Source organism: Pseudomonas sp. FG98 (assembly GCF_057808595.1).
The window spans coordinates 1-43,975 of the sequence record NZ_JBMDIJ010000054.1 but is presented as its reverse complement, the minus strand read 5'-3'; the positions used below and the strand labels follow the sequence as shown (position 1 = coordinate 43,975).

Below are 43,975 nucleotides of genomic sequence, written 5' to 3'. Positions count from 1 at the left end.
CAGGCATAGGTACGTTGCAACAAATGTGGGAGCCGGCGTTGCCGGCGATGCGCCGTGTGGACGGCGCTCGATCTCAAGGGCACTACAGGATTCACGGCAAGCACACCCCAGCATCACCGCAAACCACCACGACCGTGTAAAGTCCAACCCCATCACCCGATCCATCCCGAGAGCCCCTGATGCCCCGCGCCACCGACAGCAACACCAGCCTCTCGCTCAGCGCCAGTGCCCTCAGCGACCTCTACCCCGAGGCCCTGAGCGGCACCGAACTGCTCAACGGCCTGGGCATGCAGATGTTGCGCGGGCACTCGGAAACCACCCTGACCCTGACCGACGCGGTGGCCAGCCATGTCACCGCCACCCTGCACAACGACGACAAGCAGCGCCCGCTCGACGGCCTGGTCGCCGAGATCCGCCAGATGCCCGCCGACGCCAGCGCCGACCGCTACCAGTTGCTGCTGCGCCCCTGGCTGTGGTGGCTGAACCTGGCCAGCAACAACCGGGTGTTCCAGAACCTGAGCACTTCGGACATCGCCACCAAGATCTTCGATGCCCATGGTTTCAGCGACTACAAGCTGTCGCTGACCGGCAGCTATACAGCGCGGGAATACTGCGTGCAGTACGGCGAAAGCGATTTCGCTTTCGTCTCGCGGTTGCTGGAGGAAGACGGCATCTTCTGGTTCTTCACCCACGAGGATGGCGTGCACACCCTGGTTCTGGCCGACAACAACGATGCCTTCCCCGCCCTGCCCAACGGTGCGGCGGTCAAGTACATCGGCCAGGAAATGGGCGTGCGCGAGCTGCATGGCATCCGCTCCGGACAATTGGTGCGCCAGGCGGTGGCCGGGGTCTACTCGGCCAGCGACTACACCTTCGCCACCCCCACCACCGAGCTGTACAGCCAGGCCGAGGCCAAGTCCGGGCCGCTGAACCTGTACGAGCATCCCGGCGGCTATATCGAGAAATCCCGCGGCGATGCACTGACCAAGCAGCGGGTCGACGGTCTGCGCAGCCAGGAACAACGCTTCATCGGCGAAAGCGACTGCCGCTGGCTGGTGCCCGGCCACTACTTCACCCTCAGCGGCCACGACGACGACGCACTGAACAGCGACTGGGTGGTGACCTCGGTGACCCACGACGTCGATCACCAGCACTACCGCAACCGCTTCGAGGCCATCCCCAAGGCCACCGCCTACCGTCCGCCGCGGGTCACCCCCAAGCCGCGCATGCACACCCAGACCGCCAAGGTGGTGGGCAAGTCCGGCGAGGAAATCTGGACCGACGAGTACGGCCGGATCAAGATCCAGTTCCCCTGGGACCGCGATGGCAAGAACGACGAAACCAGCTCCTGCTGGGTCCGCGTGGTCCTGCCCTGGACCGGCAAGGCCTTCGGCATGCAGTTCGTGCCGCGGGTCGGCCAGGAAGTGATCGTCACCTTCATCGACGGTGACCCGGATCGTCCACTGGTCAGCGGCTGTGTGTACAACGGCGACAACTCCCTGCCCTGGACCCTGCCCGACAACCAGACCCAATCGGGGATCAAGACCAACTCGTCGAAGGGCGGCGGCGGCTTCAACGCCCTGCGTTTCGAAGACAAGAAGGACGCCGAGGAAGTCTTCCTGCAGGCGCAGAAGGACTTCAACACCAACGTGCTCAACGACGCCACCGTCACCATCGGCCACGACGAAACCCAGACCGTGCAGAACGCCCGCACCCGCACGGTCAAGGACGGCGACGAGACGATCACCCTGGAAAAGGGCAAGCGCACGGTGGAGATCCAGACCGGCAGCGACAGCCTCGACGTCAAGGACACCCGCACCGTCACCGTCGGCGGCGACCAGACGCACAAGACCGGCGGCAACTTCACCGAGAAGATCACCGGTGACTATGCCCTGACCATCGACGGTGACCTGACCATCAAGGTCAGCGGCGCGATCACCCTGCAAAGCGGCGCCAGCTTCAGCATCAAGAGCGGCGCCGACCTGGCGGTGCAGGCCAGCACCTCGATCGCACAGAAGGCCGGCACCTCCTTCGCCAACCAGGCCGGTACCTCGCTGGAGAACAAGGCCGGCACCACCATGACCAACGACGCCGGGGTCAGCCTGACCAACAAGGGCGGCGCTGAACAGACCGTCGACGGTGGCGGCATGCTGACCATCAAGGGTGGCCTGGTGAAGATCAATTGAAAGGCAAGACCCAGGGTGACGCCTTCCAGCTCGAACGCGGCGACTCGCGGCTCAGCGGACGGCTGCTGGAAAGCGAGCTCAACGGCCCGCTGCGCATTGAGGAAAATGCCCGGCCCCAGGCCCACCTCAACTACGCCAGCGGCTTGTTGCAGGGGGTCAGCCAGACCTTCCATCCCAACGGCCGGGTCTCGGCGCAACTGCCGTTTCGCAATGACAAGCTCGAAGGTGTCGCCCACTTCTACGGCGAGGATGGTCAACTGCTGCGCTCGGCCGGCTACCGCCGCGGGCTGTTGCATGGCGAGGTGCTCAACTACTTCCCCGACGGTAGCCTGGCCGAGCGCGAGCTGTACAACAACGGCGTGCGCGAGGGCTTGCAACAGCGCTATCACCCCAACGGCAAGCTGGCGCAGAAGGCGCAATACCTCAATGGCCAGTTGCTCGATCCGGAGCAGCGCTATGCCGAGGATGGACGGCCGCTGGATGCAGCGGGCAAGCCGGTTTCACGCTTGAAGTGGTGGTGGAGCAACGGGGCGGAGGAATGAACCATCGTAGGCGCGCCCGATGGCCTCATCGCCGGCAACGCCGGCTCCCACAGGTCCAGTGGAGCCCACAATCCCTGTGGGAGCTGGCATTGCCAGCGATGAGGCCGGTACAGGCAAAGCTGTTGTCTGATCCAACCATCACGGAATCAACGTCTGCACCTGCCCCGCAAAGTTGATCTTGATCACCCCCGCCCAGTTGCACATCAGCGTGCAGTTGGCATCCAGTGCCGGCATGTTGCCCAGCAGCACGGTCGGCGCGCCGGGGATCCACGGCGAGGCGGTGGCCGGGATGCACGGCATCGGCGTCAGCACGCCGAGGGCCGCGGCGGTGGCGGCGGCGACCATCGGGTTGGCCATGCTCATGCACATGCCGAAGGTGGGGATATTGACCAGCGGGATATGGTCCATGATGTTCGCCGCCGGCACGCCACCGACCATGACCCGGTTGACCGGCAGGACGTTCAGAGCACAAGGCGCGGCGCCGAAGCTGCATTGCATCAGGGCGCCCGTGCAGACTTGAGGACAGGACATGTCTGGCTCCGCTGTTGAGTTGTGCCGACTCTAGCCTATCTGTAGGAAATTTCCTTCATCCACATAACCCTACAATTCAAATATTCTTTTTAGTTATTAATTTATCTTTATTAATAATTGGACTGAATATCCCCTCCCCTCTGAAACTCTCCTCACCCCGCCACTGTTCGCCGGTCAACTGTTCACCCAGCAACACCCGACCAACAGTTGCTCCTTGTGCCAACACCCCGGCCAACCAAATAACCAAAGCAACCCATTGATTCAAAAGGCATTTACAAACTGGAACGGCTCTTGCTCTGGTCCAGGCAACCCACTCCGCCAAGGAATCCGAATCATGAGCACCGCATTCAACATCGTCGCCGTTTCCGGTGGGGCCTGGCGCCCTTCGCGCACCCTGGTCCTGACCGAAGCCCTGATCAGCGCCCTCGGCCAGCACCTGGACTTCAACGTGCAGGTCATCGAGCTCGGCGATATCGCCCGCCCGGTCGGCGGCGCACTGTCGCGCAGCGAACTGCCCGACGACGTCGAGGCGCAACTGGCAGCCATCGAGCAGGCCGACCTGCTGATCGTCGCCGCGCCGGTCTATCGCGGCTCCTACCCGGGCCAGTTCAAGCACCTGTTCGACCTGATCGGCCAGGACGCGCTGATCGACACCCCGGTGCTGCTCGCTGCCACCGGCGGCAGCGAGCGCCACGCGCTGGTCATCGATCACCAGTTGCGCCCGCTGTTCAGCTTCTTCCAGGCCCTGACCCTGCCCATCGGCGTATACGCCTCCCAGGCCGATTTCAGCGACTATCAGATCACCAGCCCCGCCCTGCAGGCACGTATTGCCCTGGCTGCAGAGCGCGCCGCCGCTGTACTCGGTGGCGTGGTCGACAACGCCCTGCGCAAGATCGCCTGAGGCAGGACGCTGACCATGACCCTGCTTTCCCATACCACGCAAACCCCGCTGCAGATCGCCCGTGAGCTGGCTGCAGACTTCGCCGCCACCGCCGTCGAACGCGACGCCCGCGGCGGCACGCCGAAAGCCGAACGCGACGCCCTGCGCGCCAGCGGCCTGCTCGGCCTGGTGATTCCGACCCAGTACGGCGGCCTCGGCGCCAGTTGGAGCGAAACCCTGGAAGTGACCCGCGAGTTCGCCCGGGTCGACAGTTCCATAGCCCATGTCTTCGGTTTCCAGCACCTGATGCTGGCCACCGTGCGCCTGTTCTCCCGCCCCGAGCAATGGGAGCCGTGGTTCGAACAGACCGCGCGCAAACACTGGTTCTGGGGCAATGCACTCAACCCGCTGGACACCCGCACGGTAGTCAAGCGCTTCGATGGCTGGGTCGAGTTTTCCGGCAAGAAAAGCTTCTGCTCCGGCGCCAGCGACTCGGAAATGCTGATCGCCTCGGCAGTGGACGAAAGTGCCGGCGGCAAGCTGCTGATCGCCGCCGTACCCAGCGCCCGTAGCGGTATCAGCCTGCACGGCGACTGGAACAATATCGGCCAGCGCCAGACCGACAGCGGCAGCGCCACCTTCGAGCGGGTGCGCATCGAACAGGGCGAACTGCTGCTTGATCCCGGTCCGCTGAGCACGCCCTTCGCCTGCCTGCGCCCACTGATCGCCCAGCTGCATTTCGCCAACCTGTTCCTCGGCATCACCGAAGGCGCCTTCGAAGAAGCACGCCAGTACACCCTCAATGAAAGCCGTCCGTGGTTCCGCTCCAGCGCCCGGCACAGCGGCGAAGACCCGCATGTGCTGCGTCATTACGGCGAGTTCTGGGTCGGCCTGGAAAGCGTGCGCCTGCTGATCGAGAACGCCGCCGAGCGCCTCGACCGTGCCTGGGCCAAGGGCACCGCCCTCGGTGCCGAGGAGCGTGCCCAACTGGCCCTGGCCATCGGCACCGCCAAGGTCGCCGCGACCCGCCATGGCCTGGACATCTGCAACCGCCTGTTCGAAGTCACCGGCGCCCGCGCCACCCATGCCTCGCTGCGCTTCGACCGGCACTGGCGCAACCTGCGCACCCAGACCCTGCACGACCCGGTCGACTACCGCGTCCACGAGCTCGGCGAATGGGCGCTGAACGGTACGCGCCCGACCCCGACCTTCTACTCATAAGGCCTGCCCATGCAACTGCTCACCCTGCCCCCGTCGCCGACCCTGGCCACCTCGATCCGCGCCACCGCCCAGGTCTTCGAAGATCCGCGCTCGCAGGCGCTGCTGGCGCACCTGCAACAGGTCGCGCCGAGCGAAGCCAGCGTGCTGATCATCGGCGCCACCGGGACCGGCAAGGAGCTGGTGGCACGGCATATCCATAACCTCAGCGGCCGTCGCAACGGGCCGTTCGTGGCGGTCAACTGCGGGGCGTTTTCCGAGTCGCTGGTCGAGGCCGAGCTATTCGGTCACGAAAAAGGTGCCTTCACCGGCGCCCTGACGGCCAAGGCTGGCTGGTTCGAAGAGGCCGACGGCGGCACCCTGTTCCTCGACGAGATCGGCGACCTGCCGATGCCGATCCAGGTCAAGCTGTTGCGGGTGTTGCAGGAGCGCGAGGTGGTGCGCCTGGGCTCGCGCAAGAGCATTCCGATCAATGTGCGAGTACTGGCCGCCACCAACGTCCAGCTGGAAAAGGCCATCAACGCCGGGCATTTCCGCGAGGACCTGTACTACCGCCTGAACGTGGTCAGCCTGCAACTGCACCCGCTGCGGGAGCGACCGGGGGACATCCTGCCCCTGGCCCGCCACTTCATCGCCGAATACAGCCGGCGCCTGGGTTACGCCGAGGTCAGCCTCAGCGAGGAAGCCCGCCAGCGCCTGGCCGGCTACGACTGGCCGGGGAATATTCGCGAGCTGGAAAACGTCATCCACCACACCCTGCTGCTGTGCCGCGACCAGGTGATCCGCGCCGAAGACCTGCACCTGTCAAACCTGCGCATCGAGCGCGAGCAGGATGCCCGGCCGCGCCCGGAAAGCGCCGACGAACTGCTGCAACGGGCCCTGCTGCAACTGTTCGAGGAACAGGGCGAAGGCCTGCATGAAAAGGTCGAGGACGCCCTGCTGCGCGCCGCCTACCACTTCTGCCACTACAACCAGGTACACACCGCGCAGCTGCTCGGGCTGTCGCGCAACATCACCCGTACCCACCTGATCCGCATCGGCGAACTGGTGGTCAACAAGCGCCGTCCCGCCCCCGGCGGCTTCGACGGCCGGGTGATCAACCTGTCGATCTGAATTCCTAGAAAAACCCTTGCCACGCGTGCCTACCAATCAATGATGGCCACAAGGACATTGCAATGAGTCTCGATATTTTCTGGTTCCTGCCGACCTCCGGCGACACCCGCTACCTCGGCCACTCCGCCAGCGGCCGCCCGGCGACCAACGCCTATATGCGCCAGATCGCCGTGGCCGCCGACCAGCTCGGCTACGACGGCCTGCTGATCCCCACCGGCGCCAGTTGCCTGGATCCCTGGGTCACCGCCGCCAGCCTGGTGCCGGTCACCCAGCGCATCAAACTGCTGGTGGCGCTGCGCACCTCCCTCGGCAACCCCACCGCCTCGGCGCGCCAGGCCGCCACTCTGGACCAGGCCAGCAACGGTCGCCTGCTGCTCAACGTGGTGCCCGGCGGCGACGCCACCGAGCTGGCTGCCGATGGCGTGTTCCTCAAGCATGACGAGCGCTACGAAGCTTCGGACGAGTTCCTGACCATCTGGCGCCGCCTGTTGCAGGGCGAAAATGTCGACTTCGACGGCAAGCACCTCCAGGTCGAAGGCGCGCAGAACTTCTTCCCGCCGGTACAGCAGCCCTACCCGCCGCTGTACTTCGGCGGCTCCTCACCGGCAGCCCATGAACTGGCGGCCAAGCATGTCGACGCCTACCTGACCTGGGGCGAACCACCGGCCGCGGTGGCCGAGAAGATCGCCGACGTGCGCGCCCGCGCCGCCAAACACGGTCGCACCGTGCGTTTCGGTGTGCGCCTGCATGTCATCGTGCGGGAAACCAACGAGGCCGCCTGGGCTGCCGCCGACGAGCTGATCAGCCACCTCGACGACGACACCATCTCTGCTGCCCAGGCCAACTACGCGAAGATGGACTCCGAAGGCCAGCGGCGCATGGCCGCGCTGCATGGCGGTGACCGCAACAAGCTGGAAGTGGCGCCGAACCTGTGGGCCGGTGTCGGCCTGGTGCGTGGCGGGGCCGGCACGGCGCTGGTGGGCGACCCCGAAACCGTTGCCGCACGCCTGCTGGAATACGCCGAGCTGGGCGTCGACAGCTTCGTCCTCTCCGGCTACCCGCACCTGGAAGAAGCCTATCGCTTTGCAGAACTGGTCTTCCCGCTGCTGCCGGGCAAGGGCAAAGTCACCGTGGACGGTGCCTTCACCGGCGGTGCCTTCGATATCCGCGCCGGCAAGGACAAGGAGCAGGCGGCATGAGGATCATCGACCTGCGCTGCCGCCCCGCGTACCTGCACCCGTTCTTCGGCGGCGTGCCGGGTTCACCCGAGCACGACACCGCCCGCTGGCTCAACCGCCGTGTCGGCACCCGTGGCGCCGACAACCACTTCGAACGCTCGCTGACCCAGGAAGGTTTCCTCGGCGAGGTCCGCGAGGCCGGCCTGTACAAGGCCGCGGTCATCGGCCGCCACACCCCGGCGCAGCACCTGCCCAACGACCTGATCCACAGCGTGATCCATGGCCATGATGAGTTGATCGGCATCGGCTCCGTCGAGCCGGTACTGCAAGGTATTGAAGGCGCCATCGCCGAGATCGACCGGGCCATCGACCAGCTCGGCCTGCTCGGCATCGACCTGGAGCCGGGCTTCGCCGAACCGGCACGGCAGCCGGACGATCAGCTGTACTGGCCGATCTACGAGCACCTGCAAAAACGCGGCATCCCGCTGTTCGTCATGAGCGGCCCGACCACCCCGGACCCGGCCTACAACGACCCGGGGCGGCTGGCGGCGGTGGCCCGGGCCTTTCCCGAGCTGAAGATCGTCGCCAGCCATGGCTACTGGCCAAATGTGCAGCAGGCCATCGGCGTCGCCTTCCGTTACGAAAACATCCACCTGCTGCCGGACATGTATCTGTTCCAGGCCGGCAGCGAGGGGTATGTGCAGGCGGCCAACGGGTTCCTTGGGGATCAGTTGCTGTTCGGCTCGTCGTACACCTTCCGGCCGATCGCGCAGAGCATCGAGGATGCGCAGAAGCTGGGGCTGAAGGATGAGGTGGTGGAGAAGTTCTTTTATCGGAATGCGTTGAGGGTCTTGAGTCTGGGGTGATCAGCTGCTGCACAGATATTTGAAAGGCAGACAAGACAGCACGGATCCTGTGTACGGATTTAACTCACAGGATCCGCGCAGCACTTGAGTGAAATGGAAAATGGCTCGCGAAAGCCCCCTGCCCTTATTGAGTTGACTCGGATTTGACAGGCCGATCATATATGCAGTCTGGAGCATTGGGACCAACATAAATCAGCCCAGCATAAACCTCACCGGCCACCCCCCAATTTATAGATCCACTCGCCAGGTACAGATCATAGATGTTGCTTTCTCCCAATAATGCTCCCGTGCGGTTGTCGTAGAGGCGGTAGAAACCTGGGTACTTCCACATCGGCCATTTTTCAGGGGCTACGTCCTCGTTGGGGTCAGCACGCGGGTGAAAGATATTGGGTAAAACCCAGAAGGGCTTGAGGCTCACCAAGCGATAGCAAGCATTCGGGCTTGTGACTTCATCCCACTGACTGGCTAAACCTTTTTCCCACCACTGAGAACCGCTCCAAAGGGCCAGGAAAATTGCAAAGACAACGCCAACAGGCTTTGCAATGCCTATCAAGCTACAGCTCCCAGTTCAATAAGCTGATTGGATTCAACCCATAAAACATCGGAGTAAATCAAGAAATCACCCCCCATGCCAACTTTGTCGCGATAGTTTCTGAAATCTCCATTAGTGACTGCGGCAAAGGGGACTTTACCGATTTCAAAGATCGATTCAACACCGGCTTTGGCAGCTTCAGTCAGTTCAGTCCGTCTTAAAATTTCGTTTTCAGTCCAAACCCCAAGAAACTGCACTCCATTGAAGTCATAGTGATCTCGAATGTAAAAACCCAATTTTTCGACTTGAAAATACCCATTTACCCGCCCCTCGCCTGGCGAGTTCTGTACAAACGCTGTTCCTGATACGCAGACCTTCACCATCGCGTATCCAAGAGCGCCATACATATCATCCAGCGGATCAGAAAGGCTGCCCAAGGCGGCAACGTTAATCTGAGCGGTGATATCAAGTTGTCTAGCCGAAGCGCCAACGTCGCCGAGCCGAATTGACTCTCTCTGGTTCCACCCTGCATCCGTTAGCAGATCCCTAAGTCGATTGATCGCATTGGGGGTTTGAATCCTTGATGCGGCGAGGGAAACAGCCTCCCGGCACCGCTGAAACCCCATCGCCCAGCTCATTTTCACCGTACCTTCATCGCAGTGGACTCGCGCCAGGCTCATCGGATCAGGCCTGGTTTTTTCCTCCTTCCACGCTTCCGGCATTTGCCACGCCGGGCTGTCAAACCAACGCTGCATCAAGGCGGCAGCGGTGTGCCACCCCATCCTGCGCATTGCCACTGGCACTTTTGACAGAGGCAGGGCCTGGATGACGATCTGCTTGGGTGGATGGTTTCTGCCCGGCAGGGTATCCAGAGTGGCCCCCTCCAGGAGAAACAAAGCGTCAGGGCTCAAGGCTGTGGCTTGCTGGAAATCTTTTAAAGACATGAAAACTGCTCCAGATCTGGCGACGGGCCGGTGCTGGCGGTCTGCACATGGATAGCAAGGGTGCTGTAGGCCTCGTCATTATTTGGTGCCATCCAATCGACCCGGATCATGGAAGCAATATGCAGGGAAATAAGTAGGGCAAATCCTCAGAGCTAAGCGGAAACGTCTGATTGTTTTGATTTCAGCCGAAGTCTGCTGCCCTCTCCTACAGGACCTGCGTCAGACGGACCTCCTCCACTCGATCAGCCAACCCCCGAACCCGCTCCAGATCCCCGCCCGTGACCGCCACCCGCAACCGCCCCAGCGCCCGGCCCTGAATCCGCTCCACCCCGCCTTGCAACAGGCGCAACCCCGGCAACGCCTCGGTCAGCGCCGCCAGATCCGGCTCCAGCCCATGTTCGCCGGTGTAATGCAGGTCCAGCACCTGCTCCCCCGCTACCTCGATGTCTTCATGATGCTGTGACGGCGCCAGCAGGATCCGGCTGACCTCGTGGCGTGGATCGCCGAACACCTGCCACACCTCACCCTGCTCCACCACCCGCCCGCGCTCGAGCACGGCGACGCGGTGGCAGAGGTCGCGGATAACCTCCATTTCATGGGTGATCAGCACGATGGTCAGGCCCAGTCGGCGATTGATATCGCGCAGCAATTGCAGGATGGCCTGAGTGCTTTCCGGATCGAGGGCCGAGGTGGCTTCGTCGCACAGCAGGATCTGCGGTTCGAGCACCAGCGCGCGGGCGATGCCGACCCGCTGCTTCTGGCCACCGGAGAGTTGTGCCGGGTAGGCGTCACGGCGCTCGCCGAGGCCGACCAGTTGCAGCAGCTCCTCGACCTTGCGCGCCCGCTCCGTCGCCGGCACGCCGGCCATCTGTAACGGCAGTTCGATGTTCTCGGCGACGGTGCGGGTGGAGAGCAGGTTGAAGTGCTGGAAGATCATCGCCACCTGGCGGCGTAGCGGACGCAACTGGGCGGCGTCGAGCCGGGCGATGTCCTGGCCGTTGATCAGCACCTGGCCGGCGCTGGGGCTTTCCAGTCGGTTGATCAGGCGCAACAGCGAGGACTTGCCGGCGCCGCTGCGGCCGATGATGCCGAAGATCTCGCCGCGATGGATGGTCAGGTCGATGTCCTCCAGGGCGGTGAGGCTGCCGTAGCGTTTGCCGATGCCCTGGAGGTGCAGGTGGGTGGTGAGGGTTTCTTGAGGGAAGCTGGTCATGGGTAGGGTCCAGGATGTGTGCTGTTGCTGAGGGCCTCATCGCCGGCAACGCCACTGAAGAGACGGGATCAGAAACCCGGAGCAATCTGCCCCTTGTACCGGGTCAGGATGAACTGCCGCACTTCCGGAGCATTCAACGCCTTGGCCAGCTTCTGGATACCCGGGTCCTGGATGTTGTCCGGCCGCGCAACCAGGTATTCGACATACAGGTCCTTGCCCTTCTCGACGATCAACGCGCTGTTGGTGTCGATCCCGGCTTCCAGGGCGTAGTTGGCGAAGACGAAGGCCAGGTCCACCTGGTTCACCGCCCGCGCCAGCAAGGCGCCTTCCAGTTCACGGATCTTCAGTTTCTTCGGGTTCTCGGCGATGTCGCGCTGGGTCGCCAGGGTGTTGCTCGGGTCCTTGAGCTTGATCAGCCCGGCCTCATGCAGCAGCACCAGGGCGCGACCGGTGTTCACCGGGTCGTTGGGAATGGCAACGCTGGCCCCATCAGGCAGGTCCTTCAGATCCTTGATCTTGGTCGAGTAGGCACCGAAAGGCTCGATGTGCACACCGACCACCGGCACAAGGTCGGTGTGCCGGGTCTTGTTGAAGTCGTCGAGGAACGGCCGGTACTGGTAGTAGTTGGCGTCGAGGTTCTTTTCCGCCAGTTGCAGGTTGGGCTGGATGAAGTCGGTGAAGACCTTGATATCCAGGTCGACGCCCTCCTTGGCCAGCACCGGTTTGACGAATTCGAGGATCTCCGCGTGAGGCACCGGCGTGGCGCCGACGGTGAGTTTTTCGTTGGCGTGGGCAGAGAAGCTGATGATGGCGGCGGCAAGCACCGCCAGGGATTGCTTGAACATGGTCTGACTCCCAGTTTTTCAAAGGGCGGCCGTCGTAGGGCGAACGTGGGGCCAGGTAGGTAAAAGGTGTTTCAACGGCGGGTGAAGTGCCGTACCAGGCGGTCGCCGCTCATTTGCAGGGCCTGCACCAGCAGGATCAGCAAGAGCACGGTGACCACCATCACATCGGTCTGGAAACGCTGGTAGCCGAAGCGGATCGCCAGGTCGCCAAGGCCACCGCCGCCGATCACCCCGGCCATGGCGGTGTAGTCGACCAGGACGATGGCGGTCACCGTGACCGCCGCGATCAGCCCGGTGCGGGATTCCGGCAACAGGGTGTAGCGGATGATCTGCCAGGTGCTGCCGCCCATGGCCTGGCTGGCCTCCACCAGGCCGCGGTCGACTTCGCGCAGGGCGGTTTCCACCAACCGGGCGAAGAATGGCGTGCAGCCCACCACCAGCGGCGGAATGGTGCCGCGCACCCCCAGCGAGGTGCCGGTGAGCAAGGTGGTGACCGGGATCAGCACGATCAGCAGGATGATGAACGGCAGCGAGCGCAGGACGTTGACCACCAACGACATCACCCGGTACAGCCCCGGGCTGGCCAGCAACTGGCGCTGGCCTGTGAGGTACAGCAGCACCCCGAGGGGCAGCCCGAGCAGCACGGTGAAACCCAGGGCGGCGGCGAGCATGCTCAGGGTCTCCAGGCTGGCCTGGCCGACCTCCGCCCAATTCAGGTTGACCAGCCACTCGTTCATTGCCCGCGCTCCCGGCGCAAGGCCGCCACCGGGTGTGGTGCGCGCAGGCGGTCGCCGTGGCCGAACAGCTTGTGACGCAGGGTGCCTTCGGCGTATTCACGCTTGAACAGCCCGCGCGCCTGCAACTCCGGCACCAGCAGGTCAACCACCGCGACGAAGGTTTCCGGGGCGACCACGCTGGCCAGGTTGAAACCATCGACACCGGTTTCCTCGACCCACTCCTGCAACTGGTCGGCGACCGTCTTCGCCGAGCCGACCAGCACCGGGCCGTCGCCACCGATGGCGCAGTAGTCGGCGATCTCGGCGGTGGTCCAGGTGCGGTTCGGGTCGGCGCGGGTGAAGGCTTCCACCGCCGACTGGATGGCGTCGCTGGGCACTTCCTTGAGCACCTGCTCAGGGGCGTACTGCGCGAAGTCGATGCCGGTCCAACCGGACATCAGGGTCAGCGCGCCGCTGGCGCTGGCGTACTCGCGGTACTCGCGCAACCGCGCCAGCGCCGCCTCATTGGTCTCGGCGACGATCACCGTCAGCTGTTCGAGGATGACGATATCTTCAGGCGCGCGTCCGGCCGCCACGGCAGCGGCGCGGAAATCCGCCACCTGCTTCTTCAACACCGCCTTGCTCGGCGCGGCGACGAACACGCATTCGGCATTGGCTGCGGCAAACGCCCGGCCGCGACTGGAGGCGCCGGCCTGGTAGAGCACCGGTGTGCGCTGCGGCGACGGCTCGCTGAGGTGGAAGCCGGGGACCTTGAAGTACTCGCCCTCATGCCCGATGCCATGCACTTTCGCCGGATCGGCATAGACCCCGCTGGCGCGATCGGCCTGCACCGCGCCCTCCTCCCAGCTGGTTTCCCAGAGCTTGTAGCAGACCTGCAGGTATTCCTCGGCCAGGGCATAGCGCTGGTCGTGGGACAGCTGCTCGCGCTGGCCGAGGTTGCGCGCACCGCTGCTCAGGTAGGAGGTGACGATATTCCAGCCGGCGCGGCCCTTGGTCAGGTGATCGAGGGTGGACATGCGCCGGGCAAAGGGAAACGGATGCTCGAAGGACACCGAGGCGGTCACGCCAAAGCCCAGGTGCTCGGTGGCCGCAGCCATGGCCGGGACCAGTTGCAGCGGGTCGTTGACCGGCACCTGGGCGGCGTTTTCCAGCGCGGCGTCGGCGCTGCCGCCATAGACGTCGTAGACCCCGAGCACATCGGCGATGAACAGGCCGTCGATGCGCCCGCGCTCCAGGGTTTTCGCCAGTTCCACCCAATAGTGGATATCGGTGTAGCGCCGCGACTGGTCGCGGGGATGACGCCAGAGGCCGGGCGACAGGTGCCCGACGGTGTTCATGGCGAAGGCGTTGAGACGGATCTGCTTGCTCATGGCCGGCCCCTAGTTCCAGTCGTGCCGCGCCGGCTTGATGCCGTTCAGCGCCCAGTTGCCGACCAGATGGTATTTCCAGCGCACCGGATCATGCAGGGTGTGCACCCGGGCGTTGCGCCAGTGGCGGTCGAAGTTGTGCCGGGCCAGGGAGGATCGGGTACCGCCCAGTTCGAACAGGCGATTGCTGGCTTCGATGGCAGCTTCGGTGGTCAGCACCTTGGCCTTGGCCACGGCGACCGAGGCGGCGGCGACGTTGTCCTCGTCCGGCGCCGGCTTGGCCGCGTCGAGCACCCAGCCGGCGCGTTCCAGCAGGGCTTCGGCGGCTTCCTGACGGATGTCCAGGGAGCCGACCTGGATGATGGTCAACGGGTCGTCACCGGCTTTGTCGACCTTGGCATCGACCCACGGGCGGGCGTGCTCGCGGACGAAGGCGATGGTATCGGCCAGCGCCGCGCGGCCGATACCGGCGTCGATGGCGGCGGTGGTCAGTTGCGCGAATGGGCCGGCCAGGGTCGGTACTTCATAGGAGCGATAGCTGGGGAACAGGTTGAACGCCGGGACCCGCAGGCCATCGGCGATCACCGTGCCGCTGGAGGTGGTGCGCTGGCCGATGCTGTCCCAGTCGTCAACCACCACCAGGCCCGGGGTACCGCGCTCGACGAAGGCCAGTTGCGCGCGGTCGTGCTCGTCGAGGGCCAGCACGCCGATCCAGTGGGCATACAGCGAGCCGGTGCAGTAGCCCTTGCGTCCGTCGATGCGGTAGCCGTCGCCTTCGCTGACCAGGCGGGTCTGGATGTCCTGCACGGTCTTGCCGCCGGTTTCCGACAGGGCATTGGCGAAGCGATGGCCCTTGAGTACCAGGTCGAAGAAGAAGCGCTTCTGTTCCTCGCTGCCTTGCAGGCGGATGTCTTCCAGCAGGCAGTAATGGTTCTGCGGGATCTGGCCGAGGGATGGATCGGCGGCGGAGACGATGGCGATCGCCTTGGCCAGGGTGGCGAAGGAAACTTCAGCGCCGCCGTAGGCCTTGGGTACGGTGATGCCCCACAGGCCGCTGTTGGAAAAGGCATCGACCACATCGGCCGGCACCCGGCGCTGGCGGTCACGCTCGGCGGCGCCTTCGGCGAGCAGTGCGGCGATATGGTGGGCGACGGCGATGGCTTCGGCGTCGTCGCGGATCAGGTGGGCGTCTGGTTGGCGGATGTCGTAGTGGGCGGAAATGGCAGGTGTGGACATGGGCAGTGTGAATCCTGGAAGGCGATGACCCATGGGCTATCGCATTTCCCATGCCAAGCTTTAAAATCCTTTTATTTCAATGATTTACCGATTTAACAAACATTTTTACGGGTTTTGGAAACAGCAAAATTTTGGGGTGATGTTGCTGCATGAACAGTTGGATAACGACTGTTCTTGATGGCCTCATCGCTGGCAACGCCAGCTCCCACAGGGTCCAGGCCAGCCACAGAATTTGTGTGTAACGCGAACCTTGTGGGAGCTGGCGTTGCCAGCGATAAGGCCATCAGCAACAAAATTTATCTGGAACCTTGCTCGATGCTGAAGTGAAAGGTGTTCTTCACTCCCGGCACCTCGACCGCCCGGCCATCGACCATCTTCGGCTGGTAACGGAAACTGCGCGCCGCCTGCAACGACGGCTGGGCAAACCACGGGTGGCAGCCGTCCAGCACCTGCGGATCCCGCACCCGGCCCTGGGTATCCACGGTGTAGCTGACCGTGCAATCGCCCTGCACGCCCTTGTCCAGCGCACGCTGCGGATAGTCCGGGGCCTTCTTGGCGATCGGCAGGTATTGCTGGCTCGCCGCCGCTGCACGCGCGCGTTCCTCCGCCGCCCGGCGCTCTGCGGCCAGACGCTGCTGGGCTTCCCGTGCCTCGGTCGCTTCGCGTGCCTGCTGCTCTTGCCGGGCTTGCTCCAGGCGCTGCTGTTCCTGACGCTGCCGCGTCTCCTCACGCTGGCGCTTCTGCTCCGCCACCCGTTCCTGTTTCTCGCGCTTGAACGCCAGCTCCGCCTCGGTCGGCACCACAGGCGCTGGTGCCTTGACCGGCTCAGGCGGACGTGGCGATTCGATCACGGCCGGCACTGGTTCGACCGGCACCACCGGCTCGACCACAGGCTCCACCACCGGCGCCGGCACACTGACCAGTTGCGTGGTGATCACCGACACCACCGGCGCCGGCAGGGTTGGCGTGTAGTCATGCCCGAGCAAGGCCACCGCCAGCGCCACATGCAGGGCCACGGCGACCCCGGCGGCACCGGCGTGACCGCGCCATTTCGCCAGGTCGAAAGGCGGCGCCGAAACCGCCAACGGCAGGCTCATCGCATTCATCTCAAGGCTCCTCGGTGATCAGGCCGAGGTTGCTCACCCCGCCGCGCTGCAGTTCGGCGATCCCCGCCACCACCCGGCCGTAGTCGGCGCCCTGGTCGGCGCGCACATAGACCTGGGTGTCGCCGCGCTCGGCAATGATCCGCCCGACCTTGTCGCGCATCTCTTCCAGGCTCACGGCGCTGTCGCTTTGACCGTCCAGCTTGAGGTCCGGGCCGACGTTCCAATAGAAGCCGCCATCCACCTTGACCGACAGGGTCAGCACCTGGCGTTCACTGTCGGCCGGCATGGCCTGGGCCGCGACCTTGGGCAGTTCCAGCTTGACGCCCTGCACCAGCATCGGCGCGGTGACCATGAAGATCACCAGCAGCACCAGCATCACGTCGATATAGGGCACCACATTCATTTCCGCCTTCACGGCGTGCTTGCGCTGGGGTTTGAGCAACATCGAAAGACTCCTTTCAAGCCACTGCGGCGATGGTCGCGGTGCAGTGCAGACGCTTGTGCAGGCGCGCCTGCAATTCGTTGGCGAAGGCGTAGTAGCGGGCGCTGAGCAGTTGCCCGCGGGCACTGAAGCGGTTGTAGGCCATGACCGCCGGGATCGCCGCGAACAAGCCGATGGCGGTGGCGATCAATGCTTCGGCAATGCCCGGCGCCACGGTATTGAGGGTGGCCTGCTGGACCTGGGACAGACCGAGGAAGGCATTCATGATCCCCCACACGGTGCCGAACAGGCCGATATAGGGGCTGACCGAACCGACGGTGGCGAGGAAGGCCAGGCCCTTGTCGAGGCGCTCGTCCTGTTCGGCGAGGGACACGTAAAGGCTGCGCTCCACACCTTCGAGCACGCTGGCGCTGTCGATCTGCGGCTGCCGTTGCAACTGGGCGAAGGCCTGGTAGCCATCGACGAACAGGCGTTGCAGCGGTGTTTCCTCGCCGCCGTCGGCGCTGCGCGCCTGGCTTTCCCGGTACAGCAGGGCCAGGTCACCGCTGGCGCGGAAGCGCTGGAGGAAACCCGCCGAGGCCTTTTCGCTGCGGCCCAGGCTCCAGCCGCGCTGGACGATCAGGTACCAGCTGAGCAGCGAGGCCAGTACCAGGCAGGCCATCACCGCCTGCACCACCAGGCTGGCGTCGCTGACCAGGCCCCAGATGCTCATGTGTTCGCTTGCGTGCATGTTCTTGCTCCTTGGCCCCGCGCCAGGCGGGGCGTCGTTTGATTGGATGACAGCGGCATTGCCGGGTGATGACAGCGGCTCAATCGAGTTGCAGTGCCTCGACCACCTGGCTCCAGGCAATCGCCTTGAAGTTCTGCCGACCCTCGGGCATGCGCTTGCGGCCGTCCTGCACTACCAGCAGGCCCTGGCTCCAGGGGCCGCCGAGGTTGGCCGAGGTAACCTCCAGGCCGTCGGTCTGCGACGCGCCGTCGATGCCGAGTTCGGCATTCAGGCCGATGGCGAAGGCGCCGCGCAGGCGATACGGCGGCACCGCCTCGACCACCACATAGCGGTCGTTGCCCTGGCTGGAGATCACCAGGTAGTCGCGCTTCTGGCCCTGGTAGAAAGCCAGGCCTTCGATATCGGCCTTGAGCGGGCCGCCCACGGCAATCACCTTCTCCAGCGTGACCGGAGCCTCGGCGCGGGCATCCAGGGCCCAGACCGCCTTGTCTTCCTCGCCGATGAACAGGCGCTGGCCGCGGTCGTCGGCGACGCAGCCTTCCGGCTGGGTGGCGGTGGCGAAGCGGCGGACCAGCTCGCCGCGGACCTCGCCCTTGCCGCCGTCGAGGCGGTATTGCAGGAAGCTGCCGTCCTTGTCGTTGGCAATGGCATGGATCGCCCCGCCAGCGTCCTTGAACAGACACAGGCCGTAGATTTCCTTGAGCGGCGTGGCCACTTCGGCCAGTGCGCTGACCTCGCCGGACTGCGGCTCGATGGCCAGCAGATGCAGGCTGTTGTGGTCGCGGTTGCTGGCCACCGCCAGGTCCACCGTGCGCTCGCCCAGCTTGAAGCCGTGACGGACATCGACGTTGTTGACCCGGCCGATGCGCAGGTCCTGCAGTTGCTTGCCGGCCAGGTCGTAGACCAGCAACCCGCCCTTCTTGTCGGTGCCGAGAATGCGGCTGTTGCCCGGTTCGGCAGCGTTGACCCAGATCGCCGGGTCGTCGGCGGCGTCGCCGAAGCCCGGTACCGGCTCGGTCTGCACCTGGGCAGGCAATACCGGAACCGGCGCAGCGGCACTGACCGCAGGCAGCGGCCAGTCGAGCCGGGCGCGGCGCTGGCCCTGGTCATCGACGATCAGCAGGTCCAGCCCCTTGGCATCGCGGCGCACGCTGAGGCGCTCGGGTTCGTCGAAGCCGGCCAGTGGCAGGCTGGCCTCGGCGCTCCAGCGCGGGCCGTTCTGGCGGTACAGGTGCAGGCTGGCACTGGCCGGGTCGAGGGCCAGCAGGCCGCCCGGCACCACGGCGATATCGGCGGCACGCCTGGCGAGGGTGCCGAACGGCGCACGCAGGTCCACCGGACGCCGTTGCAGCGGCGCCTCGGCTGCGGCGCCGTAGCGCCAGAAGCCGACGTTCTCTTCGTTGACGTACAGGCTGTCGCTGGCATCGTCGGCCTGGCAGTACTCGCTCAACGGCGGCAGGCTCAAGCTGCGGACCCGTTGCGCTTCAGCCAGGGGCTTGCCGTCGCTCGCCACCAGCCACTGCTCGCCGACGCCCTCGGCGCCCATCAGGAAAACGAAGCTGTTGCGCGCGCTGTCGCGGTACAGGCACAGGCCCTCGACCGGGAAATCACGCTTGGGCAGATACAGCGGCGTGCTCCAGCCTGTGTCCTTGTGCAATTGCACCAGCAGCGCTTGCTGGCGCTTGCTGTCCAGGCTGGCGACCAGCAAGGCATCCTGCTCGCGGCGCAGGTCCAGGCCCTTGTAGCGGCCGTCGAGCTGGCTGAGCACGCGGCCATCGGCGCTCAGCAGTTGCAGGCCCTGCTTGCCGGCGGTGATCCGCTCGGCGCCGGGCCAGAAGCCGGTGGCGTCGAGCAGCCGGGCATTCTCGACGCTGCCAGGCAGGCGCTCGCCGAGGGTCAACTGCGGCGCGGCCGCCACGGCCTGGGATACCGCCAGGGCCAGCAGCAGGCCGCCGGCGAAGGTGAAAGGTCTTGCATTGAACATGGTCGATTCTCGGGCGATCGGTCAGAAGTGGGTCAGGGTCAGGCCGACCTTGTAGGTCGGGCCGTACTCTTCGTACTGGGAGTTGAAGCGCGAGCGCCCGGTGTAGGTGTAATAGGACTCGTCGGTGATGTTCTGCGCCTCGAAGGTGAGTTGCAGATCCGGGGTGAGGAAGTAGCCGGCCTTGAAATCGACGAACAACTGGTCGTCGGCGTACAGGTCGTGGGCCTTGTCATCCACCGCGGCGACTTCCGCCAGGTAACGGGACTTGTAGTTGGCCGCCAGGCGCAGGCTGAGCTTGTGGTCTTCCCAGCCGAGGGTCAGGTTGCCGACGGTGTCGGACTGGTTGGGCAGGTCGATGCGTCGCGTCAGGCCCTGGCCGTCGATCTCCGCACGGGACTTGCTCAGGGTCAGGTTGCCGCCGAGCAGCAGGCCGTTCCACGGCGCCGGCAGCCAGTCGAACTTCTGCGAGTAGGCCAGTTCCAGACCGTAGAGTTTGGCGCTGCTGCCGTTGGCGAAGGTCTTGGCCTCGTCGAAGTCGACCCACTCGCCGGTGCCGGCCAGGTCGGTGTTGTAGACGAAGTTGTCGATGTCCTTGTAGAACAGGAACGCCGAGACGGTGCCGGCGCGGCCCATGTAGTGCTCGATGCCGAGGTCGAGGTTCATCGACTCCAGCGGCTTGAGCCCGGGGTTGCCGAAGCTGGCTTCGCCTTCGCTTTCGTCGATCACGAAACCCGGTGCCAATTGACCGAAGGTCGGACGCACCACGGTGTTGGTCCAGGCCGCACGCAACTGGGTCTGCGGGCTGAACTGGTAGCGCGCATGCAGGCCCGGCAGCCAGTGGTCATAGCGCTTGCGGCTTTCGGTCGGGTTGTACACGCCATCGCGCAGGCCGGTGCCCTTGGCCTCGAACTCGGTGCCCTCGTAGCGCAGGCCGCCGATCAGGCGCCAGGCGTCGATATCGATGGTGTTCATCAGGTAGGCGGCGTTGATGTCCTCGCGCATGCTGAAGTCGTTGATCCGCGATTCTTCTTCGTCGTAGAAGGCGTCGCGGTCGAGGCCGCCGATCAGGTCCTTGATCGCCCCGGCGCTGATGCCGTTGCCGAAGTTGCCCAACGAGTAGTCGACATTGCCGCTCTGGTAGCCAGCCAGGCTGACATCGTCGAAATCGTCATACACCCAGACATCGGTGTCGGCGCGCTTGTCGCGGCGGCTGGCCTTGGCCCCGAACTTGACCTGGGAGGCGTTGCCGGCCAGTTCGTAGTCACGGGCCAGGTCGAAGCGGATGTTCTTTTCCTCGTCGGTGGAGTTGGCTTTTTCCCACTCGACCTTGTCCAGGGTGAAGGCGTCGGCGTCGTAGTAGTCGGAGCCGGTGCTCAGCCGCGGCTTGCGCGTGCCGTCGAAGCCGATGCCGCTGAAGTCGCCTTCGAACCTGGCATTGGCGATGCCGCCCGGGTCGTTCTCGCTGGACTTGCTGTAGCCGACCTGGCCGCTGAGGGTCCAGGCGTCGATCAGGCGCTCGCCGCCGAACACGTAGGACTGGATTTCCTGGGTGTCCTCGCGGGATTTCAGGGCGCGCCAGCCCTCGCCGTCGCCGCGCTCGCCGGCAGCCTGCGGGTCTTCGAACTCGACCCCGGCGGCGTTGCGCGTCTCGGTGTCCTTGAAACGGCTGTAGAGGGTGCGCAGGTAGTAGCTGGAGAAATCGTCCGGGCGGTAGTCGAAGTTGAGACCGGCGCCGGTGCGTTCACGGCGGATACGGTAGTCGCGCTGCTCGGCTTCTTCCAGGCGTGGTTGGTCGCCGTCGAAGTCCCAGGCGCCGCCGGTCTCGACGTTGTCCGAACCGAAGTCGCGCTGCTGCCAACTGAGCGCCGCGGCTACGCCGAAGTTGTCGATGCCGTCGCCGAGGCTGAACTTGTTGCTGAAGGCGCCGGAGAATTTCGGGCTGTCCTGGCTGGTGTTCTTGTCGTGGCTGGCTTCGCCGCTGAGGGTGTAGAACAGGCCCGGGTGATCGAAGGCCGACAGGCTTTCCACCTCGATGGTGCCGCCGAGGGAGTTGGCATCCATGTCCGGGGTCAGCGACTTGACCACCGACAGCGACTGCACCAGTTCGGTGGGCAGCACATCGAGGGCCACTGCCCGACGATCGGCTTCCGGGGCCGGCAGCAGGGTGCCGTTGATGGTCACGCTGTTCAGGTCCGGGCCGATGCCGCGCACGCTGACGAAGCGCCCTTCGCCCTGGTCGCGTTCCACCGACAGGCCGGGAATGCGTTGCAAGGCCTCGGCGGCGTTGTCGTCGGGCAACTGGCCGACGGCATCGGCGTGGACCACGCTGCGAATGCTGTCGGCGGCCTTCTGCTCCTTCAGCGCCTGGTCCATGCTCGCGGCCTGGCCGACCACGTTGACATGCTCCACCTTGTCCTCGGCAAAGGCCGGCAGGCTGGCGGCGATGGCCATGCCCAGCAGGCTGATCTTGAATCTGACGATTGCCACGTTGTTGCTCCCCTGAAGTCGATCCGCCACACCGGGGCGGAAACTGAGGGGCACGCTAGGGGTGGTGTGTGGCAGATCTGTGACAGGGATTTTCATTTAGGCTGGATCGGGGTGTTTTCGGCGGTTTTCGGCGGTGGTTATGGGCTGATATGACCCCCTTTTTCCTTTCATTGAGTGGACTGGCCTCATCGCTGGCAAGCCAGCTCCCACAGGTACTGCATACACCGACCTTGTGGGAGCTGGCTTGCCAGCGATGAGGCCCTTGAAAACAGCAGGAGTCCGCATTTTTTTCACATCTTCCCCTGTCCAAATAGACCCCCCAACCTGTAACCCAAGCGTCATTTGCCTTTGTTTCCTTGGCCGCCAGTACTCAACGACCAAGGACTTTCCATGATCCGCCCGAGCCTCCTGGCCCTCGCCCTCGCCGCCTGCATCGGCAGCGCCAGCGCCGCCGAACCCCTGCCCCACTCCCCCGGCGCGCCCTACGCCGCCAGCGGCCTGGCCGACCGTATCGTGCTGACCCCAGGCGCCGACCCGGCGCGGGAAATGGCCGTGGCCTTCCGTACCGACAGCCACCAGGGCGCCACCGAGCTGCAACTGGCCCCGGCCCTCGACGGCCCGCAACTGGAGAAACGCGCGACCTTGCTGCAAGGCAGCAGCCAGGCACTGGACACCGAAAACGGCGCAGCGCTGTATCACCAGGTACGCCTCACCAACCTGCAACCGGATACCCCCTACGTGTACCGAGTCAAGGGCGCCGCCGGCTGGAGCGAGTGGCTGCAGTTCCGCACCGCCGCCACCGGCTTCAAGCCGTTCCGCTTCATCTACCTGGGCGATACCCAGAACGACATCCTGTCGATCGCCTCGCGCAGCATCCGCCAGGCCCTCCAGGCCACCGCCAGCCCGGCGCTGGTGGTGCATGCCGGCGACCTCACCTCGCAACGCGACGACCTGGTCCACGACGATGAATGGGGCGAATGGAATCAGGCCGGCGGCTTCCACTACGCCGGGATTCCCCAACTGGTCGCCAGCGGCAACCACGAGTACCTCGACAGCATCAATCCCGACGGCAGCGAAGGCCGTGTGCTCGGCCCGCACTGGGCGCGCCAGTTCGCCCTGCCCGGCAACGGCGTGAAAGGCCTGAAAAGCACCACCTACTTCACCGACTACCAGGACGTGCGCTTTATCGTCCTCGACGGCACCGCCGCCCTCGACCTCGGTACCCTCGACCAGCAGAGCCAGTGGCTGGAACAGCGCCTGAAGGAAAGCAAGGCGCGCTGGAAAATCGTCGTCACCCATCAGCCGATCTACACCTGCGCCCGCCCGGAAGACACCGGGCCGTTGAAGGCGGCGTGGAAGCCGCTGTTCGAGCGCTACCAGGTCGACCTGGTGCTGCAGGGGCACGACCACTGCTACAGCCGCCTGAGCAATGCCAACGGCCGTGTCGCAGCGCAAAAGGATCACGCCGCCGGCAAGGTCCAGGGCCCGGTGTACATGGTCTCGGTCGCGGGCTCGAAGATGTACGGCCTCAACGACCGCGCCCGCACCCAACCGGACCGCGCCGCCGAGGAAACCCAGTTGTACCAGACCGTCGAAGTGCTGCCGTCGCGCCTTGAGGTGCGCAGCTTCACCGCCAACGGCACGCTCTACGATGCCTTCGACCTGAGCCGCGACAAGCAGGGCCGCAACGGCCTGAGCGAGCCGGCGAAGAACCTGCCGGCGGAGCGTTTCTGCACGGGTGAACAAGGCCCTGACCAGTTGCCCTGCAAATCACGCAGCAAGGCGCTGTAACAGCGTTGTGACATGGATCGGGCACGCTCGGCGGGCCCGGCCCGGAGACCTTCGATGAAATCACTGCTGAAACTGCACACCCTGACCTTCGTTGGCCTGGCCATCGCCGCCAATCTCGGCCTGCAGGTCTACCTGGCCTTCGGCGAGGTCAAGCCGTGGGCGCAGATCAACTGGATGGACGTGGTCGGCGAAGGCGGCTCGGGGCTGATCTGGCTGGTCTGGCTGCTGATGCTGATGCGCAGTCGCCCGGCCGGACGGGTCAGCCGCCTGCTCGCCGTAGGCATGGCCTGCGTGTGCTTTTCCTGGTGGATGGATGTGCTCGACGAGTTCATCCGCCTGGCCCCGGACGCGGTCTGGGACAACTGGCTGGAAACCGCGCCAATGCCGGTGGGGATGATCCTGGTGACCCTCGGCATCTATCACCTGCACAAGGAGCAGCAGGCGATCAACGCACAGATGAGCAAGCGCGAGGGGCTGTTCCGCGAGCACCTGCTGTTCGACAAGCTGACGCCCCTCGGTGGCGCCCAGTACCTGCGCCAGCACGTGCAACTGGCCCTGGAACAGGCGACCCGCGAGGGCCAGCCGCTGTCGCTGGTGGTGCTGGATATCGACGATTTCAGCGCGGTGAACCTGGTACACGGCGAGGCCGAGGGCGACCACCTGCTACAGGTGCTGGCGCAGTTGCTGCTGCTCAACCTGCGCCAGCAGGACGTGCTTTGCCGCCTGGCCGGCGACCGCTTCGTGGTGGTCATGCCCAATACCGGCGAAACCCAGGCGCGCTGGCTGGCCAAAGAGCTGCAACAGGCGGTGGCCAGCCTGGCCTACAAGACCCTGCGCCATGGCGAACGCCTGCACCTGCGCGCCAGCGTGGCGGCGGCCATGGCCTATGACGATGATGCGGAGAGCCTGCTCAAGCGGGTCAACCTGGGTATCGCCAAGGCCAAGCGCCAGCCACCACGGCAGGGGGCGGCATGAACGGCTACGAACGGGACCAGCGTTTTATCGTCGGCCACTACCAGCCAGCCGCCCTGATCGACCTGGCGCTGTCCCGGGGCATCGACAGTCATCGCCTGCTGCGCGGCTGCGAGGTGTTCTACGAGGACATCAGCCGTGGTGTTGCGCGCCTGAGCCAGGAACAGTTCCTCACCCTGATCGACAATGCCCGGCGCCTGCTGGATGCCGACGACAGTGCCTTCCTGTTCGGCCAGCGCCTGCTGCCCGGACACTACGGCGAAGCCAGCCAGACCCTGCTGCATGCCCGCGACCTGTACCAGGCGCTGGAGCATCTGTGCGAGTTCCATGCCCTGCTCAGCCCGCTGCTGACTCCGCGCCTGATGCTGGAGGAACACTACCTGCACCTGTACTGGCAGGACGGTTGCGGCGTCGGCAGCCAGGCGCAGTTTCTTGGCGAGGCTTGTCTCAGCGCGGTGCTGGCGATGAGCCGGCGACTGGTCGGCGAGCATCTGCCATGGCGTATCCAGTGTGCCTGGAGCCAGCCACGGCATATCGAGCAGTACTGGGTGCACCTCGGCGAAGACGTGCGCTTCGATGCGCAGATCACCCTGCTCTCCCTGCCCCGCGAGCATATCCACCGGCCGCTGCCGAATGCCGCGGCCACGCCGGGGCTGGTGGCGCGGCAGGCGTGCCTGGAGCAGTTGGCGGCACTGGGCGGGGGTTCGAGTTTTCTCGATGAACTGTTCGATCACCTGCACGGGCATATCCACGAGCCGATCAACCTCGACCGGGTCGCCGCCGCCTTCGGCATCAGCCCCACCACCCTCAAGCGCAGGCTGGGCAAGCATGGCACCCACTTCCAGCAGCAACTGGACCTGGTGCGCCGGCATGTAGCGCTGTACCTGTACCAGATGAAGGGCTACACCAACGAGGAGGTGTGCAGTTACCTGCGGTTCAGCGACACCACCAATTTCCGGCGGTCGTTCAAGCGGTGGACCGGGTTGACGCCGAGCGGGTTGGCCAGGTGGTTTGGGTAGTGGTGCTGAGGGCCCTATCGCTGGCAAGCCAGCTCCCACAGGTTCAGCAGCGCCGCGGACACTGTGGGAGCTGGCTTGCCAGCGATGGGCCTCCAGCCATCACATCAGAAGTGAGTGGTCACCGAAACCCCATAAGTCCGCCGATCCCCCCGCGCATCCCAGGCGATATCGAACGGCAGCGGCACGCTGTCGGTCTTGTAGCGCTTGTCGGTGAGGTTGTTGACGTAGGCGCTGACATCCAGGTCCTGCTGCCCGCCGAAGTGGTAGGTCAGGCTGGCATTGCCGAGGGTGTAGCCGCCCTGGGACACGCTGTGGTCTTCCTGGGCGGTGGGCAGGAAGTAGATGCGGCTCTGGTAGCGCCAGCTGTTGTCGAGGGTCACCGCATCACCCCCTTGCAGCGGAATGCGGTAGCTGGCGCCGACCGACAGGGTCCGCTCCGGCGAGCGGGCGATGCGGTTGCCGGAATAGTCCGGGCCACCCGGCGAGGAGAAGTCCTTCAGCTCGGTATGCAGCAGGCCTAGGGAGCCACGCAGTTGCAGGTTCTGCCAGGGCAGCGCCTGCACTTCGAACTCGGCCCCGCGAATCACCCCGGTGCCGCTGTTGGTCAGCAGCGAGACCACCTGGCCGTTGCTCACCGACACGGTGTTCACCTGGATATCCGAGTAGTCGTAGTAGAAGACGTTGGCGTTGGCCACCAGGCGCTCGTCGAACCACTCGCTCTTGATCCCCAGCTCATAGGCATCGACGTTCTCCGGCGCCACCACCGAGGTTTCCGCCTGCACCGTCGCCCCGCCGTTGAAACCGCCGGAGCGGAAGCCCTTGGCGTAGCGGAAGTACACCCGGGCGTTGTCGTTGAGTTGGTACTCGGGGGTGAAGTCGTAGGTCAGCTTGTTCCAGGTGCGTTTCTCGTCCTGGGTGGCGACGTTGGCGACCGTTCCGGTGTAGTCCTTCCACCAGCGATTGCTGCTGGCGAAGGACACATCGGCAGCGTCCGCCGCAGCCACCCGGTGCAGGTCGATGTCCTTGGTCTCGCGGGTCCAGCGCAGGCCCAGGGTCAGGCTGAGGTCATCGGTGGCCTGCCAGGTGCTGCTGCCGAACAGCGCGTAGCTGCTGGTGCTCTGCTCAAGGTCGGTACGGCCATAGCTGGCCACGCCGAACGGCGCGTTGTAGGCAGTGGGCAGGATGGCGCTGCTGTTGACGCTATCGAGGTTCTCGTGGAACAGGTGGGTACCGACGATCCAGCTCACCGGCTGGTTTTTCGCCGAGGACAGGCGCAACTCCTGGGACACCTGGCGCCAGTGGTCATCGCCCCAGGAGCGGCCGAATTCGTAGATGCCCATGTTCGGGCCCTGGGCCTTTTCCTGGATATCGTCGAAAGCGGTGATCGAGTCCAGGCTCAGCTCGCCCAGGTCCCAGTGCAGGTTGAGTTGCACGCCGTTGTGCTGGATACGGTCCTCGGCCTTGCCGGTAAAGGCCGCTTCATCGTCGTCCAGCGTCGGCGCCGGGCCGAACAGCGTGGTGCCGCCGGGACCGGCACCCCAGGCGCGGGTGGCGATGCCCTGCCCCTTGTAGTCACGGGCACGGATCTGCAGGGTGGCATCGAGATCGTCGCTCAGGCGCGCAAGGATCTGCGCCCGCACCGCCTGGTCATGCACGTCGCCGACGGTATGGCCGTCGACGATGTTCTTCAGCTGGCCGTCCTTGCTCTGGTCGACAAAGGCCACCCGTGCGGCCAGCCGATCCTCCACCAGGGTGCCGCCATAGGCGCCTTCGTACAGGCGCGAGTCATAGTTGCCGGCATCGATCTTCAGGTAACCGTTGCCCTCTTCGAACTGCGGCTTGCGCGAGACGAAGTTGATCGCTCCGCCGGTGGTGTTCTTGCCCCACAGCGTGCCTTGCGGGCCGCGCAGGATCTCGACCCGCTCCAGGTCATACAGCGGGCCGCCGGTGGCGATATGCGGGCTGATATAGGTGTCGTCGACATAGATGCCCACCGGGTAGACCGTGGTCGACGCCATGTCCCCCGAGCCCATGCCGCGGATATACCAGCGCGGCCGCTGGTTGCCGGCGAATTCCGGGGCGATGGCGTTGGGCACGTCCTGCAGGGCCTTGCCGGCGGTAAAGCCGCCGCCGGTTTGCTCGATGCTCTTGCCGGACACGGCGGAGACGGCGGCGGCAACGTCCTGCAGCGACTCCTCGCGCTTCTGCGCGGTGACGGTCACGGTGGGGAGTGCATCGGGCTTGTCGTTGTCATCGGCCAGTGCGGCAGCGGCAGGCAACAAGGTGGCGGCGATCAACAGCGCCAGGGGCTGGCGGCGGAAAGGCAGGGTCATGGGCAGCTCTCTGATTACGGATGGCTGCACCATGGCAAGGCCCGTGCCAGAGGCTGCGGGCCTTGTGGATCAAGGGTTGTAGCGGAGATAGGGAGTTGACTGTTGCGTCAGGAGCAGTGGCTCAGCAGCGGGTTGCTGCCCCTGGAGCAAGGAAGCCGCTCCCGTCGGGTCAGAACGCCAGACCCACCTTGACCCCGAACTCGTCACGCTTGAGCTTGGTGTTGTCAGCCACCACCGAGTCCTCGTCCAGCTTGTACTCGGTACGGGTGTAGTAGGCGCCGACCTGGATCGGCATACCGCCCTGCTGGTTCATCAGCAGGCTGACTTCGGCGTACGGGTTGGTGCGGTCCTTGAGGTCGACGCTGTCGCTGCCGTAATCGTCCACCTTCAGGCGCGCGCGGCCGTCGAGGGTGTGGCGGGCGCCGACTTCGACGCGCAGGGTCGAAGTATCGAACTGGTGGTTGTAGCCCAGCGCAGCCTTGGCGAATGGCGACTTGACGGTGAGCTTGGTATCGAGGTCGTTGATCTCCGGTTCGAAGCGCGACCAGCCGTAGCCGCCGCCGACGGTGACATCAACGAAGTTGCGCGCATCCAGCGCGGCACGCCAGCCGAGGTCGAGATCGGCCTGGGCTTCCTTGAGCTTGTTGTCGTCCTTCTTGCCGTACTTGGCCTCGGCGCCGACCTGGTAGATGAAGCCGGATTCGGCGGTGAGCTTGTTGCCGAAGGTGGCGAACACCCCGCCCTGGCCCAGGTGGCTGTCGTCGGATTCGCTACCGCCTTCGAACTTGAACTTGTCGTAGCTGCCCGTCAGACCAAGGGTGAACAGCGGGTCGGTGCTCGGCGCGGCAACGGCAGCCAGGGGTGCACCCAGCAGGGCCAGGATGCAGGTCGGGGCGAGCAGGTTACGGGTACGCATTGGTGAAGCCTCCATGACGGTAAACGTATTAACGAATGCAGGGCTTCGAGGGAGGTGGCTGTAGGAAAGTTCGAAATAAAGTGAAAGATTTGTGAAAGGTTTCGCGTTCAGGAGGGCTCTGGGGCGGGGGATAGCCAGGTTTTGAGGGTGTTTGTACCGACCTCATCGCCGGCAATCGGATCGCCGCCCGGCCGCTCCCACAGGGTTTCGGGCCAGCCGCATGATCCAGGCCCGACACAGAAACCTGTGGGAGCTGGCATTGCCAGCGATGAGGCCATGAAAAACAGCAAAAAAAAGTGCCCCGAAGGGCACCCGAGGCAACTGGAGTCACTCCCCCTCTCAATGGTCCGAAAGCGCCCTGGCCACCACGTCCAGGTTGGATTCATTCAGCCCCGCCACGCACATCCGCCCACTGCGGATCAGGTACACGCCGTGCTTTTCCCGAATACGATCGACCGCCCCGGCACTCAGCCCGGTGTAGCTGAACATCCCGCGCTGGCGCAGCAGATAGCCGACATCCAGCCCGGCATCGACCCGCTCGTACAACGCCCTGCGCATCTTCACCATGCGCTCGCGCATGGCATCCAGTTCGCTGCGCCATAACGCGCCGAGTTCGGCATCGGCAAAGATGGTCGCCACCAGCTCGGCGCCATGCCGGGGCGGGTTGGAGTAGTTGGTGCGCACCGTGCCCTTCAACTGCCCCGCCACCCGGCCGGCAATCACAACGCTGTCGCAAATCACCGACAACGAGCCGACCCGCTCGCCATACAGCGAGAACACCTTGGAAAACGAGTTGCTGACCAGCCCGGTGATACCGGCACGGGCCAGGGCGCGGATGGCGTAGGTATCCTCGTCGAGCCCCTGCCCCAGCCCCAGATAGGCGGCGTCGAGAAACGGGATCAGCGCCCGCTCGCGGCACAGCCCGTACAGCGCGTCCCATTGCCACGGTTCGAGGTCCACCCCGGTGGGGTTATGGCAACAGGCATGCAGCAACACGATGCTGTTGGCCGGCAAGCTGGCGAAGACCTCCAGCATGCGCGGGAAGTCCACCTGCTGACCGCTGGCATCCAGGTACGGATAGCGCTCCACGGCAAACCCGGCACCCTGGAAGATCGCCAGGTGGTTGTCCCAGGTCGGATCGCTGACCCAGACCCGGGAGTGCGGGTAGTAACGCTTGAGAAAATCCGCCCCGACCCGCAGTGCCCCGGAGCCACCGACGCTTTGCAGGGTGACGATGCGCTCGCTGTCCGCGTCGGCGAACAGGTAGCGCTGCACCGCCTGGCGAAAGTCCGCCAGGCCATCCATGGGCAGGTACAGGTTGGCCGCCTCCGCCCGGGCATCCAGTCGTGCGCGGGCCTGGCGCACCGATTCCAGCACCGGCACCTGGCCCTGCTCGTCGTAGTAGAAGCCAATGCTCAGGTTGACCTTGTCCGTGCGCGGGTCGCGCTGGTAATCGTCCATCAGCGACAGGATCGGGTCGCCGGGGTAGGTCTCGACATGTTCGAACATCAGGGGCTCCTCAGTGGGCAAAGGTCGGGTGCAGGAACTGCCAGGGGCTGGCATCGCTGCCGCGCGGCACGCTGACTTCGATCAGCACCGGGCGATCGGCGGCGAAAGCCTGCTCCAGGGCCGGGCGCAGCTGCGCCGGCGAGGCGACGCGCAGGGCCTGCACGCCGAAGGATTCGGCAAAGCGCACGAAGTCCGGGTTGACCAGTTCGGAGCCGAGCAGGCGCCCGCCGAAGCTTTCCTGCTGGTCGCGGTAGACGTTGCCGAAGGCGTTGTTGTTGAACACGATGGTCACCAGGTTGAGCTGGTACTGCACCGCCGTGGCCAACTCCTGGGCAGCGAACATGAAGCCGCCATCTCCGCAGATCGACACCACCGCCTTGTCCGGGTGGGCCGCCTTGACCCCGAGCGCGGTGGGGAAGCCGAAGCCCAGGGTGCCCTGGTGCCCGGAGGTGACCAGGGTGCGTGGCTGGTACACCGGGAAGCCGAAGATCGAGGTGAAGCCGACCTGGGAAATTTCCTCGACGAAGAAACCGTCCCGGGGCAGCACCTCGCGGATCACCCGCAGGTAATCCAGTTGCGGCTGCACACATTGGATGGCCTGTTCGGCAGCCGCCTTGGCCTCGGCGATCTGCTCATCGCGACGGCGCGGCGGTCCGGCGCGCAGCACGGCCTCGGCCAGGGCACTGGCACCTTCGGCGGCATCAGCCAGCAGATTGACCTCGGCCGGCAGGCGACGCACTTCGGCCGGGTCGATATCGATACGGATCAGCTTCAAGCCCGCCGGGCGGTGGCGCCAGCGGATATCCAGCAGCTCGAAGCGCGAGCCGATCACCACCGCCACATCGGTCTGCGGCCACAAGCGGGCACCGGCGGCCACGGTAAAGCCCAGCGGGTGATCGTCGGAGACCACGCCGCGTCCGCCACGGAAACTGACCACCGGCGCGCCCAGCACTTCCGCCAGCTGGCCCACTTCGGCACTGGCCTCCAGCGCACCGGAGCCGACGAAGATCATCGGCGCCTTGGCCCCGGCCAGCAGCTTCGCGGCGCGCTCCACGGCGTCGCTGTCCACTGGTGGCCTGGCCTGCAAGGCCAGCGGTGCCTGCATGCGCACCGCCGCACTGCGGGTGAAGAAGTCCCACGAAGCCTGCAACGACACCGCCCCCGGGCGCCCCGACTGCATGGCCTGGAACGCCTGGGCTACCTGCCACGGCGCATCGGCCGGTTGCTCGATATGTGCCGCCCATTTGCCGATGCTCTGGAGAATCTCCAGTTGACGTGGCAGCTCATGCAACTGACCGCGCCCACGGTCCTTGAAGCCGCTCATCACGTCCCCGGTGAGGGCCAGCAGCGGCGCATTGCAGCCATGGGCGGTGAGCATCGCCGCGCTGGCATTGAGGATGCCCGGGCCCGGCACCACGCTGAACACGCCGGGGCGGCCCGTCGAGCGGGCATAACCGAAGGCCATGTAGGCACTGGTCTGTTCATGCCGGGCGCCAAGAGTGCGGATGCTGTCGGCGTTGCGCGCCAGGGCATCGGTGAGACCGTAGATCTGCGCACCGGGCAAGGCGAATACGGTATCGACGCCATGCACCTTGAGGCTTTCGACCAGGGCTTCGCCGCCCGTGAGCTGTTGAACAGCAGGGAGTTCGGATTTCATCATCATTACCTGTTGCGGATTATTCGAAGCGCAATGCGCCGGACTTCGTCGAGTGATATTTGCGGTAACTGGCGTAGATCAGCAGCAACCAGAATGGAATCAGCCATACCGATATGCGCATGGACGGAATAAAGGCCATCACCAGCATGATTCCAAGGATGAAGGCGATGCACAGATAGTTGCTCAGCGGGAACAACGGCGAGCGATATAACGTGCGCCCCCCCGCCGCCACTTTGGCCCGGCGAAACTTCAGGTGGGTATAACTGGTGAGCATCCAGTTCATGATGGTGGTGGCAACGACCAGGGCCATCAGAAGTTCCAGAGTGCCATTGGGCGACAGCCAGTTGAGCAACACCGCCAGCGCCGTCACGGCGGCGGTGATGAACAGCGCATTGACCGGCACCCCGTTGCGGTTGAGCTTGAGCAGGCGCTTGGGTGCATGGCCCTGCCCGGCCATGGCATGCAACTGGCGCACGGTGCAGTAAACCACCGCGTTGTACACCGACAGCGCCGCCGTCAGCACCACCAGATTGAGCACGTGGGCTGCCGCACCGATGCCCAGCAGGTCGAGGATCCTCACGAAGGGACTGGCGCTGTACGGATCGCCCCCGGCCGACAGCGAGGCCACCAGTTCGTCCCACGGCGTCAGGGCCAGCAGCACCGCCAGGGCGGCGATATAGAACAGGCCGATGCGGTGCAGCACCTTGTTGATCGCGCTGGGAATGGTGCGCTGCGGGTCCCGGGCCTCGCCGGCGGTGAAGCCGATGAACTCCAGGCCGCCGAAGGCAAACATGATCAGCGGCAGGGCCAGGATCAGCCCGCCGAAACCGTTGGGCACGAAGCCGCCGTGGCTCCACAGGTTGCTCACGGCAGCGCCGGCGGGCGGAGTCGGGCCGAACAGCAGCCAGGCACCCAGGGCGATCATCATCACGACCGCCGTGACCTTGATCGTTGCGAACCAGAATTCCACCTCGCCGTAGACCTTCACCGCCAGCAGGTTGAGGCCGTTGATCAGCACGAAGAAGAATGCGGCGCAGGCCCAGGTGGGGATCTCCGGCCACCAGAACTGCACGTACTTGCCCACCGCAGTGAGTTCGGCCATGCCCACCAGGATATAGCCGGCGGTGTAGTTCCAGCCGGCCAGGTAGCCCATGAAGCCGGAGCAGTACTTGTTGGAAAAGTGGCTCAGCGAACCGGATACCGGCTCGTCCACCAGCATCTCGCCGAGCTGGCGCATGATCAGGAAGGCGATCAGCCCGGCCAGGGCATAGCCCAGCAGCAACGAGGGGCCGGCCAGTTTGATCACCCCGGCACTGCCAAGGAACAGGCCGGTGCCGATGGCGCCGCCGAGGCCGATCATCTGGATATGGCGATTGGACAGGCCCCGCGCCAGGGCGGGGTCCGGAGTGGCGTTTCTGCTCATCGTCTTTATTGTCCGTATTGTTTTTCAGGCACGGCATGACCCGGCGCCTGGCGATAGTTCGGCAGGTGATAGTTGAAGTATTCAAGTTGCTCGCGAAGTTATCTGTGCACTTCGTCGAAGTTCAAGTTACCAGCAAGTTACCGGTTGAACAGCCAGCAATATTGAATGGGAACTATGCGAGGTCTGGATAGTTATCGGCCCGGACTCAGGAACTGCGAACCGCGGCAATGTTCGTAGATAAACTTGCGAAACCACTGCTGTTCCGCCGAGGCATGGGTACGGCTATGCCAGACCACCCAGTAACGGAACGGATGTTCGACGAAGGCCAGCGGCCGGTAGCAGACCTCGGCCTGCTCGCTCCATTTGCGCGCGATGTGTTCCGGCAGCATCAGCAGCATGTCGCTGCTACGGATCACCTCCAGCGCCGCCGAGTAGTACGGCACCGTGAGCTTGAGGTCGCGCTGCTGGCCATGCTTGCGCAGCCAGGCATCGACGAAGCTGTCCTTGTCGCCGCCGGTGCTGATCTTCAGGTGCGGCCAGGCGAGGAACTGCTGCACGCTCAGGTTGTTTTCCGAGGCCAGCGGGTGAGCGCTGCGCATCACGCAGACGGCCATGTCCTCGCCGATCACCCGGCCGTGAAACTCCGCCGGAGTGTCCTCGATCATGCTGGTGGCCAGGTCGATCTTGCCGCTGGCCAGCCAGTCGAAGCGATTGGCCTCCCAGGAACGGAAATCGATGCTGACGCCGGGGGCTACCTCGGCCAGGTCGCGCAGCAGCTGGGGAAGGATGTACTGGGCGACATGGTCGGAGCCGGCCAGGGCGAAGCGCCGTTCGCAGGTGGCCGGGGAGAATTGCGAGGGGGTGCCCAGGTCGTGCAACTGGCCGAGCACCGCCTTGACCGGTTCAAGGAGCGCCAGGCCACGTTCGCTGAGAATGTACTGGCGGCCCTGGCGCACCAGCAGCGGGTCGCCGAAGGCCTCGCGAAACTGCGCCAGGTGCCGGCTCAGGGCCGACTGGCTGGTACCCAGGCGGGTCGCCGCGTGGCTGAGGTTGCGCACCTCCAGCAGGGTCAGCAGCACACGCAGCTGACCGATGCTCAGGTTGTTGAAGGCCTGGCCCATGGCGGCGCTCAGGCGAGGGTCAGGGTCGGCTGAGCGGCATCGAGTACCGCATGGCCCAGGCATTCGCCACCGCAGAAGCGCGCTACCAGCTCGATCAGATCGGCGATCGCGGCCTGCACCTCCTCGGGACGAGTCGGCGGCAGGCCGTCGATATCGAAGAACACCTGGCTGGTATCGGCCAGGGTGCGGGTATCGGCGGCCTGGCGCCAGGTCCAGCGCCGGGTGAGGATGCGCGAACCGGCGGCGAGGACGATTTCACCCGGAGCGATGGTTTCCGGCTCGCTGCCAGCGTCGGCGAGGAAACGGTCTGCATCGCGGGCCTTGCGCAGTTCGATCCGGCTCGACTGCGCACCGATGGGATGGACCCCAGCCGGCAGCAGATAGCGCAGCGACAGCAGGTTGCCGATATCCACCAGCGGGTTGATATCCGGCAGGTTGTCGGGCTTGAGCACGCGGCGGCCGAGGGCCTCGATGGAACTGCGGTGCTCCGAAGGCTTGGCGCCGAAGCGGCGATAGGCCTCGCGCCAGGCGGCGATCTGCGGGAAATCGGCGGGGTTGCCGCTGATCCGCTGGCGCAGCGCGGCTTCGCTGGCGCGCAGTTGCGCGGTGAGCTCGGCATCGGGGCGAGTGTTGTCGAGATTGCCGAACACCACCACGCCGCGGCGGTAGTCGGGGTGATCGCGGAAGACATCGGGGCTGACCGTGTAGGTGAAGGTGCTCACTGGGGCTCCTCTGGAAATCGGGGGTCGGACAGCTTGGCCAAGCCGGTGCTGGACTATAGCACTGGGCCACCGGCGGCGAGGAAACCGCTTTGTGCAAGGTAGGTATGCAAGAAATGGATAGCTGGATTCCAGGGTGCTCTTGAGGGCCTCATCGCTGGCAAGCCAGCTCCCACAGGTTCAGCGGTGCATGCGGTCCTTGTGGGAGCTGGCTTGCCAGCGATGAGGCCGGGATGGTCAGCCAATAAACGCCAGCGGAGCCCGAGCCGCCCTTACGGCCGCCAGTTGCCGGTCGAACTCAGGCAACAGGTAATCGAAGCAGAACCCGGCACTTTCCAGCTTCTCCCGCCGCAGCGGTTCCGCCAGCCCTTCGGCACAGCGGGCGCTCCTGGCCCAGGCAAAGGCCAGCAGACTGACGGAACACAGCTGCAAGAAGTCCCCCGCCGCCCGATAGGGATACTCGCTGTCTTCTCCAGTGAATGCCCGCAGCTCCGGCAGCAGCGCCGCCAACCCTTGGCACACCTCGCCCAGCGCCTCGGCGAACACCGAGCCGGTGGCCCGGGCTTCCCGGCGCATCTCCGCGAGCAGCAAGGCAAAGCCCGCACCGCCGTCACCGAGCACCTTGCGCAGCAACAGGTCATTGGCCTGAATCTCGTTGCTGCCTTCATAGATCATGGCGATACGGCTGTCGCGCAGGGTCTGCTCGATGGGGAATTCCGCCGTGTAGCCATAGCCGCCGAACACCTGCAGGGCCTTGCTCGCCAGGTCGAAACCCTGGGCGGTGAAGCTGGCCTTGACGATGGGCGTGAGCAGCGCCGCCAGCCGTTCGGCCTTGTCACGCTGTGCCGGGTCGACCGAGGCAGCGGCGATATCCAGCCAGTGCGCGGCCCAGTAGCCGATGGCGCGCATGCCCTCGGTACGCACGCGCAGTTCCAGGAGAATCCGGCGCATCGCCGGGTGCAGGTGGATCGGGTCGGCCGCCGCCGCGACAACACCGTCGGGATGCCTCGGCGCACGCATCTGCCTACGCTCCAGGGCATAGTCCCGCGCCACCTGCCAGGCCGCCTCGGCATGCCCCAGGCCCTGCAAGCCGACATGCAGGCGCGCCGAGTTCATCATCACGAACATCGCCGCCAGGCCGCCATGGGCCTCGCCCACCAGCCAGCCTTTGGCCCCCTCGAAACGCAGGGCGCAGGTGGCGCTGCCGCGAATGCCCAGCTTGTGTTCCAGGCCATCGCAATGCACGCCGTTGCGCTGGCCGTCGTCCAGCCATTTCGGCACCAGCAGCAGCGACACTCCGCGGCTGCCCGGCGGCGCATCCGGCAGACGGGCGAGCACCAGATGGAGAATGTCGCGGGTCAGGTCATGCTCGCCGCCGGAAATGAACAGCTTGTTGCCACTGACCGCATAGCTGCCATCGCCCAGCGCCTCGGCCCGGCAGCGCAGCAGGCCGACATCGCTGCCGGCCTGGGGCTCGGTCAGGCACATGGTCGGCAGGGTTTCGCCGCTGACGATGCCGGGCAGATAACGCGCCTGCAACTCGGCCGAGGCGTGGGTCTTCAGGCACAGGTAGGCACCATGGGCGATGCCGGTGTACATGGCCCAGGCGTGGTTGCTGGCGTAGAGCATTTCCTGCAACGCGGCGTCGAGCACCTGCGGCAAACCCTGGCCGCCCAGCTCCACCGAGCAGGCCAACGCCGGCCAGCCGCCGTCGACATAGGCCCGGTAAGCCGACGGAAAACCCTCGGGGGTAGTGACCTCGCCATCGACCAGCCGACAGCCCTGCCGATCACCTGGAGTATTCAGCGGTGCCAGCACTTCACCGCTGAACCGCGCCGCCTCTTCAAGAATTTGCCCGGCCAGTTCCAGATCGACCTCGGCGAAGGCTGGCATGTCCTGCCAGTCGCGGTCGGCGCGCAGCCAGTGTTGCAGCACGAATTGCATATCGCCCAGGGGCGCACGGTAGGCCATGGGTTACCTCGTTCAACCAGCGAATTGGGGGTTTTCGATCAGCACGGCCATGCCCTGCCCGCCGCCGATGCAGGCAGCGGCGATGCCGTAGCGCAGGTTGCCCTCGAGCAACTGGCGGGCCAGGGTCTGCACCAGGCGCAGGCCGGTGGCGGCCAGCGGGTGGCCGAGGGCAATGGAGCCGCCGTGGACGTTCAAACGCTCAGGGTCCAGCTCTAGCGCGCGGGCTACCGCCAGCACCTGGGCGGCCTGGGCCTCGTTGATTTCGAAGCGGTCGATCTGCTCCAGGCGCAGGCCACTGCGTTCCAGCAGCAGGCGAATCGCCGGGGCCGGGCCGATGCCCATGGTGCGTGGTGGTACGCCGACGGCCGCAGCCATCAGCAACCGGGCCAAGGGCACGTCTTCGCAAGCTGAGTAACGACAGACCAAGGCCGCCGCCGCGCCATCGACCACCGCGCAACTGTTGCCGGCGGTCTGCACGCCACCGTCATGAATGGCGCGCAGGCGAGCCAGGGCGGCGGCATCGGTGCTGCGCGGATGACTGTCGCGCAGCACTTCACTTACCCCACGGGGCAGTTCGATGCCCCGTGGCAGGCAATCATCGGCCTCGAAGCGCGAAGGCCGCACCGCGACGATCTCCTCGTCGAACCAGCCCGCCTGCTGCGCCGCCAGCGCCCGCTGGTGGCTGCACAGGGCCCAGGCATCCACCTCCTCGCGGCTCAGTCCGTACTCGCGGGCGAGGTTTTCGGCGGTGCCGATCATGTCCACGCCGGCAGCCGGGTCGTACAGCGCCTCCCAGAGAAAATCCTTGAAGCCGACCGGCGCGCCGAGGCGAAAGCCGCCGCGATGTTCGTAGGCCGCTATCGGATTGCGCGACATGGATTCGCTGCCGACACACAGCACCCGCTCCACCCCATCGCGCAACTGCTCGCCGGCCTGGCGCAGCAGCTCCAGGCCGGTGCCGCAGATGCGCTGCACCGCCAGCGCCGGCACTGCCTGCGGCACGCCGCTGTACAGGCCGATATGCCGGGGCAGCATGTAGGCATCGAAACTGGCCTGGGCCATGCTCCCGGCGAGCACGCTGTCGACACTGGCCGGATCGACACCGGCCCGCGCCAGTACGCCGCGCCCGGCACAGATGCCCAGGTCGATGGGCGATACCGCAGCCAGCGCACCGCCGAGATCGACCCAGGGCGTGCGGACCATCTCGACGATCGCCACGTCGTCGAAGCGGCTGCACAGGCTCATGAGCGCACCTGCGCATGCAGCATGCCCGGGGCCTCGCCGCGATACAGCGCCTCGACCTGAGCCGCACGGCGCTGCAATACCGCACGCTGGTTGATCGAGCCCTTGTCGGTGATCTCCCCGGCATCGATGGACGGCGCCTCCACCTGCAAGGCCAGCCATTCGAGGCGGCTGGCATTGCCCTGGGCGTCGCGGTTGAGGCGTTCCAGCCAGGCGCCGAACCAATCGCGCACCGGGGCGCTGGCCAACACCTCGGCATCGCTGGCACCCGCCTCCAGCCCCGCCAGTTGCCGGCATTCAGGCAGCCGGGGGAAGACCAGGATGCCCAGGCATTCACGGTCCGGCGCGGCGACCACGATGTCCTGCACATAGGGCGAGCCTTCCAGCACCGCGCGGTTGCGCAGCGGGCCGACGCTGACGAAGACCCCGGAGGACAGCTTGAAGTCCTCGGCGATACGCCCGTCGAACATCAGTCCCAACTGGCTCTGCCGTGGATCGGCCAGCTTCAGCGCATCCCCCGAGCAGTAGAAGCCCTCTTCGTCGAACACCTCGGCGGTCTGCTGCGCCGCGCGCCAGTAGCCGGGCATGATGTGCGGCCCGCGGAAGCGACCTTCCAGCTTGTCACCGACGGGCACCAGCTTGACCTCGCACCCCGGCGCCGGCAGGCCGATATAGCCGGCCATGGACAGCGGCCCGGTGGTGAAGGTGCAGGACGGCGAGGCTTCGGTCATGCCCAGCCCGGCCATCATGCGGATACGTTCGCCGCAGTGCTGTTCGGCGATACGGTCCAGACGGTCCCAGACACTTTGCGACAGCCCCGCCGCGGCGAAGAAGAACAGCTTGATGCGGGCGAAGAACACCTCGCGCAGTTCAGCGTCCTGCTCCAGCGCCTTGACCAGCTCTTCCCAGCCCTTGGGCACGGTCAGGTAGGCGGTGGGCGAGATCTCGCGCAGGTTGCGCAGGGTTTCGCCGAAGCCCTGGGGCGTCGGCTTGCCGGCGTCGAGGTAGAAGCTGCCGCCGTTGTACAGGACGATGCCTAGGTTGTGGCTGCCGCCGAAGGTGTGGTTCCACGGCAGCCAGTCGACCAGCACCGGCGGCTCTTCGGCGAACACCGGGAAGGTCTGCAACAGCATCTGCTGGTTGGCGCAGAGCATGCGCTGGGTGGTGATCACCGCCTTGGGCAACTTGGTCGAGCCGGAGGTGAAGAGGAACTTGGCGATGGTATCGGGGCCGGTGGCGGCAAAGGCCGCGTCGGCCCTGGCCAGGTCGGTGTCCTGCAGCAGCGAGGCGAACGCGATGGACTTACGGCCCTCGATGGCGCCGCGCACGCTGATCACTGCCACCGACGGGTCGAGCACCGCGTCGATGGCGCGCTGGAACGGCTGGCTGTCGCTGACGAAGACCACGCCCGGGGTGAGCACTTCGCAGACATGCCGCAGCTTGGCGAAGTCCTGGGACAGCAAGGCGTAGGCCGGCGATACCGGGCAATAGGGAATCCCGGCGTACATGGCGCCGAGGGCGATTTGCAGGTGCTCGATATCGTTGCCGGACAACAGCGCCAGCGGCCGCTCGGCACTAAGTCCCAGCTCAAGCAGATGAGCGGCGATGGTACGCACCTGCCCGAGCATGTCGGCATAGCTGATCTCGCGCCAGGCGCCGCCGTCTTCGCGGGCGGCGATAAAGGTCTGTTGCGGACGTACTTCGGCCCAGTATTCCAGGCGTTCGAGCAGACGTGCGGGCAACGGTGCCAGCGGCTCCAGCGCGCTCATGCGCAGGATGCCGTCGACCTGGCTGACCTCGACCTGGGGATGACCGATGGACACCTGCCGATAGCGCGGCGGTTGGGCACGGTCGGTCGGCCGTGGGCTGGCTTCGGAATTCACGCAGGTTGCTCCTTGTTCTTGTTGTCTGTCGTGCCGCCGCCCGGATGCGCCAGGCGGCGGGTCTTGCCGGTGACGTCAGATGGGGTAGTGGCGCGGACCGTGCTGCAGGGTGATCCAGCGCAACTGGGTGAACTGGTCGATGGCGGTGCGGCTGCCGAAGCTGCCGTAGCCGCTGGATTTCACGCCGCCGAAGGGCATCTGCGCTTCGTCGTGCACGGTCGGCCCGTTGATATGGCAAATGCCCGACTCGACCCGCTGGGCCAGAGCCAGGGCGCGGCTGGTATCGCGGCTGAAGATGGCCGAGGACAGGCCGAATTCGGAGTCGTTGGCCAGGGCCAGCAGCGCCTCGTCGCCCTTGCCACGCAACACCACCGCTACCGGCCCAAAGGACTCCTCGCGGTACAGGCGCATGCTGGCGTCGACGTGGTCGAGCAGGGTCGGCTGGAGAATGCTGCCGTCCAGCTGGCCGCCGCAGACCAGGCGTGCGCCCTTGCCTACCGCGTCGTCGATCAGCGCCTTGATGCGCTCGCCGGCAGCACTGTCGACCAGCGAGCCGAGCACCGAGGCCGGGCTCTGCGGGTCGCCGGCCGGCAGCCCGGCGACCTTCGCCGCGAGCTTGTCGACGAAGGCGTCGGCGATCGTCTCGTCCAGCACCAGGCGCTCGGTGGACATGCAGATCTGCCCCTGGTTGAAGTAGGCACCGAAGGCGGCGGCTTCGACCGCAGCGTCGAGGTCGGCATCGTCCAGCACCAGGAACGGCGCCTTGCCGCCCAGTTCCAGCAGCGCCGGCTTCAGGTGCCGCGCCGCCAGTTCGCCGACGATGCGTCCGACATGGGTCGAGCCGGTGAAGTTGACCCGACGTACAGCCGGGTTGGCGATCAGCCGCTCGACGATCTTCGGCGCATCGGCCGGGTCGTTGCTGATCACGTTGACCACGCCGTCACCCAGGCCGGCATCCTGCAGCACCTGGCCGATCAGCCGGTGTACCGCCGGGCTCAGCTCGGAGGCCTTGAGCACCACGGTATTGCCGCAGGCCAGGGGCATGGCGATGGCGCGGGTGGCGAGGATCACCGGGGCATTCCACGGGGCGATGCCGAGGACCACACCACAGGGTGCGCGCACTGCCATGGCCAGGCTGCCGGGCACGTCCGACGGGATGATTTCGCCGGTGATCTGGGTGGTCATGGCTGCGGCTTCACGGAGCATGCCGGCGGCCAGCTTGACGTTGAAGCCGTACCAGTTGGCCATGGCCCCGGTCTCGCCGGCGGCGGCGATGAATTCGCCGGTGCGGGCCTGCAAGGCATCGGCGGCGGCCAGCAGGCGGCTGCGCCGCTCGTTGGGCGCCAGCCGCGACCAGGCCGGGAAGGCAGCGCTGGCAGCAGCGACCGCAGCGTCGGCGTCGTCCAGGGTGGCGGCGGCCACCTGCGAGACCACCTCGCCGGTCACCGGGTTGCGCCGTTCGAAGGTTCGTCCATTACTGGCGGGACGCGACTGCCCGCCAATCAGCAAAGGCACCTGCAACATGTTCGTTCCTCTTTGTTGTCTTTATCGGGAAGCGCATGCGCTGGCGGCGTCGCTCGACACCGCCAGGGGCTTCAGCGTTTATACGCCTGCAGGCCCGGCTTGATGCTCTTGTCGTCGAGGAATTGCTTCATGCCCTGCTCGCGGCCGCCCTCGGTGTCGAGCAGGCGCGACTGGTCGAGCTTGGCGTACAGGTAGTCTTCGTTCTGCTCCCAGGTCAGTTCGCGGCAGCGCTTGAAGCCATTCTTCGCCGCGCGCAGCACCACCGGGTTCTTTTCCAGCAGGTTCAGCGCCAGTTCGCGGGTGGTCTCGCGCAGTTGCGCCAGCGGCACGCTTTCGTTGACCAGGCCCATCTCGGCGGCTTTCGGCCCGCCGAAGGTCTTGCCGGTCATGATGTAGTACAGCGACTGGCGGTGGCCGACGGTATCGGCCATGGCCTTGCTGACCAGGTTGCCCGGCGGGATGCCCCAGTTGATTTCCGAGAGGCCGAAGGTCGCTTCGTCGGCGCAGATCGCCAGGTCGCAGGCCACCAGCGGGCTGAAGCCACCACCGAAGCACCAGCCATTGACCATGGCGATGGTCGGCTTGGCGTACATGCGCAGCAGCTTCCATTGCCATTGCGAGGCTTCGCGGCGGATCTTTTCCTGGAGGATTTCCGGGCCGGCGTCGACTTCGCGGAAGTATTCCTTGAGGTCCATGCCGGCGGTCCACGACTCGCCAGCGCCGGTCAGCACCAGCACGCCGGCCTCGGGGTCCTGCTCCAGGGTTTCCAGGACGTCGACCATCTCGCGGTTGAGGGTCGGGCTCATGGCGTTGCGCTTGTCCGGACGGTTCAGGGTGACCCAGGCGATGCCCGATTCCAGTTCGACCTTGACGGTGGTCCAGCGGCCTTCGTAGTTGCTCATGTGATGCACTCTTGTTGTTCGAGGTGATGGTTAGCAAGCTAATCGAGCAAATTAGTTATGTCAATTAACTATTATGAAAATTATCTTTTGTCCTGAATCAGTTGAAGGTGATTCTTCCCAGTCCGTGCTAGCCAGATCCTGTCCGCGCGGGCAAACTGGGTAACTTTCTTACCCAAGACTTCAAGGAACCCTCTCCCCGATGGCAAGGTCCGCCTCCACTACCGACACCGTCCCCGAGCCGTCCCCGGGGCTGGATGCCGCCCTCGACGACCTGATCGGTTATGCCCTGCGTCGTGCCCAGTTGAAGCTGTTCCAGAACCTGATCCCGCGTCTTGCCGCCCATGACCTGCGTCCGGCGCAGTTCTCCGCGCTGGCGATCATCGAGCAGAACCCCGGCTTGATGCAGGCCGACCTGGCCCGCGCCCTGGCCATCGAGCCGCCGCAGGTGGTGCCGCTGCTGAACAAACTGGAAGAACGGGCGCTGGCGGTGCGTATCCGCTGCAAGCCGGACAAGCGCTCGTACGGGATCTTCCTGAGCAAGACCGGCGAGACCCTGCTCAAGGAACTCAAGCAGATCGCCAGCGACAGCGACCGCGAGGCCACGGCGGCGCTGGATGACGGGGAACGGGCGGAGCTGTTGCGCTTGTTGAAGAAGGTCTATCAGGAATAGAACCCTGTGGGAGCTGGCTTGCCAGCGATTTGGCCAGACCAGACAACATGGTTGTCCAGTCGGTCCTCATCGCTGCATGGGTATCTACACATCTCGATCAAGCACAACACGCCCCCCTGTGGGAGCGGCTGTTAGCCGCGATTGGCGGCGAAGCCGTCGTAAAACCTAAGTCCCAGATCTGTCTGA

The 43,975-nt window shown here is 65.4% G+C and carries 36 protein-coding genes; 11 read left to right on the top strand and 25 right to left on the bottom strand.

Features of this window, described 5'->3' with window-relative positions; translation table 11 throughout:
• Positions 1–179 precede the first annotated feature (179 nt).
• Positions 180–2,186 carry a type VI secretion system tip protein TssI/VgrG gene (tssI, locus tag ACODSK_RS23805; RefSeq protein WP_489019543.1) on the top strand — a complete coding sequence of 669 codons (2,007 nt, stop codon included), beginning with the start codon at positions 180–182 and terminating at the stop codon, positions 2,184–2,186.
• Positions 2,183–2,728, top strand: coding sequence for a toxin-antitoxin system YwqK family antitoxin (locus ACODSK_RS23800; protein WP_489019542.1), 546 nt, complete (start codon positions 2,183–2,185; stop codon positions 2,726–2,728). The genes tssI and ACODSK_RS23800 overlap by 4 nt, the downstream gene beginning before the upstream one ends.
• Before the next feature lie 138 nt (positions 2,729–2,866).
• Here the strand turns inward: ACODSK_RS23800 and ACODSK_RS23795 are convergent, their stop codons facing one another.
• On the bottom strand, positions 2,867–3,259 hold the full coding sequence (locus ACODSK_RS23795; protein ID WP_489019541.1) for a DUF4280 domain-containing protein: 393 nt from the start codon (positions 3,257–3,259) through the stop codon (positions 2,867–2,869).
• 334 nt (positions 3,260–3,593) lie between these two features.
• Here ACODSK_RS23795 and msuE point away from each other — a divergent pair, with 334 nt between their 5' ends.
• From msuE to ACODSK_RS23770, 5 genes are all read left to right on the top strand, one after another.
• Positions 3,594–4,160: an FMN reductase gene (gene msuE, locus ACODSK_RS23790; RefSeq protein ID WP_489019540.1), complete on the top strand. Its 567-nt coding sequence runs from the start codon at positions 3,594–3,596 to the stop codon at positions 4,158–4,160.
• Positions 4,161–4,175: 15 nt separating this feature from the next.
• A complete protein-coding gene (locus ACODSK_RS23785; protein WP_489019539.1) occupies positions 4,176–5,360 on the top strand; it encodes an acyl-CoA dehydrogenase family protein in 1,185 nt (394 codons plus the stop codon).
• Between the two features lie 9 nt (positions 5,361–5,369).
• A complete protein-coding gene (locus tag ACODSK_RS23780; RefSeq protein WP_489019538.1) occupies positions 5,370–6,470 on the top strand; it encodes a sigma-54 interaction domain-containing protein in 1,101 nt (366 codons plus the stop codon).
• 62 nt (positions 6,471–6,532) lie between these two features.
• Positions 6,533–7,669, top strand: coding sequence for an FMNH2-dependent alkanesulfonate monooxygenase (gene ssuD / locus ACODSK_RS23775; protein ID WP_489019537.1), 1,137 nt, complete (start codon positions 6,533–6,535; stop codon positions 7,667–7,669).
• The gene (locus tag ACODSK_RS23770) at positions 7,666–8,514 is read left to right on the top strand and encodes an amidohydrolase family protein (protein WP_489019536.1); all 849 of its coding nucleotides are present in this window, start codon (positions 7,666–7,668) and stop codon (positions 8,512–8,514) included. Before ssuD ends, ACODSK_RS23770 begins: the two co-directional genes overlap by 4 nt.
• A gap of 124 nt (positions 8,515–8,638) precedes the next feature.
• Here the strand turns inward: ACODSK_RS23770 and ACODSK_RS23765 are convergent, their stop codons facing one another.
• The 12 genes from ACODSK_RS23765 to ACODSK_RS23710 form a co-directional block, all read right to left on the bottom strand.
• Complete coding sequence (locus ACODSK_RS23765; RefSeq protein ID WP_489019535.1) at positions 8,639–9,067, bottom strand: hypothetical protein; 429 nt, start codon at positions 9,065–9,067, stop codon at positions 8,639–8,641.
• The gene (locus ACODSK_RS23760; RefSeq protein ID WP_489019534.1) at positions 9,064–9,990 is read right to left on the bottom strand and encodes a DUF6402 family protein; all 927 of its coding nucleotides are present in this window, start codon (positions 9,988–9,990) and stop codon (positions 9,064–9,066) included. The genes ACODSK_RS23765 and ACODSK_RS23760 overlap by 4 nt, the downstream gene beginning before the upstream one ends.
• 205 nt (positions 9,991–10,195) lie before the next feature.
• Positions 10,196–11,203, bottom strand: coding sequence for a methionine ABC transporter ATP-binding protein (locus tag ACODSK_RS23755; protein ID WP_489019533.1), 1,008 nt, complete (start codon positions 11,201–11,203; stop codon positions 10,196–10,198).
• 68 nt (positions 11,204–11,271) lie between these two features.
• A complete protein-coding gene (locus tag ACODSK_RS23750) occupies positions 11,272–12,048 on the bottom strand; it encodes a MetQ/NlpA family ABC transporter substrate-binding protein (RefSeq protein WP_489019532.1) in 777 nt (258 codons plus the stop codon).
• 71 nt (positions 12,049–12,119) lie between these two features.
• Positions 12,120–12,785 carry a methionine ABC transporter permease gene (locus ACODSK_RS23745; protein WP_489019531.1) on the bottom strand — a complete coding sequence of 222 codons (666 nt, stop codon included), beginning with the start codon at positions 12,783–12,785 and terminating at the stop codon, positions 12,120–12,122.
• Entirely contained in the window at positions 12,782–14,155 is a 1,374-nt protein-coding gene (locus ACODSK_RS23740; RefSeq protein WP_489019530.1) for an LLM class flavin-dependent oxidoreductase, read from the bottom strand. The genes ACODSK_RS23745 and ACODSK_RS23740 overlap by 4 nt, the downstream gene beginning before the upstream one ends.
• A gap of 9 nt (positions 14,156–14,164) precedes the next feature.
• Positions 14,165–15,388, bottom strand: a complete 1,224-nt coding sequence (locus tag ACODSK_RS23735) for an SfnB family sulfur acquisition oxidoreductase (RefSeq protein ID WP_489019529.1) — start codon at positions 15,386–15,388, stop codon at positions 14,165–14,167.
• A gap of 296 nt (positions 15,389–15,684) precedes the next feature.
• Positions 15,685–16,494: an energy transducer TonB gene (locus ACODSK_RS23730; RefSeq protein ID WP_489019528.1), complete on the bottom strand. Its 810-nt coding sequence runs from the start codon at positions 16,492–16,494 to the stop codon at positions 15,685–15,687.
• 1 nt (position 16,495) lies between these two features.
• Positions 16,496–16,939 (bottom strand): ExbD/TolR family protein, encoded by a 444-nt coding sequence (locus tag ACODSK_RS23725; RefSeq protein WP_489019527.1) that lies wholly within the window; start codon positions 16,937–16,939, stop codon positions 16,496–16,498.
• 13 nt (positions 16,940–16,952) lie between these two features.
• Positions 16,953–17,666 (bottom strand): protein TolQ, encoded by a 714-nt coding sequence (gene tolQ, locus ACODSK_RS23720; protein WP_489019526.1) that lies wholly within the window; start codon positions 17,664–17,666, stop codon positions 16,953–16,955.
• A 79-nt stretch (positions 17,667–17,745) separates the two neighbouring features.
• Complete coding sequence (locus ACODSK_RS23715; protein WP_489019525.1) at positions 17,746–19,650, bottom strand: phytase; 1,905 nt, start codon at positions 19,648–19,650, stop codon at positions 17,746–17,748.
• A gap of 21 nt (positions 19,651–19,671) precedes the next feature.
• On the bottom strand, positions 19,672–22,101 hold the full coding sequence (locus tag ACODSK_RS23710) for a TonB-dependent receptor (protein ID WP_489019544.1): 2,430 nt from the start codon (positions 22,099–22,101) through the stop codon (positions 19,672–19,674).
• A 426-nt stretch (positions 22,102–22,527) separates the two neighbouring features.
• On the opposite strand from ACODSK_RS23710, the gene ACODSK_RS23705 reads away from it, so the two are divergent.
• From ACODSK_RS23705 to ACODSK_RS23695, 3 genes are read left to right on the top strand one after another with little or no spacing between them, the layout of a single operon-like run.
• The gene (locus tag ACODSK_RS23705; protein WP_489019524.1) at positions 22,528–23,928 is read left to right on the top strand and encodes a purple acid phosphatase family protein; all 1,401 of its coding nucleotides are present in this window, start codon (positions 22,528–22,530) and stop codon (positions 23,926–23,928) included.
• A 54-nt stretch (positions 23,929–23,982) separates the two neighbouring features.
• Positions 23,983–24,903 (top strand): GGDEF domain-containing protein, encoded by a 921-nt coding sequence (locus ACODSK_RS23700; protein ID WP_489019523.1) that lies wholly within the window; start codon positions 23,983–23,985, stop codon positions 24,901–24,903.
• Complete coding sequence (locus ACODSK_RS23695; RefSeq protein ID WP_489019522.1) at positions 24,900–25,919, top strand: AraC family transcriptional regulator; 1,020 nt, start codon at positions 24,900–24,902, stop codon at positions 25,917–25,919. The genes ACODSK_RS23700 and ACODSK_RS23695 overlap by 4 nt, the downstream gene beginning before the upstream one ends.
• A gap of 104 nt (positions 25,920–26,023) precedes the next feature.
• On the opposite strand, the gene ACODSK_RS23690 is transcribed toward ACODSK_RS23695, so the two are convergent.
• From ACODSK_RS23690 to ACODSK_RS23635, 12 genes are all read right to left on the bottom strand, one after another.
• On the bottom strand, positions 26,024–28,252 hold the full coding sequence (locus tag ACODSK_RS23690) for a TonB-dependent receptor (RefSeq protein ID WP_489019521.1): 2,229 nt from the start codon (positions 28,250–28,252) through the stop codon (positions 26,024–26,026).
• A gap of 169 nt (positions 28,253–28,421) precedes the next feature.
• Positions 28,422–29,168: an outer membrane beta-barrel protein gene (locus ACODSK_RS23685; RefSeq protein WP_489019520.1), complete on the bottom strand. Its 747-nt coding sequence runs from the start codon at positions 29,166–29,168 to the stop codon at positions 28,422–28,424.
• A 339-nt stretch (positions 29,169–29,507) separates the two neighbouring features.
• Complete coding sequence (locus ACODSK_RS23680; RefSeq protein ID WP_489019519.1) at positions 29,508–30,677, bottom strand: amino acid aminotransferase; 1,170 nt, start codon at positions 30,675–30,677, stop codon at positions 29,508–29,510.
• Positions 30,678–30,687: 10 nt separating this feature from the next.
• On the bottom strand, positions 30,688–32,334 hold the full coding sequence (locus tag ACODSK_RS23675) for a thiamine pyrophosphate-dependent enzyme (RefSeq protein ID WP_489019518.1): 1,647 nt from the start codon (positions 32,332–32,334) through the stop codon (positions 30,688–30,690).
• Between the two features lie 19 nt (positions 32,335–32,353).
• Positions 32,354–33,757 (bottom strand): amino acid permease, encoded by a 1,404-nt coding sequence (locus ACODSK_RS23670; protein WP_489019517.1) that lies wholly within the window; start codon positions 33,755–33,757, stop codon positions 32,354–32,356.
• Positions 33,758–33,948: 191 nt separating this feature from the next.
• The gene (locus tag ACODSK_RS23665) at positions 33,949–34,878 is read right to left on the bottom strand and encodes a LysR family transcriptional regulator (protein ID WP_489019516.1); all 930 of its coding nucleotides are present in this window, start codon (positions 34,876–34,878) and stop codon (positions 33,949–33,951) included.
• 8 nt (positions 34,879–34,886) lie between these two features.
• Entirely contained in the window at positions 34,887–35,600 is a 714-nt protein-coding gene (locus ACODSK_RS23660; RefSeq protein ID WP_489019515.1) for a B3/B4 domain-containing protein, read from the bottom strand.
• A gap of 234 nt (positions 35,601–35,834) precedes the next feature.
• A complete protein-coding gene (locus ACODSK_RS23655; RefSeq protein ID WP_489019514.1) occupies positions 35,835–37,568 on the bottom strand; it encodes an acyl-CoA dehydrogenase family protein in 1,734 nt (577 codons plus the stop codon).
• A 12-nt stretch (positions 37,569–37,580) separates the two neighbouring features.
• A complete protein-coding gene (locus ACODSK_RS23650; protein ID WP_489019513.1) occupies positions 37,581–38,813 on the bottom strand; it encodes a thiolase family protein in 1,233 nt (410 codons plus the stop codon).
• A complete protein-coding gene (locus tag ACODSK_RS23645) occupies positions 38,810–40,693 on the bottom strand; it encodes a feruloyl-CoA synthase (RefSeq protein ID WP_489019512.1) in 1,884 nt (627 codons plus the stop codon). The genes ACODSK_RS23650 and ACODSK_RS23645 overlap by 4 nt, the downstream gene beginning before the upstream one ends.
• A gap of 75 nt (positions 40,694–40,768) precedes the next feature.
• Entirely contained in the window at positions 40,769–42,217 is a 1,449-nt protein-coding gene (locus ACODSK_RS23640; protein ID WP_489019511.1) for an aldehyde dehydrogenase, read from the bottom strand.
• Positions 42,218–42,288: 71 nt separating this feature from the next.
• A complete protein-coding gene (locus ACODSK_RS23635) occupies positions 42,289–43,119 on the bottom strand; it encodes a p-hydroxycinnamoyl CoA hydratase/lyase (RefSeq protein ID WP_489019510.1) in 831 nt (276 codons plus the stop codon).
• Between the two features lie 199 nt (positions 43,120–43,318).
• On the opposite strand from ACODSK_RS23635, the gene ACODSK_RS23630 reads away from it, so the two are divergent.
• Positions 43,319–43,789, top strand: coding sequence for a MarR family winged helix-turn-helix transcriptional regulator (locus ACODSK_RS23630; protein ID WP_489019509.1), 471 nt, complete (start codon positions 43,319–43,321; stop codon positions 43,787–43,789).
• Positions 43,790–43,975: the final 186 nt, after the last annotated feature.

Coding starts and splice junctions, on each gene's coding strand:
- tssI (WP_489019543.1), top strand. CDS start 180: ATGCCCCGCGCCACCGACAGCAACACCAGCCTCTCGCTCAGCGCCAGT.
- ACODSK_RS23795 (WP_489019541.1), bottom strand. CDS start 3,259: ATGTCCTGTCCTCAAGTCTGCACGGGCGCCCTGATGCAATGCAGCTTC.
- msuE (WP_489019540.1), top strand. CDS start 3,594: ATGAGCACCGCATTCAACATCGTCGCCGTTTCCGGTGGGGCCTGGCGC.
- ACODSK_RS23785 (WP_489019539.1), top strand. CDS start 4,176: ATGACCCTGCTTTCCCATACCACGCAAACCCCGCTGCAGATCGCCCGT.
- ACODSK_RS23780 (WP_489019538.1), top strand. CDS start 5,370: ATGCAACTGCTCACCCTGCCCCCGTCGCCGACCCTGGCCACCTCGATC.
- ssuD (WP_489019537.1), top strand. CDS start 6,533: ATGAGTCTCGATATTTTCTGGTTCCTGCCGACCTCCGGCGACACCCGC.
- ACODSK_RS23770 (WP_489019536.1), top strand. CDS start 7,666: ATGAGGATCATCGACCTGCGCTGCCGCCCCGCGTACCTGCACCCGTTC.
- ACODSK_RS23760 (WP_489019534.1), bottom strand. CDS start 9,990: ATGTCTTTAAAAGATTTCCAGCAAGCCACAGCCTTGAGCCCTGACGCT.
- ACODSK_RS23755 (WP_489019533.1), bottom strand. CDS start 11,203: ATGACCAGCTTCCCTCAAGAAACCCTCACCACCCACCTGCACCTCCAG.
- ACODSK_RS23750 (WP_489019532.1), bottom strand. CDS start 12,048: ATGTTCAAGCAATCCCTGGCGGTGCTTGCCGCCGCCATCATCAGCTTC.
- ACODSK_RS23745 (WP_489019531.1), bottom strand. CDS start 12,785: ATGAACGAGTGGCTGGTCAACCTGAATTGGGCGGAGGTCGGCCAGGCC.
- ACODSK_RS23740 (WP_489019530.1), bottom strand. CDS start 14,155: ATGAGCAAGCAGATCCGTCTCAACGCCTTCGCCATGAACACCGTCGGG.
- ACODSK_RS23735 (WP_489019529.1), bottom strand. CDS start 15,388: ATGTCCACACCTGCCATTTCCGCCCACTACGACATCCGCCAACCAGAC.
- ACODSK_RS23730 (WP_489019528.1), bottom strand. CDS start 16,494: ATGAATGCGATGAGCCTGCCGTTGGCGGTTTCGGCGCCGCCTTTCGAC.
- ACODSK_RS23725 (WP_489019527.1), bottom strand. CDS start 16,939: ATGTTGCTCAAACCCCAGCGCAAGCACGCCGTGAAGGCGGAAATGAAT.
- tolQ (WP_489019526.1), bottom strand. CDS start 17,666: ATGCACGCAAGCGAACACATGAGCATCTGGGGCCTGGTCAGCGACGCC.
- ACODSK_RS23715 (WP_489019525.1), bottom strand. CDS start 19,650: ATGTTCAATGCAAGACCTTTCACCTTCGCCGGCGGCCTGCTGCTGGCC.
- ACODSK_RS23710 (WP_489019544.1), bottom strand. CDS start 22,101: ATGGCCATCGCCGCCAGCCTGCCGGCCTTTGCCGAGGACAAGGTGGAG.
- ACODSK_RS23705 (WP_489019524.1), top strand. CDS start 22,528: ATGATCCGCCCGAGCCTCCTGGCCCTCGCCCTCGCCGCCTGCATCGGC.
- ACODSK_RS23700 (WP_489019523.1), top strand. CDS start 23,983: ATGAAATCACTGCTGAAACTGCACACCCTGACCTTCGTTGGCCTGGCC.
- ACODSK_RS23695 (WP_489019522.1), top strand. CDS start 24,900: ATGAACGGCTACGAACGGGACCAGCGTTTTATCGTCGGCCACTACCAG.
- ACODSK_RS23690 (WP_489019521.1), bottom strand. CDS start 28,252: ATGACCCTGCCTTTCCGCCGCCAGCCCCTGGCGCTGTTGATCGCCGCC.
- ACODSK_RS23685 (WP_489019520.1), bottom strand. CDS start 29,168: ATGCGTACCCGTAACCTGCTCGCCCCGACCTGCATCCTGGCCCTGCTG.
- ACODSK_RS23680 (WP_489019519.1), bottom strand. CDS start 30,677: ATGTTCGAACATGTCGAGACCTACCCCGGCGACCCGATCCTGTCGCTG.
- ACODSK_RS23675 (WP_489019518.1), bottom strand. CDS start 32,334: ATGAAATCCGAACTCCCTGCTGTTCAACAGCTCACGGGCGGCGAAGCC.
- ACODSK_RS23670 (WP_489019517.1), bottom strand. CDS start 33,757: ATGAGCAGAAACGCCACTCCGGACCCCGCCCTGGCGCGGGGCCTGTCC.
- ACODSK_RS23665 (WP_489019516.1), bottom strand. CDS start 34,878: ATGGGCCAGGCCTTCAACAACCTGAGCATCGGTCAGCTGCGTGTGCTG.
- ACODSK_RS23655 (WP_489019514.1), bottom strand. CDS start 37,568: ATGGCCTACCGTGCGCCCCTGGGCGATATGCAATTCGTGCTGCAACAC.
- ACODSK_RS23650 (WP_489019513.1), bottom strand. CDS start 38,813: ATGAGCCTGTGCAGCCGCTTCGACGACGTGGCGATCGTCGAGATGGTC.
- ACODSK_RS23640 (WP_489019511.1), bottom strand. CDS start 42,217: ATGTTGCAGGTGCCTTTGCTGATTGGCGGGCAGTCGCGTCCCGCCAGT.
- ACODSK_RS23635 (WP_489019510.1), bottom strand. CDS start 43,119: ATGAGCAACTACGAAGGCCGCTGGACCACCGTCAAGGTCGAACTGGAA.
- ACODSK_RS23630 (WP_489019509.1), top strand. CDS start 43,319: ATGGCAAGGTCCGCCTCCACTACCGACACCGTCCCCGAGCCGTCCCCG.